The 57,671-nt window shown below is 33.9% G+C and carries 61 protein-coding genes (2 of these 61 cut by a window edge); 19 read left to right on the top strand and 42 right to left on the bottom strand.

The window, feature by feature from the left end:
- From BUA98_RS12515 to BUA98_RS12465, 11 genes are all read right to left on the bottom strand, one after another.
- On the bottom strand, positions 1-434 hold the 5' portion of the coding sequence (locus BUA98_RS12515; RefSeq protein ID WP_072972949.1) for an IS1096 element passenger TnpR family protein. 106 nt of this gene lie to the left of the window's left edge; 434 of the gene's 540 nt are visible here — the first part of the coding sequence; its start codon is at positions 432-434; the stop codon falls past the left edge of the window.
- Between the two features lie 128 nt (positions 435-562).
- Positions 563-1,567 (bottom strand): NAD-dependent epimerase/dehydratase family protein, encoded by a 1,005-nt coding sequence (locus BUA98_RS12510; RefSeq protein ID WP_072972947.1) that lies wholly within the window; start codon positions 1,565-1,567, stop codon positions 563-565.
- Between the two features lie 64 nt (positions 1,568-1,631).
- Entirely contained in the window at positions 1,632-2,207 is a 576-nt protein-coding gene (locus tag BUA98_RS12505; protein ID WP_072972945.1) for a Crp/Fnr family transcriptional regulator, read from the bottom strand.
- A 48-nt stretch (positions 2,208-2,255) separates the two neighbouring features.
- Complete coding sequence (locus tag BUA98_RS12500; RefSeq protein ID WP_072972943.1) at positions 2,256-2,855, bottom strand: HPP family protein; 600 nt, start codon at positions 2,853-2,855, stop codon at positions 2,256-2,258.
- Positions 2,856-2,860: 5 nt separating this feature from the next.
- Positions 2,861-4,138 (bottom strand): chloride channel protein, encoded by a 1,278-nt coding sequence (locus tag BUA98_RS12495; protein ID WP_072972942.1) that lies wholly within the window; start codon positions 4,136-4,138, stop codon positions 2,861-2,863.
- A gap of 319 nt (positions 4,139-4,457) precedes the next feature.
- A complete protein-coding gene (gene gloA2 / locus BUA98_RS12490; protein ID WP_072972940.1) occupies positions 4,458-4,847 on the bottom strand; it encodes an SMU1112c/YaeR family gloxylase I-like metalloprotein in 390 nt (129 codons plus the stop codon).
- Positions 4,848-4,850: 3 nt separating this feature from the next.
- Positions 4,851-5,423, bottom strand: coding sequence for a sugar O-acetyltransferase (locus tag BUA98_RS12485; RefSeq protein ID WP_072972938.1), 573 nt, complete (start codon positions 5,421-5,423; stop codon positions 4,851-4,853).
- Between the two features lie 9 nt (positions 5,424-5,432).
- Complete coding sequence (locus BUA98_RS12480; RefSeq protein ID WP_072972936.1) at positions 5,433-5,888, bottom strand: YciI family protein; 456 nt, start codon at positions 5,886-5,888, stop codon at positions 5,433-5,435.
- 10 nt (positions 5,889-5,898) lie between these two features.
- Positions 5,899-6,522: a hypothetical protein gene (locus BUA98_RS12475; RefSeq protein WP_072972934.1), complete on the bottom strand. Its 624-nt coding sequence runs from the start codon at positions 6,520-6,522 to the stop codon at positions 5,899-5,901.
- Between the two features lie 10 nt (positions 6,523-6,532).
- Complete coding sequence (locus BUA98_RS12470; RefSeq protein ID WP_072972932.1) at positions 6,533-6,991, bottom strand: DinB family protein; 459 nt, start codon at positions 6,989-6,991, stop codon at positions 6,533-6,535.
- A gap of 74 nt (positions 6,992-7,065) precedes the next feature.
- Positions 7,066-7,794, bottom strand: a complete 729-nt coding sequence (locus BUA98_RS12465; protein WP_072972930.1) for a carbon-nitrogen hydrolase family protein — start codon at positions 7,792-7,794, stop codon at positions 7,066-7,068.
- Positions 7,795-7,941: 147 nt separating this feature from the next.
- On the opposite strand from BUA98_RS12465, the gene BUA98_RS12460 reads away from it, so the two are divergent.
- The 9 genes from BUA98_RS12460 (at position 7,942) to BUA98_RS12420 (ending at position 14,909) form a co-directional block, all read left to right on the top strand.
- Complete coding sequence (locus tag BUA98_RS12460; RefSeq protein WP_072972929.1) at positions 7,942-10,107, top strand: TonB-dependent receptor; 2,166 nt, start codon at positions 7,942-7,944, stop codon at positions 10,105-10,107.
- Positions 10,108-10,458: 351 nt separating this feature from the next.
- Positions 10,459-11,082 carry a hypothetical protein gene (locus tag BUA98_RS12455; RefSeq protein WP_072972927.1) on the top strand — a complete coding sequence of 208 codons (624 nt, stop codon included), beginning with the start codon at positions 10,459-10,461 and terminating at the stop codon, positions 11,080-11,082.
- 20 nt (positions 11,083-11,102) lie between these two features.
- A complete protein-coding gene (locus BUA98_RS12450) occupies positions 11,103-12,461 on the top strand; it encodes a 2TM domain-containing protein (RefSeq protein WP_072972926.1) in 1,359 nt (452 codons plus the stop codon).
- Positions 12,462-12,463: 2 nt separating this feature from the next.
- Positions 12,464-12,766, top strand: a complete 303-nt coding sequence (locus BUA98_RS12445) for a 2TM domain-containing protein (protein WP_072972924.1) — start codon at positions 12,464-12,466, stop codon at positions 12,764-12,766.
- A gap of 2 nt (positions 12,767-12,768) precedes the next feature.
- The gene (locus tag BUA98_RS12440; RefSeq protein ID WP_072972922.1) at positions 12,769-13,077 is read left to right on the top strand and encodes a 2TM domain-containing protein; all 309 of its coding nucleotides are present in this window, start codon (positions 12,769-12,771) and stop codon (positions 13,075-13,077) included.
- A 2-nt stretch (positions 13,078-13,079) separates the two neighbouring features.
- Positions 13,080-13,409 (top strand): 2TM domain-containing protein, encoded by a 330-nt coding sequence (locus BUA98_RS12435; protein WP_072972921.1) that lies wholly within the window; start codon positions 13,080-13,082, stop codon positions 13,407-13,409.
- A 2-nt stretch (positions 13,410-13,411) separates the two neighbouring features.
- Positions 13,412-13,717, top strand: coding sequence for a 2TM domain-containing protein (locus BUA98_RS12430; protein WP_244279201.1), 306 nt, complete (start codon positions 13,412-13,414; stop codon positions 13,715-13,717).
- A 17-nt stretch (positions 13,718-13,734) separates the two neighbouring features.
- Positions 13,735-14,103, top strand: coding sequence for a 2TM domain-containing protein (locus tag BUA98_RS12425; protein ID WP_072972917.1), 369 nt, complete (start codon positions 13,735-13,737; stop codon positions 14,101-14,103).
- A gap of 38 nt (positions 14,104-14,141) precedes the next feature.
- On the top strand, positions 14,142-14,909 hold the full coding sequence (locus BUA98_RS12420; protein WP_072972916.1) for a LytR/AlgR family response regulator transcription factor: 768 nt from the start codon (positions 14,142-14,144) through the stop codon (positions 14,907-14,909).
- Here the strand turns inward: BUA98_RS12420 and BUA98_RS12415 are convergent.
- The 4 genes from BUA98_RS12415 to BUA98_RS12400 all read right to left on the bottom strand — a co-directional run bounded on the left by BUA98_RS12415 (position 14,890) and on the right by BUA98_RS12400 (position 18,074).
- Positions 14,890-15,915, bottom strand: a complete 1,026-nt coding sequence (locus BUA98_RS12415; RefSeq protein WP_072972914.1) for a COX15/CtaA family protein — start codon at positions 15,913-15,915, stop codon at positions 14,890-14,892. The two genes, BUA98_RS12420 and BUA98_RS12415, sit on opposite strands and share 20 nt — an antisense overlap.
- A 43-nt stretch (positions 15,916-15,958) precedes the next feature.
- Positions 15,959-16,264 (bottom strand): type II toxin-antitoxin system RelE/ParE family toxin, encoded by a 306-nt coding sequence (locus tag BUA98_RS12410; protein WP_072972913.1) that lies wholly within the window; start codon positions 16,262-16,264, stop codon positions 15,959-15,961.
- The gene (locus BUA98_RS12405; protein WP_072972912.1) at positions 16,240-16,548 is read right to left on the bottom strand and encodes a hypothetical protein; all 309 of its coding nucleotides are present in this window, start codon (positions 16,546-16,548) and stop codon (positions 16,240-16,242) included. The genes BUA98_RS12410 and BUA98_RS12405 overlap by 25 nt, the downstream gene beginning before the upstream one ends.
- Positions 16,549-16,616: 68 nt before the next feature.
- A complete protein-coding gene (locus BUA98_RS12400; protein ID WP_072972911.1) occupies positions 16,617-18,074 on the bottom strand; it encodes a CCA tRNA nucleotidyltransferase in 1,458 nt (485 codons plus the stop codon).
- Positions 18,075-18,473: 399 nt separating this feature from the next.
- Between BUA98_RS12400 and yaaA the strand changes: the two genes are divergently transcribed.
- Positions 18,474-19,232: a peroxide stress protein YaaA gene (gene yaaA / locus BUA98_RS12395; protein WP_072972910.1), complete on the top strand. Its 759-nt coding sequence runs from the start codon at positions 18,474-18,476 to the stop codon at positions 19,230-19,232.
- Between the two features lie 206 nt (positions 19,233-19,438).
- Here the strand turns inward: yaaA and BUA98_RS12390 are convergent, their stop codons facing one another.
- The 25 genes from BUA98_RS12390 to BUA98_RS12270 all read right to left on the bottom strand — a co-directional run bounded on the left by BUA98_RS12390 (position 19,439) and on the right by BUA98_RS12270 (position 45,111).
- On the bottom strand, positions 19,439-21,028 hold the full coding sequence (locus tag BUA98_RS12390; RefSeq protein ID WP_072972909.1) for a DHA2 family efflux MFS transporter permease subunit: 1,590 nt from the start codon (positions 21,026-21,028) through the stop codon (positions 19,439-19,441).
- Positions 21,029-21,032: 4 nt separating this feature from the next.
- The gene (locus tag BUA98_RS12385; protein WP_072972908.1) at positions 21,033-22,112 is read right to left on the bottom strand and encodes an HlyD family secretion protein; all 1,080 of its coding nucleotides are present in this window, start codon (positions 22,110-22,112) and stop codon (positions 21,033-21,035) included.
- Positions 22,113-22,124: 12 nt separating this feature from the next.
- Positions 22,125-23,447, bottom strand: a complete 1,323-nt coding sequence (locus BUA98_RS12380) for a TolC family protein (RefSeq protein ID WP_072972906.1) — start codon at positions 23,445-23,447, stop codon at positions 22,125-22,127.
- Positions 23,437-24,066 (bottom strand): TetR/AcrR family transcriptional regulator, encoded by a 630-nt coding sequence (locus tag BUA98_RS12375; protein ID WP_072972904.1) that lies wholly within the window; start codon positions 24,064-24,066, stop codon positions 23,437-23,439. Before BUA98_RS12375 ends, BUA98_RS12380 begins: the two co-directional genes overlap by 11 nt.
- A gap of 125 nt (positions 24,067-24,191) precedes the next feature.
- Positions 24,192-25,814 (bottom strand): M1 family metallopeptidase, encoded by a 1,623-nt coding sequence (locus BUA98_RS12370; RefSeq protein ID WP_072972902.1) that lies wholly within the window; start codon positions 25,812-25,814, stop codon positions 24,192-24,194.
- A 104-nt stretch (positions 25,815-25,918) separates the two neighbouring features.
- The gene (gene trpA, locus BUA98_RS12365) at positions 25,919-26,680 is read right to left on the bottom strand and encodes a tryptophan synthase subunit alpha (RefSeq protein WP_072972900.1); all 762 of its coding nucleotides are present in this window, start codon (positions 26,678-26,680) and stop codon (positions 25,919-25,921) included.
- A 231-nt stretch (positions 26,681-26,911) separates the two neighbouring features.
- On the bottom strand, positions 26,912-27,649 hold the full coding sequence (locus BUA98_RS12360) for a carbon-nitrogen hydrolase family protein (RefSeq protein ID WP_072972898.1): 738 nt from the start codon (positions 27,647-27,649) through the stop codon (positions 26,912-26,914).
- A gap of 11 nt (positions 27,650-27,660) precedes the next feature.
- Positions 27,661-27,978, bottom strand: coding sequence for a gamma-glutamylcyclotransferase family protein (locus BUA98_RS12355; RefSeq protein ID WP_072972896.1), 318 nt, complete (start codon positions 27,976-27,978; stop codon positions 27,661-27,663).
- A gap of 23 nt (positions 27,979-28,001) precedes the next feature.
- Positions 28,002-29,183: a tryptophan synthase subunit beta gene (gene trpB, locus BUA98_RS12350; RefSeq protein ID WP_072972894.1), complete on the bottom strand. Its 1,182-nt coding sequence runs from the start codon at positions 29,181-29,183 to the stop codon at positions 28,002-28,004.
- 12 nt (positions 29,184-29,195) lie between these two features.
- On the bottom strand, positions 29,196-29,828 hold the full coding sequence (locus tag BUA98_RS12345) for a phosphoribosylanthranilate isomerase (RefSeq protein WP_072973304.1): 633 nt from the start codon (positions 29,826-29,828) through the stop codon (positions 29,196-29,198).
- 114 nt (positions 29,829-29,942) lie between these two features.
- Positions 29,943-30,728: an indole-3-glycerol phosphate synthase TrpC gene (gene trpC / locus BUA98_RS12340; RefSeq protein ID WP_072972892.1), complete on the bottom strand. Its 786-nt coding sequence runs from the start codon at positions 30,726-30,728 to the stop codon at positions 29,943-29,945.
- 73 nt (positions 30,729-30,801) lie between these two features.
- Positions 30,802-31,794 (bottom strand): anthranilate phosphoribosyltransferase, encoded by a 993-nt coding sequence (gene trpD, locus BUA98_RS12335; protein WP_072972890.1) that lies wholly within the window; start codon positions 31,792-31,794, stop codon positions 30,802-30,804.
- Positions 31,795-31,931: 137 nt separating this feature from the next.
- Positions 31,932-32,339 carry a GNAT family N-acetyltransferase gene (locus tag BUA98_RS12330; RefSeq protein ID WP_072972888.1) on the bottom strand — a complete coding sequence of 136 codons (408 nt, stop codon included), beginning with the start codon at positions 32,337-32,339 and terminating at the stop codon, positions 31,932-31,934.
- A 147-nt stretch (positions 32,340-32,486) separates the two neighbouring features.
- Positions 32,487-33,053: an anthranilate synthase component II gene (locus tag BUA98_RS12325; protein ID WP_056195974.1), complete on the bottom strand. Its 567-nt coding sequence runs from the start codon at positions 33,051-33,053 to the stop codon at positions 32,487-32,489.
- A 91-nt stretch (positions 33,054-33,144) separates the two neighbouring features.
- A complete protein-coding gene (locus tag BUA98_RS12320) occupies positions 33,145-33,588 on the bottom strand; it encodes a hypothetical protein (protein ID WP_072972886.1) in 444 nt (147 codons plus the stop codon).
- A gap of 217 nt (positions 33,589-33,805) precedes the next feature.
- Complete coding sequence (locus BUA98_RS12315) at positions 33,806-35,206, bottom strand: anthranilate synthase component I family protein (protein WP_072972885.1); 1,401 nt, start codon at positions 35,204-35,206, stop codon at positions 33,806-33,808.
- Positions 35,207-35,504: 298 nt separating this feature from the next.
- Positions 35,505-36,785, bottom strand: a complete 1,281-nt coding sequence (locus BUA98_RS12310; protein ID WP_072972882.1) for a hypothetical protein — start codon at positions 36,783-36,785, stop codon at positions 35,505-35,507.
- A gap of 216 nt (positions 36,786-37,001) precedes the next feature.
- Positions 37,002-39,491, bottom strand: a complete 2,490-nt coding sequence (locus tag BUA98_RS12305; protein WP_086065269.1) for a mechanosensitive ion channel family protein — start codon at positions 39,489-39,491, stop codon at positions 37,002-37,004.
- Positions 39,492-39,682: 191 nt separating this feature from the next.
- Positions 39,683-40,249: a YceI family protein gene (locus BUA98_RS12300; RefSeq protein WP_072972879.1), complete on the bottom strand. Its 567-nt coding sequence runs from the start codon at positions 40,247-40,249 to the stop codon at positions 39,683-39,685.
- 31 nt (positions 40,250-40,280) lie between these two features.
- Positions 40,281-40,913, bottom strand: coding sequence for an NAD(P)H-dependent oxidoreductase (locus BUA98_RS12295; RefSeq protein ID WP_072972877.1), 633 nt, complete (start codon positions 40,911-40,913; stop codon positions 40,281-40,283).
- A gap of 4 nt (positions 40,914-40,917) precedes the next feature.
- Positions 40,918-41,379, bottom strand: a complete 462-nt coding sequence (locus BUA98_RS12290; RefSeq protein WP_072972875.1) for a MarR family winged helix-turn-helix transcriptional regulator — start codon at positions 41,377-41,379, stop codon at positions 40,918-40,920.
- Between the two features lie 493 nt (positions 41,380-41,872).
- Entirely contained in the window at positions 41,873-42,388 is a 516-nt protein-coding gene (locus BUA98_RS12285; RefSeq protein ID WP_072972873.1) for a GNAT family N-acetyltransferase, read from the bottom strand.
- Positions 42,389-42,413: 25 nt separating this feature from the next.
- Positions 42,414-42,893, bottom strand: coding sequence for a DUF6691 family protein (locus BUA98_RS12280; RefSeq protein ID WP_072972872.1), 480 nt, complete (start codon positions 42,891-42,893; stop codon positions 42,414-42,416).
- 28 nt (positions 42,894-42,921) lie between these two features.
- The gene (locus tag BUA98_RS12275) at positions 42,922-43,491 is read right to left on the bottom strand and encodes a YeeE/YedE family protein (protein ID WP_072972870.1); all 570 of its coding nucleotides are present in this window, start codon (positions 43,489-43,491) and stop codon (positions 42,922-42,924) included.
- A 201-nt stretch (positions 43,492-43,692) separates the two neighbouring features.
- Positions 43,693-45,111, bottom strand: a complete 1,419-nt coding sequence (locus BUA98_RS12270; RefSeq protein ID WP_072972868.1) for an MBL fold metallo-hydrolase — start codon at positions 45,109-45,111, stop codon at positions 43,693-43,695.
- A gap of 200 nt (positions 45,112-45,311) precedes the next feature.
- Between BUA98_RS12270 and BUA98_RS12265 the strand changes: the two genes are divergently transcribed.
- The 4 genes from BUA98_RS12265 (at position 45,312) to BUA98_RS12250 (ending at position 49,472) form a co-directional block, all read left to right on the top strand.
- Positions 45,312-45,905, top strand: a complete 594-nt coding sequence (locus BUA98_RS12265; RefSeq protein WP_072972866.1) for an HD domain-containing protein — start codon at positions 45,312-45,314, stop codon at positions 45,903-45,905.
- Positions 45,906-46,177: 272 nt separating this feature from the next.
- Positions 46,178-47,524 (top strand): cytochrome ubiquinol oxidase subunit I, encoded by a 1,347-nt coding sequence (locus BUA98_RS12260; protein ID WP_072972864.1) that lies wholly within the window; start codon positions 46,178-46,180, stop codon positions 47,522-47,524.
- A gap of 2 nt (positions 47,525-47,526) precedes the next feature.
- Positions 47,527-48,603 (top strand): cytochrome d ubiquinol oxidase subunit II, encoded by a 1,077-nt coding sequence (gene cydB, locus BUA98_RS12255; RefSeq protein ID WP_072972862.1) that lies wholly within the window; start codon positions 47,527-47,529, stop codon positions 48,601-48,603.
- Between the two features lie 161 nt (positions 48,604-48,764).
- On the top strand, positions 48,765-49,472 hold the full coding sequence (locus BUA98_RS12250; protein ID WP_072972861.1) for a hypothetical protein: 708 nt from the start codon (positions 48,765-48,767) through the stop codon (positions 49,470-49,472).
- A gap of 127 nt (positions 49,473-49,599) precedes the next feature.
- Here BUA98_RS12250 and BUA98_RS12245 read toward each other — a convergent pair whose 3' ends face one another.
- Positions 49,600-50,385: a sulfite exporter TauE/SafE family protein gene (locus BUA98_RS12245; RefSeq protein WP_072972859.1), complete on the bottom strand. Its 786-nt coding sequence runs from the start codon at positions 50,383-50,385 to the stop codon at positions 49,600-49,602.
- Positions 50,386-50,643: 258 nt separating this feature from the next.
- A complete protein-coding gene (locus BUA98_RS12240) occupies positions 50,644-51,276 on the bottom strand; it encodes a Crp/Fnr family transcriptional regulator (protein ID WP_072972858.1) in 633 nt (210 codons plus the stop codon).
- Positions 51,277-51,775: 499 nt separating this feature from the next.
- On the opposite strand from BUA98_RS12240, the gene BUA98_RS12235 reads away from it, so the two are divergent.
- The 5 genes from BUA98_RS12235 to BUA98_RS12215 all read left to right on the top strand — a co-directional run.
- Positions 51,776-52,087: a rhodanese-like domain-containing protein gene (locus tag BUA98_RS12235; protein ID WP_072972856.1), complete on the top strand. Its 312-nt coding sequence runs from the start codon at positions 51,776-51,778 to the stop codon at positions 52,085-52,087.
- 77 nt (positions 52,088-52,164) lie between these two features.
- On the top strand, positions 52,165-53,745 hold the full coding sequence (locus tag BUA98_RS12230; RefSeq protein ID WP_072972854.1) for an NADP-dependent glyceraldehyde-3-phosphate dehydrogenase: 1,581 nt from the start codon (positions 52,165-52,167) through the stop codon (positions 53,743-53,745).
- Between the two features lie 346 nt (positions 53,746-54,091).
- Positions 54,092-55,963 (top strand): M1 family metallopeptidase, encoded by a 1,872-nt coding sequence (locus tag BUA98_RS12225; RefSeq protein WP_072972853.1) that lies wholly within the window; start codon positions 54,092-54,094, stop codon positions 55,961-55,963.
- Between the two features lie 84 nt (positions 55,964-56,047).
- Positions 56,048-57,304, top strand: a complete 1,257-nt coding sequence (locus tag BUA98_RS12220; RefSeq protein WP_072972851.1) for an alpha/beta hydrolase-fold protein — start codon at positions 56,048-56,050, stop codon at positions 57,302-57,304.
- Between the two features lie 16 nt (positions 57,305-57,320).
- A protein-coding gene (locus BUA98_RS12215; RefSeq protein ID WP_072972850.1) for an ACT domain-containing protein crosses the window boundary here: on the top strand, positions 57,321-57,671 show its 5' portion. It continues 36 nt past the right edge of the window; the window shows 351 of its 387 coding nt (coding positions 1-351); its start codon is at positions 57,321-57,323; the stop codon falls past the right edge of the window.

The following is a 57,671-nucleotide window of genomic DNA, read 5'->3' as shown; positions in this document are numbered from 1 at the left end:
TCGTGCATATCGGCTTCGAACGTTTTTTCTGTGGCTTCATCCGGCATTTCTCCGTGAGAGAATAATGTTTCAGGATAGATCGCTCCAACAGATTCTTCATCAATAGCAGCCAATTCAACTAAGAATGTCCACATACTGATAAAATCATATACGTAGATGATTTTGGTATTTTCTTTATCTAAAATAGACGATAAAGGATAATCGTTCATGGTTCTTTGTTCGCCAGGAACATCGCCAGTATCAAAAAGTGGAATTTCATCTTCCTGGTTCCAAGTTTCATCGCAAGTATAAAATGAAGCAACTTCCGTTCCGTCAAAACCAAAAGCGTTGAAGATCGCATTGTGCAAATCCTCAAGTGTATCGTCTTCAAGAATTGCAATGTCTCTAAAAATATCTTCTTCGGCGTCTAGAATTACTCTAAATTTATAAACCATAATCTTTGTTTTTATTGAAAGGTCAAAGGTAAAATATAATTAATGATTTACGAATTAGGAATTGTGATTTGTTGAAAAGATTTTAATTTATAGGAAAATCTTAATCTGATATATCATTTTTACATAAACTAGATTTTGTTTTCTTTCAAATATACCATTGCCTCTTTAACAGCTAATATCGATTCTTTTGGATTAAAACCCAATTCTGTTCTTGCTTTTGTGATGTCAAAATCTTGTTGAAGTCCTGAAAACATTGCGATGTCTTTGGTACTTAATAAGGGTGCTTTACCATTTAATAAACTGCCAATTTCCATAAACCAGGCAATGGTGAATAATATAGGCTTTGGAACTGCCAGAGGAAGTTTTATTTTCAAGTCTGGAAATAAATCTTGTGCAATTTTTGTTGTTTCTTTTATCGAAATACATTTTTCATTTGCTAAAATATAACGTTCTCCATTTTTTGCTTTTGTCGCTGCTAAATAACAACCTTCAGCAACGTCTTTAACGTCAATCCAATTTAAAGTGATGTTTGTTTCAACGGGTATTTGCTTGTCAAGAATTAAGGAGATAATATTATAAGAAACACTTAAAGGTTTGAAAGCGGTACTTCCAATCATTGCAGAGGGTAAAACAGCAACTAGTTCTATTTTATGTTTTTTGGCCAATTCAAAGGCTAACTTTTCGCCATCATTTTTTGAATTGTAATACATATCACGACGATCGGGATTTTGTCCATAACTTTCTTTGGTAGGTAGTTTAGAATAATTTAGGGCAGCAATAGAGCTTACGTAAACAATTCGTTTTACGCCTGCTTCCGCTGCAGCCTCCACAATATTTTTTGTACCTTCAAGATTAACATCATAAATTTCTTTTTTGGGGTCTTTGGCCCAAAGCTTAAAAACTGCTCCAACTGCATAAAATGTTTCCACACCCAGTAAAGCATTTATTAAGGATTGTTTATCTGAAATATCAGACTGAACTACTTCGCAATTTAAACCCATAAAAGGTTCTTTGTTTTTTATATTGCGAACTGAAGCTCTGACAGGAACACCTTTACTGATCAGTAATCTTACTAAGTTGTTGCCGAGATGCCCATTTGCACCAGTAACCAATGCTAAATTTTTCTGTGCCATTTTTTTTAATTTTTTATTACGGCACAAAATTGGTTTATGCTTTTTTAAATATACTTCACAAATGTTACTTAATCATTTGTTTTCTAATTCTACTCAGACTTTTTGGGTTCATACCCAAAAAAGAAGCAATGTGTTGAAGAGGTACATTGAAGAGAATTTCCGGATAATTTTCAATTAACTTTTTGTAACGCTGCTCTGCTGTTAAGTTTGCTAAATCTTTTGCACGGTTTTCGTTGTATGCAAGTGATTGCTGAAATACCCAGGTACTAAAATCCCTAAAGGCAGCACTATTTTGAATAAGAAAATCTAAGTCAGTTTTAGTGATTCTTAATAGCAAACAATCCGTAATGCATTCTACATTTTCATTAGATTTTGTACGGTCTATAAAATGGCTATAAGAAGTAATAAATCCCGGGGGGCAGTTGATATGCGTTGTAATTTCATCTCCTAAATTATTATAGTGAAACAATCGCATAACACCCGACACAACAAAATAAAGATATTTTGGAATTATGCCTTCGTGTTCAATAATTGTGTTTTTTGAAAATGATACGGTTTCAAAATACTTTTCGCATAATTCTTTGTCATAGTTAGCAAGGACAATCTTTTTAGTTATCAGATTTAATAATTGGTCATGCATTGCTTAAAAATTATAATGGCGAAATGATTAGATGTTGTTTTTTGATTGTTATTTTCGTGCCAAACGTTTTCTAATCTTATGATAATGTTTATGATAAGTACTATGACTCGGGTAACTTCTGCTCGAAGTCATATTATTAAAAACTAAAGCAGTCAGAAATAAAATCAAAACACCAACCAAAACGGGAGAAAGTACATACATATAACCCAGATCTTTTATTTTATCAGAACCTATCACTGCGATAAGTGCCGTTGCGCCGCCCGGTGGATGCAGGGTTTTAGTAATCTGCATGAAAATGATAGCGAATGAAACAGCCAAAGGTGCTGCAATCCAAATAATATCCGGAGCCAATTTATGAACCGTAACACCAATGAAGGCGGAAATAACATGTCCTCCAATTAAATTTCTTGGCTGTGAAAACGGACTTTGTATAATTCCGTAAACCAAAACACTCGAAGCTCCAAAAGAGCCAATTAAGTAAACCGCGTCATTTCCTGAAAAATGTATCGACTGAATATAAGCCAGAATTCCGATGCCGACAAAAGAACCTAAGAAAGACCAAAAGTGTTCTTTATAATCTACTAGAGTTTCTTTGTAAAGAATGTAACGTGTTTTGCGATATCCTCTTTTTATTTTTTGAACTGGCATTTTTTTTATTTTAATAAACTCGGTGAGTATGTGTAAACAGTATGTGGGTAAATCATTTTTGCGGTGTATTTAGAAATAAGGCAAACTACCAAGATTGGTAAAAACAAAGTGTAATCATTTGTTAATCCACAAACTAGAAATATTGCTGTAAAAGGAGCGTGAATACTCGCGCTTAAAACCGCTGCCATTCCGATAATCATAAAGTTAACCGGAATCACATTTACATGGAAAAAAGTATTTAAAACTGAAGCTAATAATAACCCTAAAAAGGCTCCAATAAATAAGCTTGGAGCAAATACACCACCATCGCCCCCTGAAGCTAATGTTATCGAAGTTACAATTGGTTTTAAAAGTAAAATTCCAATAAAAGTTAAAGCTAAAGTAAGTGTCATTATTTGATTTGGAGCAATGAAACTAGTTTTAATTGCATGATATCCTTCTCCATATAGTTGAGGAAAAATAAATAATGAAATACTTAAAACGGCCGATCCTAAAATGATTTTATAATAATGAGTGTTGATTTTTCCGAATTGTGATTTAAAAAACAAAACGCATTTTGTTAAGTAAACAGAGTTCATTCCGGCCAAAATTCCCAAAAGAATAAAATACGGAATCGCTTTTAAATGCCAGGTTGTAATGGTAACGGCAAACAAAGGTTCTTCTTTCAAAATAGTAAGCAATCCAAAAGCAATTGAAACGGCAATAACATTTGAAATGATAAAAGCACGTGTCACTTTTCTGGAAATAACTTCTAAAGCGAATAAGATTCCCGCAATTGGGCTGCTGAATAAAGCGGTAACTCCGGCTGCAACACCCGCGCAAATTAGTTCGGTTTTATATTGACGAAAAACATTTTCTTTTTGTTGTGCAACTGAACCAATAGTAGCCGTTGCAACCACGGTAGAAACTTCGATTCCGGTTGAACCTCCAAAAATAACCGTCAGTAATCCGTTTATAAAATGTGATGGAATCTTATAAGAAGGCAGGTTTTTTGAAGTTGACTTTGTACTTTCAAAAACCTCTTTGATGCCTTTGTTTTCTTTTTTCTTGAAAAGATATTGTCTTAGAAAATAAATTACGGATAAACCGAAAACAGGAAAAATGATATAAAAAATCGGGTTTACTGAAACTTCATGAAAGAAGATTTCTTCGTAATATTCGGTAATTTTTTTAAGTGAAATTCCGAGAAAGGCTGAAAGAAAGCCAATTAAAACAGAAACAATAACTAATTTTCGGAATTTAATAAATTGATGATTTTTCTTGATTTGCGCCGTTTTGTTCATCAGATGTGGATTTGTAGATCGCGAGATTTATTTGCGATTTCACAAAATTAGACAATCAAATCTGTTTTTTAATAATAAACGGTCTTTATAATTTGTTAAAATTATTAAGGCAACAAATTCTTTTAGCTAAAAAAAAACACTAAGTCGCTAAGTTTTTTTATTGAACTTACTGTTTGTCATTTCGAGGAACGAGAAATCACACTAGATATTCCGCAATCAAAATCGCCAATCTTTGTCGAGTTTCGCATGTGATTTCTCGTTCCTCGAAATGACATAAAATGAGAGAAAAATTTGCGCCTTCGTGTCTTGGCGGCAAAACTTATCTTTCATAAAACTCAATTGGTAATAAATCAGGGTCTGCGATAAAAGTAAAACGTTTATCAGTAGTTTCATCAATTCTGATAGGCTCAGATTCAATGTTCTTTGTATTTAAAAAAGCAATCGTTTCTTCTAAATTAATTACTTCAAAAGCCAAATGTCGCAAACCAACAGCTTCGGGTCTTGAAGGGCGTTTCGGCGGATTTGGAAACGAGAATAGTTCAACTACATAAGCACCATTCAAAGCCAAATCTAGTTTGTAAGACTGGCGCTCTTCTCTGTAGATTTCACGTATAATAGTTAATCCCAAAACTTCGGTATAAAAAGTTTTAGATTTTTGATAATCGGAGCATAAAATGGCAATGTGATGAACTTTATTTAAGGTAAGCATTATTTATTTTGATTCAGTTTCTTGATTTAATTTTCTAATAATTTTCGCCGGATTTCCAACGGCTAATGAGTTGTCCGGAATGTCTTTTGTAACAACAGATCCTGCTCCAATAACACAGCCTTTTCCAATTGTTGCGCCTGGACAAATTACGGAGTTTCCACCAATCCAGCAATCATCTCCAATAGAAATCGGCAGAGCATTTTCTAACGTTTTTCTTAATTCGGCGTCAAGCGGATGGGTTGCGGTATAAATTTGAACATTCGGTGCAAAAAACACATTGGATCCAATAGTAACAGGCGCACAGTCTAAAACAACACAATTAACATTGAAATAAACGTTATCGCCACAAACAATATTGTATCCGTAATCACAATGAAAAGGTGGTTCTATGTAAAAACTCTTTCCTGTATTCGGAATTAATTCGGCCAAAATTTCTTTGGCTTTTTTGGTCAAACGATATTCGGTTACGTTTAAGCGGTGCAATAAATTCTTGGCTTTTCGACGTTCTTTTACCAAAACAGGATCGCCTGCAATGTAATATTCTCCCGAAATCATTTTTTCTTTTTCTGTTTTCATATTGTAATCCTACATTTTTTTCTTCGAAATCTTCTCGTGAATTTTTACAGTTTCCTGCAAAGCCGCTGTCGCATACCAAGGCGTTAATTCGGCCTCAAGTAATTTTGCCTGTATCGCCGGGTCCGTTGCAACAAGTGCTTCTGCTTCCTGAACTGTTTCAACATTAAAAATGTAAATGCCTCTGTAATTTCGGTCGTTTTTCATAAAAGGTCCGGCAACAACCAATTTTCCTTCTTTGGCTAATTTGTTGATATTCTTCATATGACCTTCAAATAATTTTTGGGTTTCTTCTTTTGAAGCCGTTTTATTTGTCCCGGATTTCAAAAGACAGAAAACGTATTTCTTCATTCCGTATTCATCGGCGTTTAAAGATTTTGCCAAACTTTCGTCGAATTTCACTTCTGTTTCCTGTGAAAATCCCTCACAGCAAAACAAAAGAAATAGAATTAGTATAGATTTTTTCATCGTCAGCGTATTATTTATTTAGCATTCTGTTTTTTGTCAATTCCAAGTTCCTGATCGAGGCTACAGGTGCAATCTTGACTGTCGGATTTCCTTCTGATAAATAAAAGTAGTATGCAGTATTAGAACCAATTACATAAATATTTTCAGATTTATCATTCGTATAATTTAGCTTATAATTATAGTCAATTTTATTGTTTTTTATTTTTTGAGAAATATATCTGCCATCAGCAAATCCATATCCCAGGAAAATGGATATTAGAAAAGCAGCAAGAAATTCTATTGCAACGTTGTTATAATAATCTATTCTTTCCTTTTCCGGAACTTCATTTTTAGTTTTCTCAGTTTTAGTAATCTTCGATCCAAAAACCTTATGCAGCCCTTTCTTATCTTCATTTTTAAGCAAGATCTGCGGAAGTTTAAAAGAAAAAATGAATAAAATTAATACCGTTATAAAGAATATGGGATTTGATGTAATTGCGGCTACCGGACTTATCAAAATATCCATTATAGACGAATACCTCACGATGTTTATTCCAAGTTGATAATAAAATATGCTTTCTTTTGCTATTCCTAAAAGTATAAGAAAAAGATATCCTAAAGGAAGTAAATTTTGTACTTTATCAATGTTTTTCATATGGAATAGTTTAGACCAATTTCTTCAAAATAACGATCTGTCCCAGATGATAAACATCATGCTGAATAATGCCATGAATATCTTCATAAAAATTATGATTGTTATTTGGATCTATTTTATCAAAATCAGCATCATTAAAATCATTAAAAAAGGCGGTCCATAATTCCTGTGATTTTGCAAGACTTTGCAAGGATTGCTCCCATGCTGCTTCGGATGGATCTAAAACAGGAACAAAATAATTGTGACTAGGGGTTGTAATTATTTCTCCCTGAACACGTCTTAAAATATTTCTTCTCCACTGTATAAGATGATTGACAATTTCCCAAATTGTATTGAGGTTTGGATTTGCTTTTTTATAAGCTTGTTCAGCAGTTACATTTTTTAAAGTATCAGCCAGAGTTACTTCCAGCCAGGGATTTCCATTGTAAATGGATTGATATAAATTCGAAACTCTTTTACTTTCTGACATAGCTAATAGGGATTAATTGTGTTTTTTAATATGTTTTTTTAAGCTGTTTTTCAGTTGTGTAAATCAAATTTTTGCTAGATAATCTGCTTTATTACTTCTTCAGTTGTTGTATTAAAAACAAGTATGCCTTCGTTTTTGTTGTCGAGTTGCTCTGCTAGTTTTCCTTCTTTTGTCCAAACAGAACTAAAACCAATACTTACAAAATTATCACATTCTCCAATACAATTTGACATTAAAATGGGCATAGAATATTTTTTTGCCACTTCCGGGTAGTGTATAAAGGCTTTTTCTACTCCATTTTTTGATTTGGCTACGCTGGCAACATAAATTTCACCTCCAAGATTACTTCCTTTTTCGGCATGTTCTATTTGTAGGCTTTCGTAGCAAATTGCTGGGATAATTTTTTGGTTTTCAATTTTGATTATGACTTGTTCAGTACCATTTTCAAAATAAGAAAACTCATCTTCATGAAGTTGTTGCTTTGAATAGGAGATTCTCTGTTGATCCGGTTGAAACACAATCATACTAATTTGTAGTCCGCTTTTTGTTTTTGTTGGAATTCCAACTCCAATTGTTATCTTTTTTAGATTGCTAATTTTCTGAAAAGTGTCAAAACGATTATCATCTTTGTCAGTTGCCAGATCTTTGGCTAAATCAGGTTCATACCCTGTTAAGGAAAGTTCAGGAAAAAAAATAGAATTTGCATTTAATGATGATGCTATTTCTACAAATTTGAGGTGCTTTTCTATGTTAGCTGAAATATCTCCCTTTGCAGGCTTTATTTGTGCGACTGCTATGTTCATTTATTGTTTTTTATTTAATACTACGAACTAAGAGCTAAGATACAAATAAGTATTTTACAACTCATCCCCGAAATTCTACAATTGGGTTATTTAATATTTTTTAACAAGTACTGTTAAAATACATTTGCGTCATCAAAAACCAAGATCATGCAAACCAAAACACTTTTTACAATTGTCTTTTTATTTTTAACAGCTTTCCTTTTTGCTCAAAACACCATTTCCGGAAAAGTGGTTGACCAAAAAGGAAAACCGGTTCCAGGCGCTAATATTTATATCGACGGAACTTACGACGGAGCAACAAGTTCTGAAACCGGAGAATTTTCTTTCGAAACTACTGCAACAGGAAATCAGTCTCTAATTGTTAGTTTTTTACTTTACGAAACATTCAAAACAGAAATTGATGTTACCAATTTTAAAAATCAAACCATAAAATTAAGAGAAAATGTAAATGCACTTGATGCCGTTGTCATTACCGCCGGAACTTTAGAATCTGGAGATAAGGCAAGGGTTTCTGTTTTAAAACCGTTAGACATTGTAACCACAGCAGGTTCTGCAGGAAACATTATTGCAGCTTTGCAAACTTTGCCAGGAACGCAAACTGTGGGTGAAGATGGGCGTTTGTTTGTACGTGGAGGAGAAGCCAGCGAAACACAAACTTTTGTTGACGGAATTCGTGTAGCTCAACCGTATGGCGCTACAACCAATAATTTACCAACAAGAGGAAGATTTTCTCCTTTTTTATTCAGCGGAATTGCTTTCTCGACCGGAGGTTATTCGGCTGAATATGGCGAGGCTTTATCGAGTGTTTTATTATTGAATACACAAGACGAGCCAGATATGAATAAAACCGATATCGCTTTGATGACAGTTGGTTTGGGTTTGGGAAATACTCAAAAATGGAAAAAAAGTTCGTTGAGCGTAAATACTGCTTATATCAATTTAGCACCTTATCAGGCAGTAGTTCCGCAAAATGTTGATTGGAATAATCCGTACCAATCTTTGTCTGGAGAAACAGTTTATCGTTATCATTTCACAAATGGAATTTTCAAATTGTACGCCGCTTTCGATTCGGAGAAATTTGACTTAAATCAGAAAAATGTAAACTTCGAAGATAAAATCAGAACTGATTTAAACAACAATAATTTCTACCTGAATGCATCTTACAAAGGAACTTTTGGAACGGGCTGGCAATTAACATCAGGAATCAGTTATGGCTACAATAACAACAAAATAAAATACGATATTAACGATGTTGATAGTAACGAAAATGCAGCACAATTGAAATTGAAACTAAGAAAAAATGTATCGGATCATTTTAAATTGTCTTTTGGAGCTGATTATTTCATTACCAAATTCAATGAAAATTTCGATGACAATGCTTCTATTCAGGTTGCAAATGGTTACAATTCTAATATTGCCGCTTTTTATACCGAAGGAGATATTTTATTCTCTAAAAATTTAGCAGCAAAAGTAGGTTTCAGGCTTTCAAATAATAGCTTGTTGAATGAAACCAATATTGCGCCAAGAGCTTCAATTGCTTATAAAGTGTCAAAAAGTAGTCAGTTTTCATTTGCTTATGGAGATTTTTCTCAAACGCCTGTGGTTGATTATATTAAATATTCGAAATACCATCAATTTGAAAGTGAAAAAGCAAGACATTATATTTTAAATTATCAATTTACAAAACCAGGACAAACTTTTAGAGCCGAAGCGTATTATAAAGATTACCGCAATTTGGTTCAGTACGATACGAGAGATATTGCATACAATTCGGTTTTCAATAATAACGGTTCTGGATATGCGAAAGGATTGGATTTATTTTGGAGAGACAGTAACTTGTATAAAAACTTAGAATATTGGATTTCTTATTCTTATATCGATTCAGAAAGACAATATAAGAATTTCCCAACGATGGCAACACCAAGTTTTATAGCCAATCATAGTTTATCAATTGTAACCAAGTATTTCATTACCGATTGGAAATCGCAAATAGGTTTTACTAATAATTATAGTTCTGGAAGACCATATAATGATCCAAACCAAACACAGTTTATGAACGGAAAAACAAAATCATACAACAGTTTGAGTTTTAACTGGGCGTATTTATTGACAACACAAAAAATCTTGTATTTCTCTGTTTCAAATGTATTAGGAAGCCAAAATGTTTTTGGATACGATTACGCAAAACTTCCAGATGCCAGCGGAGTGTACCAAAGACAAGCCGTTTTACCAACCGCAGACCGATTTTTCTTCGTAGGCTTCTTTTGGACCATTAGCAAGAACAAAAATGAGAATCAGTTGAAGAATTTGTAAAGGTGCAAAGTGGCAAAGGTTCAAAGGAACAGAGGTTTCTTTTCTTAATTTTTAAGACTCCAAAATTCGCAGAATTTAGAAAAAAACCTTTGAACCTTTGCAACTCTGAACCTCTGCCCCTCAAAAAGAAACAATTCAGTCATCAAATTCGACAACTCAGTATCATTTAATTTTAAAACAGTAAAATCAGATCTACTTTTGAAGTATAATTAGAAATAACAATAACAATAACAATAACAATAACAATAACAATAACAATAACAATAACAATAACAGAGAGTTTTAATCATCAATAAAAAAAACTTAGACCCTTAGTAACTTAGAATCTTAGAACCTTAAAAAAAAGAAATCATGACCAAAATTATTACAATTACCACTTTATTTATTTGCAGTTTATTATCTGCACAAACACAATTTGAACAAGGAATGGGAAAAGCTTTTGGGCTTTGGAAAGAAGGAAAAAATGCTGATGCCTCGGCAATGTTTGAAAGAATCGCGGCGGCTGAGAAAACAAGTTATTTGCCAAATTATTATGTAGCTTTAATCAACACTACAACGGCTTTTAATGAGAAAGATAAAACAAAAATCGATTTGTTATTGACAAAAGCACAAGACGCTTTAGATGTAGAATTTATTAAGGATCAGAATAATGCAGAATTATATGCGATGCAGGCTTTGATTTATACAGCTTGGGTAGTTGCAGATCCAATGACTAACGGAATGAAATATTCGGCTAAAGTAATGGAAGCTTACGCGAAAGGAAAAGCGATAGACCCAAACAACCCAAGAATTGTTTTTGGCGAAGCAGATTATCAAATAGGTGGAGCAAAATGGTCAGGTGTTGATACAAAACCGCTTTGCGCACAAGTTGATAAAGCTATCGAACTTTTTGCTACTTTTAAACCAGAAACGCCTTTTTCGCCAAAATGGGGATTAGAAAGAGCTTTGGAAACACAGAAAAATTGCAAAAAATAAAATAATTTAAGAAGATTATAATGAGAGACAATAGAAATACATTTTCGAATTTAAAGAGTGGAACGATAGCTTGTTTCAGGATTTCTATGGTCTTTACAATAATTTTCTCCGCTTTTCTAGGTGCCGATTTAACTTTTAAAAATGTTCTGATTACATTCCTTTTAAGTTGTTTGTATTCTTTTGGCTTAGGTTTCGGAAACGGATATATAAATGTTCTTTTAGATAGAAAATGGGATTGGCTTGAGCAGACTAACTTAAGAGTGTATTACGGAATTTTAGTTACTGTTTTATATACTGTTCCAGCTGTTTTGGGAATCAATTATATCATTTTTGTAGTAATACAAAATATGCCTCTTGGTAGTTTTTTTAGCGAAAGAATGATCTGGGTGCATCTTTTCTATATCATTTTATCTCTTGGGGTTTCGACTTTCATGCAGGCCAGAAGCTTTATGGTAAAATGGAAACAGGCATCAAAATTTGAAATCACACAACAAAAGATTATCGCGGGAACGGCAAATGCGAAATTCGAAAGTTTAAAAAATCAGATCGATCCGCATTTTCTTTTTAACAGCCTAAATGTGTTAAGTTCTCTGATTGAAGAAAACCCGGATAATGCACAGCGATTCACTACTTCTTTATCTAAAATCTATCGTTACGTTTTGGAGCAAAAAGACAAAGAATTAGTTTCGGTTGATGATGAATTGTCATTTGCCAAAACGTATATGAATCTGCTTAAAATGCGTTTTGAAAATAGTTTGTTTTACGAATTGCCAACAACACCGATTAATCCGGATGCTAAAGTGGTTCCGTTATCATTGCAACTTTTATTAGAGAATACGGTAAAACACAATGTGGTAAGCGAACAGAAACCATTACATATTAGAATTTTTATTGATGGTGATTATTTAGCAATTCAAAATGATTTTCAGAAAAAAGAAGTTTTACAAGACAGACAAGGAGTTGGGTTGACTAACATCGTAAATCGATACGCAATTATAACCAACAGAAAAGTATTGGTCGAACAAAATGAAGAAACATTCACCGTTAAGATCCCAATTTTAACGAAACAAATAACAGTTATGGAAACAAGTGCAGACTATAGTGATGAAAATAAGGCTTATTTCAGAGCTAAGAAAAGAGTAGAAGAACTAAAAGGATTTTACGGAAATGTAATTTCGTATTGTTGTGTGATTCCCTTTTTAATTTTTATAAATTTGAGGTATTCTCCTGGATTTCAGTGGTTTTGGTTTTCGGCTTTAGGCTGGGGATTTGGAGTTGTAATGCACGCTTTTAAAGTTTTCGGTTACAGCTCAGATTGGGAAGAACGAAAAATAAGAGAGATTCTGGAAAAGGAAAACAACAAGCAAACCTGGAAATAATCATGGAAACAAAGTATGAAGAAGCTGAACGTTATTATCAGGCTCAAAAAAGAGTCAAAGAAATAAGAGAATTTTACGAACATTTGACTGTATTCCTGATTTGTAATCCGATTGTTATGGTTGTAAATCTTATGACTTCGCCTGGTTATTTGTGGTTTTTATGGTGTGTGTTTGGCTGGGGATTTGCAATTGTGATGCACGGATGGAAAGTTTTTAGAATTTCACCAGTTTTTAATAAAGATTGGGAAGAACGAAAAATTCGGGAGATTTTGGAGAAAGAAAGTAAAACACAAACTTGGGAATAGTCATGGAACCAGATTATAATGAAGAAAGACGCTATCATCAGGCTCAGAAAAAGGTGAAAGAGATAAAAGATTTCTATCAGCATTTAACAATTTTCATTCTTATAACGATAATGTTACTTGTTGTAAATCTAATGACTTCGCCAGAATATTTGTGGTTTATTTGGTGCGTACTGGGATGGGGAGTAGGAGTCCTTTTCCATGGATTAAAAGCTTTTGGAGTTTCACCATTTTTTAATAAAGAATGGGAAGAACGAAAAATTAGAGAATTTCTGGAAAAAGAAAAAGAAAGTAAAAAACAAACCTGGAAATAGTCATGGAAACGAATTGTAATTATAATCAGGGGAAATTTAAATTTGAAGCGATCTTTAGTAAAAAGATAGTTAAACTGAGATCCTTTTATATACATGCATTTATTTATGCTATTGCATTAATTCTCTATGTTTTAAAAGAGTTTTATGGAGTACCTCTAAATTTCTTTCCGGTGATATATTTGAATAGTGTTGTAATGCTAATATGGACAAGTGTATTTTTAGTGTCCGCAATTGATTTATTTGCGTACTATAAAATCTTTGGAGAAGAATGGGAAGAACGCAAAGTGAAAAATCTTTTAGATAAAAGAACAAAAACACAAAAATGGGAGTAATTATGGAAGTACATTTTAATGACGAGGATAAATATTATTTGGCTAAAAAGAAAGTCGAGAATATAAAAGGATTTTATGGCAATTTAACGTCTTTTATTGTTGTTAACATAGTTTTGATTTTTATCAATTTATATACAACACCAGATCATTTATGGTTTTACTGGCCATTAATGTGGTGGGGAGTGGGAGTCGTTTTTCATGGTTTGAAAGTTTTTGAAGTATTTCCGGTATTAGGAAAAGGCTGGGAAGAAAGAAAGATCAAAGAGATCATGGATAAAGAAAAAGAGAATCAAAATAAATGGCAATAATTTTTAAAATTTAAAAAATGGGACGTTTTAGAACACGTATGTACGAAGAATACGCACAGGAATTTAAGAATGACGAAAGCTTTGAAAGGGCATACAAAAAAGTAAAGAAAATAAAAGGTTTTTACTCGCACCTGAAGGTTTACATTATTATTAATGTTTTAATCATTATTTCGAATTTGGATGGAGATTTTTTTGGATGGAACCTTCAGGAAAATAGCTTATTAGATTGGCATACTTATTCGACAGCATTTTACTGGGGCATTGCTTTATTGATTCATGCATTTACAGTGTTTGGACCAGATATTTTTTTCAATGGAGATTGGGAGCAAAAGAAAATTCAGGAATATATGGATAAGGAAGCTTCAAATACCAATAAATGGGAGTAATTTTAAATTATTTTTTTTCAATTTTTTCAGTTTAGTAAATGACCACATTAATTATAGAAGACGAAAAACCGGCAGCAAGATTATTGCAGCGAAAGCTTGAAAAGCTAGAAATTTCCGTAGAAACCATGTTACACTCTGTAGAAGAATCTGTAGATTGGTTTACCAACAATGAACATCCGGATTTGATTTTTTTGGATATTCAATTGTCTGATGGTTTGTCGTTTGAAATTTTTGAAAAAATAGACATTAAAAGTGCTATCATTTTTACAACGGCTTATGATGAATATGCGTTAAAAGCGTTCAAGCTGAATAGTATAGACTACCTTTTAAAGCCAATTGACGAAGATGATTTAGAAGTTGCTGTTACTAAATTTAAGGCTCGAATGCCAAAGTCAACTTCAGAAAATCAGAATCTTCAGCTTGATTTTGAGCAAATACGTCGAATGCTTTCAAATCCCTTTGAGAAAAATTATAAAAAACGATTTACCGTTAAAATCGGTCAGCATTTAAAAGTAATAACTACAGAGGAAATAGAATGTTTCTTTAGCGAAAACAAAGGAACGTATATTCATACTTTCGATAACAGAAATTATTTGATCGATTCGACTTTAGAAATTTTGGAACAGGAATTAGACATGAAGGATTTCTTCCGCGTAAGCAGAAAATTTATTGTGCCACTTCAGGCTATAAAAGAAATTCAGGTATATACCAATTCTCGCCTAAAAGTTATTTTACCTTCATACAAAGAAGATGAGGTAGTTGTAAGCCGCGAAAAAGTACAGGATTTTAAGAGTTGGCTGGGCTAGGTTTCTTAGCCTCCAGAATCATGTAAAACTGTATTCCGAATAAGATTGATGCCAATACTAAATGAATCGCCTGACTTCCTATTGGGAAATCAAGATAAGCCATCGCCATTCCGGTTAGGATTTCAACCCCAATTAGAGCAATTACCCAGTTTATTTTTGAATATCCCAAACCAAATTTGGTGTTTTTAATGTATAAATAAACATTTACCAAGAACACCAAAATAGAAAAGGAACGGTGAACATAGAAAGTAATCGATGGGTTTTGTAACCAAAGAATACTTGCAGTCAAGCCATTTTTAACTTGTTCATCTACAAACTGACGCACTTGTGTTCCAATCGCTACCTGAATTAAAGTAAGTAAAAGCGAAAACAAAAGCACATTTCTAAAAGTAGAATTGTATTTTACAGTAGCTAATTTTGGTCTCGCCAATTGAATGATGTATAAAATTACAGCAACAATAACCAAGGCCATAACCATATGAACTGTTATTTTTATTGGGTTTAATACGGAGTAAACCACTTTTGCACCCAACCATGCCTGAAAGCCCATCATAAAGACTACCAACCAGGAAAGTAAAGTGATTTTCTTGTTTTGTTTCCAAAATCTAAAAGAGGCGATTGCCATGAAAAAGCATGCCAGTCCCGCTAAAGCACCACAAAGTCTGTTGATGTATTCAATCCAGGTATGTAATGGATTAAAAATTGCATAATCATGTTTAGTGTATTTTTCCCAATGTGCAGGATCAAAAGAAGTTTCAGTCGTAAAATTATCTTTTGCAACCAGTAAGCTTTCATCCTTAATGATTACCTGTCCTTTTTCAAATGCACGGTTCGGCTCCCAAGTCAATTCTTTTAAATCTGTTGGCGGAATATAATACCCAAAACATTTCGGCCAATCCGGACAACCCATTCCAGATCCTGTCATACGAACCAAAGCTCCTGCGACAATTACTAAATAAACTAAAACTAATGCTGTTTTTGCGATTGTAGGGAAATGTTTTTTCATTCTTTTTTAAGTGACTAAATTCTGAATTACTGAGTTTTTAATTTTATCTGAAAGGGAAATTTTCTGGATTTTGTCTGGTATCCCAAATATCCAAAATTGTAATTTGAGTACTTGAAATGTGATAGATTAATTCAAAATGACTTGCAATTTTAAGTCGGACATTTATATCATTTGATTCAATCGAACTTTCTGGAAAATTTACTATTTGATTTAATGATTCTTGAAACAAAGCATTTAATTTTCTACTGTAAGTTGTTGATTTATTTCTTTGATTCCAATATAAGAAAATTGCATATTTTGATTCTTTTGCAAAGTCGGTCCAAACTATTTTTCTTGTTCTTTGAACCATTTTTCTAATTCTATTTGCGCTTCTTCATTCGAGATCCACTGTCCGTTTTCATATTGCTCCAGTGCAATGTTTATTTTTTTTTGTTCAGCTTCGGAAAAAATTCTAATATTTCTGGTTTTTGAACTTTTATATTCGATTGCCGGTTCATTAACTATAGATGAATTTTCTTCTGATACTTCATAATTGTTTTCTTCCAATAAAGATTTTATTTTTAACAATAAATCAATGTCAGTTGTTTCGCTTATTTTTTTAAATAGATAGAGTTTTAATTCGGATGTTGTCATAACTTATTTTTTTACAAAATTAAGTAAATTTTCCTACAATTTTAAAGTAAGGTTTTAAACCTTTGTTACTATGCACCTTTTTTTAAACCCATTTTTTCTGCTCTTTTGATTACAAAATCATAAGCAGCCTGATATTCATTCGGAATATCACCTTCTAAAATTGCTTCTTTTACAGCTTCTTTTAAAACTCCGATTTCACGTGAAGGTTGCAAGTTGAAGATTTCCATGATTTCTTCACCAGAAATAGGCGGCTGAAAATTACGCACATGATCGCGTTCTTCCACTTCGACAATTTTCTTGCGGACAATATCGAAGTTTTTATGATACTTCTTGAACTTTGCTGGATTTTTGGTTGTAATATCTGCTTCGCATAAAGTCATTAAATCCTCAACATCTTCGCCGGCATCAAAAACCAAACGGCGAACAGCACTATCTGTCACAATATCCTGCGCCAAAACAATAGGGCGCGAACTCATAATGACCATTTTTTGCACAAATTTCATTTTGTGATTGAGTGGCATATGTAGGCGTTCAAATATTTTCTTAGCCATTTTTCCGCCAAGAAATTCATGACCGTGAAAAGTCCAGCCTTGTTTTTTAGTGAAACGTTTTGTCGGTGCTTTTCCAATATCGTGTAACAAAGCCGACCAACGCAACCAAACATCATCTGTATTTGGACAAATATTATCGACTACTTCTAGTGTGTGGTAAAAGTTATTTTTATGGGTATGACCTTCAATTTCTTCCACCTGATTTAAAGCTGTCAATTCAGGAAGTATAATATCTAAAAGTCCGGTTTGGTATAAAAGTAAAAATCCGATTGACGGTTTATCTGTCGAAAGAATTTTATTCAATTCATCGACAATTCTTTCTCCCGAAATAATTTTAATTCGCTCTGCGTTTTTAGTAATTGCATCAAGTGAATTTTTCTCTATTTCAAAACCTAACTGATTCGCAAAACGAATGGCACGAAGCATTCGCAAAGGATCATCAGAATAGGTTATATCAGGATCTAAAGGTGTTTTGATTGTCTTATTTTCCAAATCAGCCAACCCATCAAAAGGGTCAGAAAGATCTCCAAATGTTTTTTCGTTTAATGATAATGCCAAAGCATTTATAGTGAAATCACGACGATTTTGATCGTCTTCAAGTGTTCCATTTTCAACGATTGGATTTCGGCTATCGAAATTATAAGATTCTTTTCGGGCGCCAACAAATTCTATATCAGTATCTTCAAAACGTAACATTGCAGTTCCATAAGTCTTAAAAACCTGTACTTTTGGTTTTTTTGGAAGTAATTCAGAAACTTTCAAAGCCAGTTCGATTCCGCTTCCAACGGCAACAACATCAATGTCTTTTTTTGAGCCTCGGTTTAAAAGCAAATCACGAACAAAACCACCGATGACATAACTGTCAACGTTTAGTTCCTGAGATGCCTGCGAAATAATTCCGAAGATTTTATGTTGTAAAGCTGTTTTATAGTTTGTTTGTATAGCCACGAATTCAAGAATTTTTAAGTATGACATTTCTTTTCCTGAAGAAATTGAAACGTGTGCAAATTTACAACATAGAAAATGCCTTTTATAATCTAACGTGTACTTTTTTGAAGAAATTAATAGTTTCGATTGTCTTTTTTTGATAAAATAGCATTTATGAGATTTTAAGCTCCAGAGGAGCAGAATGTTTATAGCTAAATTTATTACGATTTTATTAAAGCTCCATGGGAGCGATATATAAATTACAGAATATTTATTATTTCACCACGCTGGGGTTTTGAAGTGCTGTACATTTCTTTTCTATAAACATTTTGTCCCGCTGGGACTTGTTACGATATTTCGCTTTTATACAGCTATCAAACAAATCAATTCTGATATCTCATTTTTAAAATTTCAATTTGTATTTTTGAATCATAGAAAAACGTACAAATGAAAATTGTTATATCGCCAGCGAAGTCACTGAATTTCGAAAAAGAATTACCAACTACTCAATATACTGAACCTTTATTTTTAAAAGAAGCGCGTCAGGTTCATAAAATTTTAAAAACTAAAAAACCAGCAGAATTATCTGAATTAATGTCTATTTCAGATAAATTATCTGATTTAAACTGGGAACGCAATCAGAAGTGGAAAACGCCTTTTTCACCTGAAAATGCACGTCCTGCCGTTTATACTTTTGACGGTGATGTTTATACCGGTTTAGATGCTTATACAATTCCACTGGAAAAATTAGATGGATTACAAGATAAACTTAGAATTCTATCCGGACTTTACGGCGTTTTAAAACCACTAGATTTAATGCAGGCGTATCGTTTAGAAATGGGAACAAAAATGCCAGTGGGTGAATACAAAAATCTACATGAATTCTGGAAACCAACCGTTACAAAAGCATTAAATAAAGAGTTGACAAAGGGGGAGTTGTTTGTGAATTTAGCCAGTAACGAATATTTTTCTGCCGTTGATGTAAAAGCATTAAAAGTTCCTGTAATTACTCCGGATTTTAAAGATTACAAAGACGGGAAATTAAAAATGATCAGTTTTTTCGCGAAAAAGGCGAGAGGTATGATGGTTCGCTATATTATTGATACCAATGCTGAAACTATTGACGATTTGAAAGGTTTTAATTATGAAGGATATCAGTTTGATGCGAATCTTTCTAAGGGGAATCATTTGGTTTTTACGAGATAGTTTTTTTAGATGCTAAGATTCTAAGTTGCTAAGACACTAAGATTTTTTGCGAAGGAGTCGGAGACTCCATTTATATTGTAGGCAGGGATTTCAATCCCTGTAATCTATGCGACACGAATAATTTTATAAAATAAAAAAGCCGGGTTAAATTAATTACCCGGCTTTTTCGTATTATAAATTATAAATCAATTATTATATTAACGCTATTAATGCATTGCATCAGCAGGATTAATCTTGTTTTTACCTCTTTTGATAAAGAGGATAATTGGAATACAACATAAGAACATGATTCCCAGATACATGAAAATGTCTATGTACGACATTACAGTACTTTGTTTCAATACAGCATAATCTATTGCCTGATAGGCTTTTTTAAGGGCAACATCGGCACTGTATCCTTTTGCCATAAAGGCGCGCTGCATTCCTTGAATACGTTGTTGCACTTCAAATTTTGCAGGATCTAGATTGTTGATCAGATTTACTCTGTGTTCCTGACTAAAACGGGTAATAAAAGTGGTAATAATAGCAATACCAAATGAACCTCCTAATTGTCTCATCATTCCGGTAAAAGCAGCTCCTTCACCAATATGTTTTCCTTTTAAAGTTGAAAGCGAAAGTGTGGTAATAGGTACAAAAAGCAATCCTAAACCAATTCCTCTTAAAATCAATGGCCAATACATATGTTCTACACCAGTATCAGGCGTCATACGAGTTTGCATCATAAAAGTAAAGAAGAAGAAAACTAAGAATCCAACTCCTACCATATAACCTTGCGGAACCCCTTTCTGGATCATGTTACCCACAAATGGCATCATGATCGCAGTGGTAATCGAACCCGGAATCAATAGTAATCCGGCATCCGTTGCGGTCCATCCTAAAATTGACTGCGTGTAAATCGGAATAATTAAAGTTGATCCGTATAATCCAAAACCAAGAATAAAACACATTACGGTTCCAATTCTTAAGTTACCATCTTTTAAAACACTTAAGTTTACAATTGGATGTTTATAGGTTAGCTCTCTCCAAATAAAAAGTATTAAACCCAGAACGGACACAACACTTAAAATCACAATTGTAGAATCGTTAAACCAATCGTCTTGTTGACCATGTTCCAGAACGAATTGTAAGGATCCAATAAAAGCGGATAACAATATAATTCCCCACCAGTCAACCTGATTTGCTTTCAATTTTTCTCCGTATTTCGGACTTCTAACAAATGTTAATGCCAAAATAGTAGCGATAATTCCTAATGGAATATTGATATAAAAGATATAAGGCCAGGAATAATTGTCTACTAAATAACCTCCCAAAGGTGGTCCTAAAGTTGGTCCCACAATAACCCCCATTCCGTAAATAGCTTGCGCCATACCACGTTTTGCAACGGGGTAACTTTCGGTAATAATAGTTTGTGCTGTTACCAGAAGGGCACCTCCACCCATTCCCTGAACAAACCTAAAAGCTACTAATTCCCAAATATTGCTTGCATTACCACATAAAAAGGAACAGACCGTAAATATTATGATAGAAGCCACAAAATAATTACGTCTTCCAAATTGCTGCGATAGCCAGCTCGTCATCGGAATTACAATTACATTCGCAATCGCGTATGCTGTAATTACCCATGCCACATCGGTCAAGGTAGCACCAAGACTTCCGCGCATGTCTGTTAGAGCTACGTTTACAATCGTAGTATCTACAATTTCCAGTAAAGCACAAAGTACCGCTGTAATTGTAATAATAACTCGTCTGTAACCGTATTCTACTAAATCGTCGTCTGCTTGTACTGCTGTTGCCATTTATTTATTTTAAATGTACGTCTACATCAACATTCATTCCTGGTCTCAAAAGTTTTACTTTCTCAGGGTCATTCGATGGATCTAAACTAATTTTTACCGGTAATCTCTGAATTGTTTTTACAAAGTTCCCTGTAGCATTGTCAGGAGGTAATAATGAAAAACGAGATCCTGTAGCTGGAGAGAATGAAGTAACAATTCCTTTAAACTCATAATTAGGATAAGCATCTACTTTTAAGCTTACTTTTTGTCCCACGATCATTTTGTTTAATTGTGTTTCTTTAAAGTTAGCTACAACCCAGGCTTCATTGTTATTGATGATGTAAAATAAAGATTGTCCTGGCTGAACCAATTGTCCTGGCTGAATATCAACTTTAGAAACCTGACCATCAATTGCAGCAGTTACAACAGTATAAGTAAGGTTTAATTTAGCAACATCCAACATTGTTTGAGCTCTTTTGATGTTTGCTGCAGCAACTTCTGTTTGTTTGTCAGAAGCTTTAGATTTAGACTCAATTACCGATTTTTGGTAAGAACTAGCTCTTTGTTGTTGCTCTAAAACACGTACTTGATTTTCAGCTTCTTCTTTTGCAGTCTGAGCTTGCTCAAATTGTTGCTTTGTAATCGTATGTGTTTTGTATAAATTATTATAACGGTTAAAATCGTTTGTAAGTTGTCTCAATCTGATTTTTGCACTTTCGATAGAACCGCTTGCAGATCTCATATTGGCATCTGAAACATTGATACTTGCGTAAGCACTTCCAATGTCTGCTTTTGCAGCTTCATATTGGCCTTCAGCTCCTAATAAAGCAGCATTTGCTTCGTCAATTTTTAATTGGTAATCTCTCTTATCGATAGTAAATAAAGTATCTCCCTTTTTTACAAAGTCATTATCTTTTACATACACTTTGCTAATGTATCCAGATACTCTCGGAATAATCGGATTCATTTTTTTCTCAATCTGAGCATCATCCGTTTCTTCGTGAGCTTGTCCGTGTAAGTATTTTGATACTCCGTAAGTTCCCCCCAATAAAACCAAAACGGTTAGTATAATGATGAATTTAGTATTTGTTTTTTTCTTTTCCATGAGAGCTATCGATTATATTTTAGAAAGATTGAATGATTGAGATAATTGTCCTGATACTGAAAGTAATTCGTAATATTTTTGAATTATAGTGGCTTTAGATAAAGCGGTATTGATTTTGGCACTTAAATGCTCAACATCAGCTTCAACTAAATCATTTGTGTCTGATAGGCCATTGTCGAATTTATCTTTCACAAGTCTATAGTTTTCAGATGCTTGTTGAAGTGCTTCGTCATAAACTACGCTTTGATTGATCGCTAAGTCATAATCTTCAATAGATTTCTGAACTTCATTTTTAATACGATCAGTCAAAATTGCTTCTGAACTTTTTGCTTCTAAAGCTTGGCTTTCAGCAACTTTTACATGTGCACTGTTTTTATAGAGACCTGAGATATCATATGATAAACCAAGTCCAAAATTCATTGCATATTTTACAGTAATAAAATCTTTAAGATCCAACGCTGTATATCCGCCTAATAAAGCAAGTGAAGGATAATAGCCCGCTTTTGCTATTTTGATATTAGCCTCGCTCGCTTTTTGTTGCAAACGAACTGCCTCTAAATCTTTTCTGTTTTCAAGTGCCACTACATCAGATGATGGAGCATTGCTTGTTTTCAAGCTAAAGAAATCCCCTTCATTAACAGTCAATTTTACACTTGGATCTAACTTAAGTAAAGTAGTCAGATAAAAGTTAATATTGTTGATATTGTTGTTAGCTTCATCAATAGATAATTGTGTTTTTGAAACCAATAATTGTGCTTTCAATAAATCATTTCTTGGAATGATTCCGTTTTTCTCTAGTTCTGTAAAATCAGTAACACGCTGTTTTGCCTGTTTTTGATTTTCGTTTAAAAGATCCAACGTTTTTTGCGCTTTGTATAAGGCAGTGTAATAAGTGATTACACGCAAAGCAACATCTTCTTTTGTTTTGGCAGCATAAGCACTTTCAGCTTCATATAAATTATCATAAGCTTCGATGCTGTTCTGAATTTTAAATCCAGAAAATATTGGCAAACTAAGCGTTGCCATTCCTAACAATGCCTGATCCGGAGATGGCATTGGCTCGGCACTAGCCTGATCATTATGCATATCGATTGAAGCTTTTGTCAATCGTTGATATTGTCCTGAAACTTTAATATCTGGATATTGATTGTTTTTGACCTCTTGTAACTCGTATTTTTTTGAGTTTACCTTAGTGTTGGCAAGTGTAACTTCGTTACTTTTTTCCCAAGCCATTTTTACAGCTTCGTCTAAGGTTAAACTTGTTTTTTCTTGTGCCTCTATTGATGAGATTCCGATGAAGAAAATACCAAAGAGCAATAATGGATTAATTTTCATAAACAAGTAGCGCTTTTATAGTTTGTTGAATGTGCTTTGTAAGACTGGTTTTAATGTAATTATTATACATTTCTTCGGTTTTTAAATTTAGTAACTCCACAAAAAAAGATTTATTCATGTGAAAGTGAAAAAAGGTTCCGATGATGGTTGGCGTAAGAAGCGGAATTATAACATCTTTCCTAAAAACGCCTTTTGCCTGCCCTTGTGCGATAATCGTTTCTACAGATTTTAAATTTCCTTTTTTTAATTCAGTAAAAGCGATCATGCTTTTTTCTCTTTTTTCTGAATTGAGTTCAAAATGTAAAACTCTGAAAATCCCTTTGTTACAACTGATTCTGTTAATGTAAATTTCGATTAATTTATTGACTTTTTCAATAGGTTCGAGATTTTCTTGCAGTAAATTTTCGAGTTGCAATTTTAAATCAGAAGTTTTGTAAAGAATTAAAGCTTCCAGTAGTCTTTCTTTTGAGCCAAAATAATACGAAACCATTGCAATATTAATTTTTGCATGTTTCGATATATCCCGTATCGATGTCCCCTCAAATCCTTTCTCAGAAAAAAGCTTTTCAGCAACCTCCAGAATCTGAATTTTTTTATCGTTTAATTCGATGTTTGACATAGTAGTGTTTCTAATCGGGTACAAAATTAAACAAGTGTTTAAATTAAACGATCGTTTAATTTTTGTTTAACATAATATTAACATAAAACGCTGTAGTGTTTTATGGGTTACTTTGGTTAAATCTACTACGTTTTCCTGGTTGTGATATAAAAATTAATATCAATTTTTAGAGTGTCGTCTGGCAATAGTTTTTTTACATCCATTGATTTCCATGTGGTTGTTGGGTAAATCCAGATATCTTTTGTAAGATTGGTTTTAATTGGCATCGCAAAATTATCATTACAGTTGCTGTAGCGATAAAGCAGTTGATTGTCTTTTATTTGATATTCTAAAACGGGAACAAGATTAGTTCTCAAATATTGATCAAACAAGTATTGAAAGTCAATAGCTGTATTTAAACTGATATAATTTTCTATTTGTTTTGTGGTAACAATTTTATGGTAGAAATCACGATTCAGGCCCTGAAGGACTTCTCTATATTTTGAATCGTTATCGACAATACTTTTAATCATATGCAAAATAGCCCATCCCTTTACATAATTGTCCTGGCTTCCATCTTCATTTATGCCGTAGCGCGCTATTATGGGCTTGTCGTTTTCTATAGTTCTAAATCTTCCAGCCATGAATTCATTACCAGCTTGTGTGCCAGATATGTCGGCGATAACAAGTTCTTCTGCAAGACCGGCAAATCCTTCCTGAATCCATCGGTCTGCAATATCAGCAGCGGTCATATTGTTGCCAAACCATTCGTGAGCCATTTCATGAACGATTATTTTATCTGTTTTTTTGCCCCAGCCGGTATTCGAGATATCACCGCCTTTTTTATTTGTACCTCTTTTATATCCACCTCCGTAGGCAATAGCACTCTGATGCTCCATTCCAATATAAGGTGCATCTGCCATTTTAAAACCATCGTCATAAAAAGGGAAGGCGCCAAACCAACGTTCTAAGGATTTCATTGTGGTATTCACTTCAGGAATCATATGCTTTTCAGCTTTGGTCTTATTGTAGTCAAGAACCCAGTAATCCATAGTTAATTTGCCTTTTTTGCCTTGATATAATTGACTAATATTTATATATTTTCCAATATAAAATGAAATCCCGTAATGACTTATCGGATTTTTAACTTCCCATTGATAGGTTTGAGTACCGTCATGATTTTTGATTTTATTTTTTAATCGCCCGTTTGAGATCGCAATTAAGGTATCTGGAGTAGTAACAGCAATCGAAGCCCCGTGATCGGGCTCATCATACATTGTATTTTTGCAGGGGTACCATAAACTTGCTCCCTTGTATTGGCAGGCTACTGAAATCCAAGGCCTGTTTAAGGAATCTTTAGCCCATACTAATCCGCCATCCCAAGGAGGTTTTATCGATTCTGTTGGTTTTCCAGAATAATAAATCGTGATTTTGTTTTTTTTAGAAGCTTGATTTTTAGGTAATTTTAAATACCAGATATTCTGATTTTGTGTAAAATCGACTTTTTTTTCTTTTTGAAATACACTATCAATTTTAAGGGGACTTACTAAGTCAATCTGCATTAAGTCTGAATGCTTTTTGTCTATAACGGTATATTCGATTACATTTTTTCCTGTTATTGTTTTATTGACATAATCAGGTTTAATGCTTAAAGCATAATGCTGAATATCCCACCAAATACGTTCCTGAGTTATTGAACCATTCAGGGTATCTTGTTTGGTTGGGATATTCAACTTTTGATTTTCCTGACCTTGTACTGAGTAAAACATCAGATTTAGAATCAGGAAAAAAAGTATTTTTTTACAAATTATCAAATGTTTGATCATAACACGGATTTTAAATTAACTTAAAAATCCCTGTAAATTACATTTAATTAGCGAATATCTCCAACAAACGCTGCAATTTTTTGTGAACCGCTTTCACTCAAATGTTTAATAAAAGCACTTCCGATAATAGCACCTTTTGCATATTTCGTAGCCTGATTAAAAGTTTCTTTATTCGAAATTCCAAAACCAACAATTTGAGGATTCTTCAAATTCATGTTCCCGATTCTCTCAAAGTAACTTTCCTGAATATTTCCAAATCCAGATTGAGATCCGGTAACGCTAGCAGAACTTACCATATAAATAAATCCGTTTGAAACGCTGTCAATAAAACGAATTCGTTCGTCTGAAGTTTGTGGTGTTATCAAAAACACGTTTATTAATCCGTATTTTTCGAAAATAGCTTTGTACTCGTCTGCATAAACATCAACAGGTAAATCCGGAATAATTAAACCGTCGATACCAATTTCTGCACATTTTTTACAGAAGGCTTCAACTCCATATTGCAGCATCGGATTAAAATAGCCCATGATAATCAACGGAATTTTTACGCTTTCGCGGATGTTCTTCAGCTGATCAAAAAGTATTTGAGTCGTCATTCCGTTATGAAGCGCCGTTGTTGAACTCGCCTGAATCGTTGGGCCATCTGCCAAAGGATCGCTAAAAGGCAAGCCAATTTCGATTAAGTCAACGCCATTTTTTTCTAAATCCTGAATAATCTGAACCGTATCATTTAAGTTAGGATATCCGGCAGAAAAATAGATAGAAAGTATTTTTTTATCTTCTTGTAATTTTTGAGTTATTCTGTTCATTTCTTTTATGTTTTTCTCCTAACAGGTTTTTAAAACCTGTTAGGTATTTTATTAAGTTACTTTTTCCAGCTACGTAGATTTTTGTTTCACGCAGATTCTGCAGATTAGAGCAGATTTAATTAAAAATTGTTAAAATAAATCTGCGCCAATCTGCCTAAATCTATTTAAATCTGCGTGAAATAAATTTCAGGCAGTAATCAATGAAAATCTTTTAATCTGTGGCATTATTTTTTAAATCTTGATAACTTTGCTTGTCCAATTGCCATTTTTATTTTCAACTAATAATAGTCCAGAATCCGAGTCATTCATTTGTCCAACCAATTCACCTTTATTATTCCAAAAAGCACTTTGACCTGCTGAAGGATAACCCCATGATTCTCCACTGAAATTAGACATCAAAACATTCATTTTATGTTTCTCAGCATAACTTTGCAAATCGCGATATGCATTCGGAATCCCGTTTGGTGTAAAAAAAATACTGGCTATGTAAATATCAGTTGCTCTTTTACAGGCATTTTCAGGATGCTGTGGATTATCAATATCCGCACAAATGGCAAATGAAATCTTTTGATCTTCAATTGTAATCATCGGATTATAATCAAAGGAAGGTTGAAAAAACTCATCTTCACCTTCATGTAAAAACTGTTTCGTATAAATGGAGACTGAATTATCAGGAGCAATAACAAATTCTCCAATGAACATTTGATCTTCGATTTGAATTGGAGCACCGGCAACAATAATAATATTGTTTTTAGAAGCCAGATGTTTCAAATGATCCAGTCGTGAATCGTCTTTTTTGAAAGCCAGTTTTTGAGCATTTTCTCTTTCGTAACCTGTAATAGACATTTCGGGAAATGCTATTAATTGTGCTCCGTATTGCACCGCCAATTCGATAAGACGATAATGATCTTCTAAATTCGCTTCAATATTTCCCCTGGTTGGTTTTGTTTGTGCTGCTGCTAGAATCATTTCTGGTGTTATTAATTTTCTATATAAATCCAGGCAACGATTCCTGAGTTCAATGTAACTTCAACTCTTTTATAAGCATTAGATTCGAATATGTCTATTTTAGCTAAATCCGAAGGTGAAATATTGTAAACAATACCATGTATAGGATCTGTAGCATCTTCTGTTGGTACTGCTACAACATAATCGGCCATTCCAAATTCTTCTTCGATCTGCAGACTTTTCAGTTTGTGATTCAAAAGTTGATCTTTAGTTCCAGTCAATACTTTATTAAAAAGCTGCATTTGAATCTGCTTTGACCTTAATGTTCCGTAAGAGAATAACTTTTCCATAATTATGATTTTCTCGTTTTATTTTACAACTTAAAATAATCAATATAATTGTCTAAATCTTTATCACCACGTCCCGAAAGGCTGATGACAACAATATCTGTTGGTTTAAATTTCTTTTGATCTAAAACTGCAAATGCATGCGCACTCTCGATCGCTGGAATAATTCCTTCTAATTTAGTCAATTGCAAACCTGCATTCATTGCATCGTCATCGGTAACAGAGAAAAATTCTCCGCGTCCGGTTTGTGCTAAATGCGCGTGCATTGGACCAACTCCAGGATAATCTAAACCAGCCGAGATCGAATACGGCTCGGTAATTTGTCCGTCAGGAGTTTGCATCAAAAGGGTTTTGCAACCGTGAATAACACCTACTTTTCCTAATTTACTTGTTGCTGCGCTGTGGCCGCTGTCAACACCTTTTCCTGCAGCTTCAACAGCTATGATTCCAACTTGTGGCTCGTGCAAAAAGTGGTAATAGGTTCCGGCTGCGTTACTTCCTCCGCCGATGCAAGCTACAACATAATCAGGGTTTTCGCGACCTTCTTTTTCTTTTAACTGCCATTTTATTTCTTCGGAAATTACACTTTGAAAACGCGTAACCATATCCGGATAAGGATGCGGGCCAATAGCTGATCCAATAATATAATGGGTGTCAACCGGATTGTTTATCCAGTCACGAATCGCTTCGTTTGTGGCATCTTTCAACGTTTTTGAACCCGAAAGTGCCGGACGAACTTCTGCACCTAACATTTTCATACGAGCCACATTTGGTGCCTGGCGCGCAATGTCAATTTCGCCCATATAAACGATACATTCCATTCCCATTAAAGCACAAACTGTAGCCGTAGCAACACCATGTTGACCAGCTCCGGTTTCAGCTATAATTCTTTTTTTGCCTAATTTTTTAGCAACCAAAATTTGTCCAATTGTATTGTTGACTTTGTGCGCGCCGGTATGATTTAAGTCTTCTCTTTTTAAATAGACTTTGGTGTTGTATTTTTCAGATAAACGCTTCGCAAAATAAAGCGGGCTAGGGCGTCCAACATAATCTTTTAATAACTGATCAAATTCAGTTTTAAAATCGGGTTCGCTTGTTATTTTTAAATAATTCTGACGTAATTCTTCTACATTCGGATATAACATTTCGGGAATGTAAGCTCCTCCAAATTCTCCGTAATATCCTTTTTCGTTAACGTTAAAGTTCATTTCGTTTCAAGTTTAAAAGTTGGCAACATCAAATTTTCGTTTGAAATTGCTAAATAGATTTTTGTTTTTCAGCCCCGGTTCGATTTCAAATTTACTATTTACATCAATAGCATAAATAGGTAAATTACTTTTTGAAATTTCTTCGATCGCTTTTAATTCATTTATTCCGATGCCGCCACTCAAAAAGAATGGTTTATCAGACTTGTATTTTTTTAATATCGTCCAGTCAAAAGTGGTTCCGTTACCGCCTGGCAGTTTTCCTTTGGTATCAAAAAGGAAAAAATCAGCAACCGCTTCAAAAGGCTTTATGGTTTCAAAATCAAAATTTTCATCAGCAGAAAATGCTTTTATGATTTCGATTTTTTTTGGTAATTGTTTTTTTAATTCTAATAAAAATTCAACAGCCTCATTTCCGTGTAATTGAACGGCTTGTAAATTGTATTTCTGAACTTTTTCCAGAATTTCTTCCTGAGACTGATTTACAAATACGCCCACTTTTTTGACCGTTTCTATCAGTTCCGGAATTTCTCCGTTAAAGTATCTCGCGGATTTCTCCCAGAAAATAAATCCCATATAATCGGGTAGGAGTGCACCTACTTCGAGTATGTTTTCAGGATATTTCATTCCGCATATTTTGAGTTTCATTTTTTTTGATGTTTTTGCCACGAAGGCGCTAAGACACAAAGTTTTTATTTTTACCATTAATTTCACGAAGTAGCACAAATTAAATTTGCGCCTTAGTGACTTTGTGGCAAATTTTTATAGACTTAGCTTATTTATAAATTGTGTTGCGGCTTCGCCGGCGTTGTCTGTTTTCATGAAGTTTTCTCCAATTAGAAATCCGCTGTAACCATAAGGCCTTAATTCTGAAATTGCTTCTATTGATGAGATGCCGCTTTCTGAGACTTTCACAAAATCATTCGGGATTTGTGCTGCCAGTTGTTTACTGAAATCCAAACTTACTTCAAACGTTTTTAGGTTTCTGTTGTTTACGCCAATCATATCTAAGCTCGGCATAATCGATTTTTCCAGTTCTTCCTGATTGTGAACTTCAAGTAAAACTTCTAAGCCTAATTTCTTTGCAAATTCAGATAGGGATTTGATTTCTTCACGCGTTAAAACGGCTGCGATCAATAAAATTAAATCGGCTCCAAAAGCTTTGGCTTCTAAAATCTGGTATTCATCAACAATAAATTCTTTTCGCAAAAGCGGAATATTTACACTTGCTCTTGCCAAAAGCAAATCGTCTAAAGAGCCTCCAAAATATTTTCCGTCAGTTAGAACTGAAATTCCGCACGCTCCTGCATTTTCATATCCTTTTACTACTTCTTCAACCGTAAAACTATGATTGATTACTGATTTTGATGGAGAACGGCGTTTGTGTTCTGCAATAATTCCAGTTGAACTTGTTCTCAGTTTTTGACTTAAAGAAATCGTTTCTCTTCCAAAAAATACTGAACTTTCCAATTGTGAAACGGGAATGATTGATTTTTTAAGAACGACTTCTCGCTGTTTATCAAATATTATTTTATCTAAAATATTCATGTTGTTATTTTTGCCACAAAGACACAAAGGCGCAAATTTATTAGTGCAAATTCGTGAAATTTGTGTTTGTTTTTTATTTACTTAATTCTTGTAACGTTGTCAGTGCTTTTAATCCTTTTCCTGAGAATAAACTTTCTTTTGCTAATTCAAATCCTTCTAACGGAGAACATTTGGTGACAGTTGCAATTGCCATTGCGGCATTGGCTAAAACCACATTGTTTTGAGCTTCCGTTCCTTTTCCTGAAATGATATTAGTGAACATTTCTGCTGATTCTTCGATTGTTTTCCCACCTTCAATTTCAGTTTGAGATAGAAGTCTAACTCCAAAATCAGAAGGGTTTAACATACCTTCCATATGTGATGTTATCGTTTTGGTTGGCCCTGTTAAGGAAATTTCGTCATATCCATCAAGCGAATGAAGTATTGTGAAATTGATATCAGTATTTTGGTATAAATAAGCATACATTCTGGCTAGTTCCAAATTGAAAACGCCTACCAATTGATTTTGTGGAAACGACGGATTTACCATTGGCCCCAACATATTAAAGAACGTTTTTACCGCCAGTTCTTTTCTGATTGGCCCAACATTTTTCATTGCCGGGTGGAATAGGGGAGCGTGTAAAACGCAAATTCCGGCTTTGTCAATACATTTTTCCAAAAAGGAAGGATCGTTACTGAATTTAATTCCCATTTTTTCCATTACGTTACTTGATCCTGAAATAGAGGATACTCCGTAATTCCCGTGTTTTGCCACTTTTATTCCTGCTCCTGCTGATATAAACGATGCTAAAGTGGAGATGTTAAAAGTATCTTTTCCATCGCCACCCGTTCCGCATAAATCGATGGTATTATAAGCTGATAAATCAACACAAATGCACAATTCTAATAAAGCTTCACGAAATCCCGAAAGCTCGTCAATAGTAATACTGCGCATCATAAATACGGTCAAAAATGCCGAAATCTGACTTGGATTATAATTTCCACTTGAGATATTAATCAATACGTCTTTGGCTTCTTCTTTTGTAAGCACTTCGTGGTTGATTAATTTATTTAATATAGTTTTCATTTATGTGAGTCTTAAAGTCAAAAGTCGAAAGTCTTAAAGTATTTTGACTTTTGATATTTTTAGTTTTTTCTATCTATAATTTTTCGCGCCGCATTTGACTTTATGACTTTCGACATTCAGACTTTACGACTAATTTATTAATGTTCATTTCCCTGATAAATCCACATGGGCTCTGTTTTTCCGGCTCTTTCGAATCCGTTCTTTTTGTAAAAATCAACTGATTTTCCGTCTGCGGTTAACATTTGCATGTGAAAGTGACTGTATTTCTCCTGCATTTTATCGACAATCATTTTTCCGATTCCCTTTCCCTGATAATCAGGAAGCACCAATAAATGAGGATAATAAACCGTTAAAAATCCATCAGAAATTGCATTCCCAAGACCAACTAACTTTTTTCCTTCCCAAGCTGTTATTAAAGTCTCTGAATTCAAAAGACCATTATATAATTCATTTGGTTTATTTGCCGAACTCCATTCATTGGCTTTGTATAAAATCAAAATGTCTTGAATGTTGATTTCTTTTGTTTCTGAAAGTTTTATTTCCATAAGTCTTAAAGTCTAAAGTCGAAGGTCTTAAAGTCTTCGAACTTGATGTTTTTTATAAAGTTGATTAAATGTTTTAGTTTTAATAAGAAAGATTAAATTCTATGTATTGACTTTATGACTTTCGACTTTAAAACTTTTGACTAACCTCTAACTCTTTATCCAATTCTCTAATATCAATTTCCCTTTTGGAGTCAACACACTTTCCGGGTGAAACTGAACGCCTCTTACGTCAAAAGTTTTGTGTCTTAGCGACATAATTTGTCCGTTTTCATCTATTGAAGTTGCTTCTAAAACATCTGGTAAATTAGCATCAACAACCCACGAATGATATCTTCCTACTTCAAATTCATTTCCTAAACCTTCGAACAAAATTTCATCTGAAACTACCGTTTTTACATTTGTCGCCACACCGTGATATACTTTATCAAGGTTTGAAAGCGTTCCGCCAAAAACTTCTCCAATAGCCTGCTGTCCCAAACAAACACCCAAAATGCTTTTTGTCGGTCCGTATTTCTGAATTACTTCTTTTAATAAACCTGCCTCGTCCGGGATTCCAGGTCCCGGAGAAAGTAATATTTTATCGAAAGTTGCGATTTCGTCAATATCAAATTCGTCATTTCTGTAAACGGTTACTTCGCAGTTTAAATCTTCTAAATAGTGTACTAAATTATAAGTGAAACTATCGTAATTGTCTATAACTAATATTTTTTTCATTTTTTTTGAGGTGCTAAGTTACTAAGGTTCTGAGTTGCCAAGTTTCAGTAACTTGAAACTTGAAACAAAGAAAACCTGAAACTATTTTTTTTTATTTTTCTCGAACGTACTTTTCTGTAATAATTCGATTGATGCCTAATTTTTCTACTTTTTCAATTCCTTTTTGAGTAAGTGTGTCATTTTTGATTTTTACTACGAACTCAAATTTTCCATTTTCCCATTGACGGTTGTTGAAGTACTCCAGATTCTCGGTGTAAACACTATCTTTCAAAGTATATTTTCCGCCTCCGCCAAAGAATACTGCTGCTGTACTGTCTTTTCCGTTATTCAAATCATGATTAAAGAAAGCAAAATGGGTATCATTTATAATTTTAATCATTTTTGTTTTTGGATTGAAAGTCGAGAAAGTCGAATCTTTTTCTGTGGTTTCAGCTGATATGAGACGCCAGGTTCCTTCAAGTGGATTCTCTTTTTTTTCCGAATTGCAAGAGGTTATAGTAATGATTAAAAATAAAATTGAAACTGCTTTTTTCATGATTATTTATGGTTTTTATGGTTTGTTTTTTTATTGTTTCATCGGGTTTTGTCAATCCTTATCTCCAACGGTTGAAACCGTTGGCTATGCTTATAAAGCATTCTTTTCATATTTGCTTTTCAAACATTATCCAAGGTTTCAACCTCGGGAGACATAACGCTGAATATTCTGTATTTCTTTCTCTGCGACTGAATACTAAAAAACTGAATACTGATTACTATATTTTCTCTGCCATTTCCAGCGCTGTATTCAAAGCTCTTAATTTATTATAAACTTCCTGCATTTCACTTTCTTCGTCAGAGCTGGCAACAATTCCGGCTCCGGCCTGGCAATGCAATTGATGATTTTTGCTTAAGAAAGTTCGAATCATAATGGCGTGATTAAAGTTTCCATCAAAATCCATGAAACCTATTGCGCCTCCGTAGAAATTACGATTTGTTTTTTCGTAATCTTCAATCAATTGCATCGCTCTGTGTTTTGGTGCTCCGCTTAAAGTTCCGGCTGGAAAGGTATCTGCAACCACTTGCATCGTTGTGGCTTTTTCGTGTAAATGTCCCGTAACTTTCGAAACTAAGTGTATAACATGTGAGAAGAACTGAACTTCTCTGTATTTCTCTACGTTCACGTCATGTCCATTTCGGCTTAAATCGTTTCTGGCCAAATCGACCAACATTACGTGTTCGCTGTTTTCTTTTTTATCTTCAGAAAGTTGTTTGGCTAGAACCGCATCATGTTCATCGTTTCCAGTTCTTTTGAACGTTCCGGCGATTGGGTGAATTTCTGCTTTTCTATTTTTTACGATAATTTGTGCTTCGGGCGAAGACCCAAATATTTTAAAATCTCCATAATCAAAAAAGAATAAATAAGGAGATGGGTTTATACTGCGTAAAGCTCTGTAAACATTGAATTCATCACCTTTGAAACCTTGTGTAAAACGACGTGATAAAACCAATTGAAATACATCGCCCCTAAAACAATGCTTCTTTGCCAAAGCCACATTGTGTTTGAATTCCTCATCAGTTAAGTTAGAAAAACCTTCGCCTTCTTTGGTGAATTTATAAGAAGCAATATTTCTTGATTGTAACAATTGCTCAATTTCAGAAATGTTGTTTTTTCCATCAACACTATGACAAAAGATGTAGGCTTCATTTTTGAAGTGATTGATCGCAATAATGTTTTGATAAACCGCATAAAAAACATCTGGAATTAAAGTCGCACTGTCTTTTTTAGCAATTGAAACTTTCTCAAAATAGCGAACAGCATCATAAGAAATGTATCCGAATAAACCGTTATTAATGAATTTAAAATCATTTTTCTCCGATTTAAACTGGCTCGAAAATTCCTGAATTACTTGCGGAATATTAGTCGAAGCATCAATAGCAATTTGTTCTGTAGTTCCATCAGGAAAAGTTTTAGAGATGATTTCGTTTTCAATCTTAATCGTCGCAATCGGGTTGCAGCAAACGTAAGAGAAACTGTTATCATTTCCGTGATAGTCACTACTTTCCAATAATAAACTGTTTGGAAATTTATCTCTGATTTTAAAATAAATACTTACCGGCGTGATGGTATCTGCCAGGATTTGTTTGTAGTGTGTGTTGAGTATAAAAGGTTTCAATGTATATAGTTTTTTAATTTTTAGAATATTTCAGTTTAGTTTTGGCCAAAAAAAAAGGCTTGTCGTGATGACAAGCCTTTTATATTTATAGTTTTACAATACCATAGGAAGCTTTGTTCACGACGTTTGACGTAAATTCTTCCACCACCAAGTATTGTTCATTAATGTTTTCATTTTCTTATTTTGATGTCACAAAGATATAAATGTAAATTGGAATAGGAGACATAAAATTTTAAAAAAATCTTTTCTTAATTTGAAAATTTGTTAAATTTCAAAAGAAACGATGATTTTTAAATCCTTAATTTCCAATAGCAATTGTGTTGTTTTGGTTCATTCTAAAGTCGGGATTGCCTTTAATATTGGGCATTGAAAACAATTCGCTATTTTTAAGTTTAGTGTAATCCAGGAAGAAAGTTGGATTTCCGTAAAATCCTTGAATTGCCGGGTTTGCACTTCCGGATTCGCTGGTAATTCCACCATTACAATTGTTAATTATTAAATTTTTGAATGTTATTTTCGATAGATTAGCTTCGCCGTCTCCAATATTTCCTTCCAGTAAAACAAAAGGAGTAAAGCCTGAAACAATACTATTAGACAGATTAAAAAAAGTATTTTCTCTAACATAAATAGATTCCCTAACCAATCCCTGATTGTTTTCTTCTAAATTAACTAAAGTGATGTTGCTCGCATTTATTTTAGTTAATTTTTTAGTCATATCTGTATTTCCTATTTTATCATAAGAGTCAACTTCAAAACATCTTGACCCGGAAACGTCTGATGAAAAGGGGTGACGAATGGCGATACTGTTATTTATGTTGATTTGTGCTCCCTGAGTAAAATCGAAATCATCATCGGTAGTGCGATAGGAAATTAGATTATTCATGTTTAACTCACCTCCGTAACATTCAAAAGAATCATCATTAGAATAACTAACCTGAATATTGCTTAAGACCGTTTTTCTTCCAACTCCTGCTAACGAAATTCCGTTAAGTTCTTTTAGCGAACTTAATTTTCTGCCTGCATATTCAACTCTTACATATTTTAAGATTCCGGAGTTGTCTTCAGCATCCTGACCTCCGTAGTGATTTAACATTGGTTCTAAATCAAAAGGAAGAATATGAATTCCGCCAATAGTATTTATCGGAGCTTTTCCAAGAATGATAATTCCGCCCCAGTCGCCTGGTTTTCTTTCTGCAATTTCTTTGTTTGAAGTAAAAACGATAGGATCAGTTTCTAAACCTTCTGCCATAATTTTCGCGCCATTTGTAATAACAAGGGTTCCACAGGTTTTATCATCGCCTCGAATAACGGTTCCGGGTTCAATGGTTAAAGTAGCGTTATTGGTAACATAAACTACGCCAACAAGCTGATAGGTGTTGCGTTTTGTTAATCGGGTATCTTTATCTATCGTTCCGGCAATGATATTGGTTGCTTCGTTGTATTCTATTTTAGCTGGATTAAAAGTGGTCCAGTTGGACATCCAGTTGGAGGTACCGGTAATTCCTTTTGGTTGTTGTTGTGCTTGTATAAAAAAACTGCTCAGCAGCGTTAGAATTGCAATTGGTAGTTTTGTTTTCATAACTGTGATTTGAATTTCTAGTTTCTTTTTTTAGTTGCCCAAAATTAGAAGCCGAATGTTAATCAAAGCATGATAAGCTATTACCAAAGTGTTATTTAAGTATTAAGAACGTTATGTTTTTGAAAAGAAAATCTCTTTTATTAAAGAGTGACAATTGTAAATTAAACTGTTTTAACGTAGAATTGAGAATGATTTGTGAGCCTAAACACAAACGCTTTAATCTTCAGGGTCTGTATTTTTATTTATAATGTGAATATCCTGTTGTGAAAACGGTATTACAATTTTGTTTTGTTTTAATGCTTTGTCAATGGCTATAATCATTTCACTTTTAACATCATAGTCAAAATCGAAATGCTTGATCCAATACATTACCACTAAATCAATCGAATTATCTCCAAATTTGGTAAACCAAATCGTTGGTGCCGGTTTTAATAGAATATTTTTATTCTTACCAATTATTTCTAAAAGTATTTTTTTTGTCAATTCTAAGTCGGTTCCATAGGCAACTCCAAATCGAATTTGTGATCGTCGCTGGTTGCTGCCCAGAGTCCAGTTGGTTAAATTTTGATTTAGTAATTCTCCATTTGGAATCACTACATCAGCTCCGTCGTATGTAGTTACAACGCTGCTTCGAATACCAATTGATTTCATTTTTCCGGATTGTGTGCCTACTTCAATAATGTCGTTTAGATTTACCGGTTTTTCAAAGGCAATAATTAATCCGCTTATTAAGTTGTTGACAAGGCTTTGCATACCAAAACCTATACCAACTCCAAGTGCACTTATGATTAGTGTTATTCTGTCTAACGGAATTCCGGTCGACGCAAATGCAACGAGAACACCGACAGTTACAATTGTAATTCTTGATAAAAACATCCAGCTTCCAATGTTTTTAGCCTTGTCTTTGTTTTTAATAACCTGATTATCGCTGGCTAAAAAGGAAACTACCTTTGAAATAAAACCAGACAATAAAATAATAAGAATGAATATGATTATATTTTCAAATGTGAAGGAGATATTTCCAATATTTCTTGTCTCGGAAATAGAGTTTCTAAAAGGATCAATGATGCTTTGAAAAATATAGGTATTTCTAATCATCAGTATAAAACACGCAACAAAAAGCAGTAGATAGAAGCTAAAGCTAAAATTATGCGGGATGCCTTTTATTGTTTTCTTCGAACTATCTTCGTCGGTTGTTTTTAAAATTTGAGAAACCAAATTAATCTCTTTTACAACTATTAAAGTATGGTAAAGAGAAAAAATTACCACTACGCAATAAACGGCTTTTGTCATTAAAAATTTCCCTAAATTATAGTGGCCGTTTACCAAATAATAGAAGGAGAATAATTGAAGAATAGCGCCTGCAAGAATATACCATAAATAGATTTTTCTTTGAAATTTGGCTCTGTTTAGGAAGGAATAAACCCCTATTCCGATACCAAGAATATTTATTGCTAAAATTAAAAATGATTCTCCGACAAAATGAATTAGTATTATAATATCAAAAAAGGCTAGTAAATTAAGGATAAAGATGGAAATCATTACTCTCCATACAAATGTCCTTATCGTGTGCAGCATCATTATGACCAATGCAATAGTTGATACTGTCCAGATAATTATAGAGAAAATTAGTGGTGGCATTGGAAGCACAAATTGATATAAATTCAACACAATCAAAATAGCGGCAGAAATAGGGCTGTTTAATATATTGATGTCAACTAACATTTCTTTTTTAAAGCCGAGATCAATAAACTTTCCTTTTTGCAATCTGAAATATATCGCAGTTCCAATTATCAAAAGCAACATTGTGAGGATTGAATTTTTATTGTTTATCAAATAAAAATACATTACTAGCGCATTTGTTCTGATAGAAGTAGCAAAGGGATCAATATTAATAAGGGGGCGCTCAAAAACAGGCACTTTTTTGGTAAACAATTGATCGAGTTCTAATCTTCTGAGCCTGTTATTTTCAATTATATCCGATTCAATTTTGTATTTCAACTGGTCGCCCATAATTTCCAATGTCTGGATGCTGTCGACTGCATTTTTTAACCTTTCAGAAATCAGTGTGATATCCTTACTCGTCCTTTCGGATTGAAGGCGGTAAATTTCTCTTGAAACAGAATCGCTCGGAATGTAATATAGATTTTTTTGCGCAACCAGAGAATCTATTTTTTCCTGAGTTCTGCTGAGCTGTTGGTTTTCAAGGCTGATTTTTTTTAAACGATCAGTGGAGCGGTTTAATAATTCGTCAAGAAGAATAGAAGTAGAACTAAGATTTCGATCCGTTAAAACTCTAAATTTTCTTCCAACAATTCCCTTAACAGCAAATTCTTCCCAATCTTTTAATTGGTAAATTTCTCCGGCAACGTCTTTGTAATTGAATCCTTTGGTTAAAAGAAATTTTGCATTCTGAATTTCGAGTTCAATTAAATTGAAAAGCCTATTTTGTTTTTGAACATTTTGATAGTTAATGTATTTTTCCTCCCTCATTTTTTTTTCTCTTTCGGCTTGGCCTTTAAGTAAAATGAGAGAAGCTTTATCTTTAATTCCCAATTCCTTAACAATCGAATCCAATTTACTTGTTGTATTTTGAGAAATACCAGATACAGAGGATAAGGAGGTGAATGCGATTAAAAAAAGTTTGACACTAATACTTTTGTATTTCTTTGCGATGTTTGGGAGTAGAAATACAAGGTTTGACATTTGGCTATATTTATTTCATTAGTTAATTAGAAATACTTTACTCGATGCATTAACCAAATTTAACAAAAAAAAAATATCTTTTTGTAATATATGTCTTTAAAAAAGAGTGAGTTATGAAAATGTAGTTTTTAAGCAAAAAAAAACCTGAACTTTCATTCAGGTTTTTTTGTAAAGAATTAGTAAGCCTCAAATTAGAATTTTAAAGCTACTGTCAATTCGAAATCGTCATTGATAGTTTTGTCTCCTAAATTTTCGAAGAAGTTACCAGAGTTGTATTTGATACCGTATTTAGTTCTGTCAACTTTGAAAGCAGTTGTAGCAGTGTTTCCAGCTACAGTGATGTCAAAAGTTACTGGTTTAGTGATTCCTTTGATAGTTAAATCAGCAGTTACAGTATAAACGTCAGTTGCTTTAGCTCCGATAGTTTTGAAAACTAATTTTGCAGTTGGGAATTTGTCAGTTCCAAAGAAATCGTCAGCTTTTAAGTGACCATTCAATTTTCCTTGGTATTCTCCAGTTAAGTCAGTTGCAGTTAATGAAGTCATATCAACTGTAAAGCTTCCTCCAGTTAATTTTTTTCCTTTGAAAACTACAGCTCCGTCTTTAAAGTTTACAGTTCCAGAGTGCTCTCCAGTTACTTTTTTACCTACCCATTTGATAGTAGATGCTTTTACGTCGATTTTTTTAGTTTGAGCATTTACTGAAATACTAGCCACCGCTACGAATAATGCTATTGCAATTGTTTTGAAATTTTTCATTTTGTTAAAATTGATTTTGGATTAATAATAATTATATAGTGATAAATAATTCCTCGTGAGATTTTCTAACCTTTTTGTAATGCTGAGCGTCGTCCTCATCATGTCTGTAACCAACAGTTGCAATAACTGAAGCATTTAAACCTAATTTGTCAAAACCTAAGATTTCATTAAATGCCGCAGCATTAAATCCTTCCATTGGAGTTGCATCAATTTTTAATTCAGAAGCAGCACTTAATAAAGTTCCTAAAGCGATATAAGTTTGTTTTGCTGTCCAGATGTTTTTGTTGTCATCTGATAAATTTGCAATAGTACCTTTCATCATGTCGCTGAATCCAGCCAAAGCATCAGCAGGAACACCTCTTGTTTCGCTAATGTTTTTGATGTAATCGTCTACAGAAACCGCGCCAAGATTTAAATCATTAGCAAATATAAACAATTGCGATGCATCTGTAATCTGAGTTTGTCCGTAAGCCGCAGCTTTTAATTTTTCTCTAATTTCCGGATTTTCAACAATAACAACTTTGTAAGGTTGTAATCCGTATGAAGAAGCACTTAGTCTAACAGCTTCTTTTAAAGTATTTAAATCTGAAGCAGAGATTTTTTTAGTTGCATCAAATTTTTTGGTTGCGTATCTCCAATTTAGATTTTCTAATAGTGTACTCATAATATTAATTTTGTTGGGTTCTGTATTTTTCTAATAACTGATTCAATAATTCTAATTCTTCCTGGCTTATATTGTTAGCAAACGCGCGCTCGTGCTCATCTACTTTCGGATCTAATTCTTTTAATATATCTAATCCTTTTTGTGTGATTAGAACTTCAATTTTTCGTCGGTTGTCCGGGCAAACATTTCGGGTAACATAATCTTTTAGTAAAAGTTTGTCTACTAAGCGTGTTGTATTACTTGTTTTTGCCAACATGCGTTCCTGTATCACACACATATTAGCCGGCTTTCCTTTTTGTCCTCTTAATATACGTAGCACATTATATTGCTCTCCAGATAAATCATACGGTTTTATCAACTCGTTAAAATGATCGTGAATCACATTCTGCGTGTACATGATATTCAGAATAACTTTTTTCGCATTATCCAGCTTTACTGTACTTTTTATAACCTCTTCAATTGTCATAGTCGTAAGTGTATAATTTGTATATACAAATGTATAACTTTTAATAGTTGTATATACAAATGTGATGTTAAATTTTCGTTAATTCGATTATAGCAAAATTTACAACTATACTTATCCTATGTAATTAATGTAAAAATAACGTAAAAATTTTAAATTATAATAATGTTTTAATGATGTTAACGATATTTTAAAGTGAAAATAATTTTGAAATTAAAATTGATTTTTGCCATTGAAATTGAAATTGATTTTTGACATTGACATTGACATTGACATTGACATTGACATTGACATTGATATTGAGTAGGGCGTGCCACCATCCCGATGAGAGGGCAAATTTACTTTGCGCGTATACGCCCTCTCATCGGGATGCTGTCGGGCTATACGCGCTACTTCGGTAGCCAGCTTCTATCCCTCACGCGGGCACAGTATAAAACAAACCCGACAGGTTTTCAAAATCTGTCGGGTTTAATATGTAATCTTAACTTTATCTTACTTATGATAATTGTTTCTCGTATGCTCTTCGTGCTCCACCTCTAAAATAGACTTCACCACAATAAGTATAGTTTAATTTGTCTAATATTTTCAACATTGGAACATTGTCAAAATTAGTGTCTACCTTAATGCTGTAAACATTATTTTCAATGCTTAAACCTTCAACGTGTTCAAAAAGTTTGGTAGCAATGCCTTTTCCTTTTGCCAATTTGGATACAGCTACACGATGCACAACAACATAATCGCCGTTAGTAAGCCATTTGCCTTCGATTTCTTCGTAAGCCGGTTCTATGTCGAAAATAATCGCAGCGTAACATAAAATAGTTTCGTTTTCTGTAAGCACATATCCAAAACCATTATTTATATCATTTGTGATGGAAAGTTCATTTGGATAACCATCCTGCCATTGTTTGCTTCCTTCTAATCGTCTTTGTTCAATAGCATCTTGTATAATTTCCCAAATTTGAGGTACTTCTGCAAGAGTTGCTTTTCTTAATTGTAATGCTGTTATACTCATTTTTTTAATCTAATTATATAAGGTATTAGTGAGGCAATTTGTCTTTAATTAAACCATAAAACCAGGTTCCTGCAATCGCACTTAATAAAGTAACCACAATTACGGTAACTCCAGTCCCAATTTGAGCGAACAAAGGTCCAGGGCAAGCTCCGGTAATCGCCCAGCCAAATCCGAACATCAGTCCTCCGTAGATTTGTCCTTTACTGAAAACCTTTGGCTGAATTTCGATTTTTTCTCCGTGAATGGTTTTGATGTTAAATCTTTTAATGATCTGAACTGAAATTACGCCAACAACAACCGCGCTTCCAATTACGCCATACATAAAGAAAGACTGCAATTGAAACATTTCCTGAATACGGAACCAGCTGATGATTTCGGCTTTTACGAATACAATTCCGAAAAAGATTCCAACCAAAAGATATTTTAAGTTTGACAAACCTGAATCTTTCAATTGACTTGCGTTGATTCCTTCTGTATCGGTATTTTTATTTTCTAAATTATTCATTTTTGAAATTTTAAAGTGAAAGAATGTTCTAAAGAGCAAGAATATAAGGTAAAATCAAATTTGCCATAATAAAGCCGCCAATCATAAAACAGATTGTCGCTACTAATGAAGGCCATTGTAAATTTGAAATTCCCATAATCGCATGTCCGCTCGTGCATCCGCCAGCGTAACGCGTTCCGAAACCAACTAGAAATCCGCCAACGACAATCATGATAAAACCACGAAGTGTGAATAAACTTTCCCATGAAAACAATTCTTTTGGCAATAATCCGGAATGATCCGTAATGCCATATGAAGCCAATTGCTCCGAAAGCTGCGGCGTAATTTCAACCGGATTTGGATTTGCTAAAAGATAAGCAGCAATAATTCCGCCAAGAAAAATTCCGAAAACGAAAAATAAATTCCAGCTTTCTTTTTTCCAGTCGTATTTAAAAAATGAAATATTCGCCGGAATACAAGCCGCACAAATATGTCTTAAAGACGAGCTAATCCCGAAAGATTTATTTCCGATAATCAACAAAATAGGAACAGTCAGTCCAATTAGCGGACCTGCAACGTACCAAGGCCAAGGTTCTTTAATAATTTCGAGTAGGTTCATGTTAAAAAAAAAAAATTAGATTTTTATTTTTTTTACCATTAAGATATTAAGGAAATTAAGATTTAGCAGCTTAATGAAACTTGATAAGAAAAATTAAGTATCACTTGCTTAATTCTCTTAATATTTTAATGGTAAAAAATTTATGTTCAATACTTTTAAGATACAGTTACTTAATAAACTTAATATCTTAATGGTAAAAAATTATGCTTTCAGGACTTTGCTTTGGCAAACAAAATCTGATTTTGGAATATCTGTTTTTGCAATGGCTCCAAAACCGCCGTCAATTTCAGTAAAGTTTCTGAAACCGCGCGCTTGTAAAATCGACGCCGCAATCATACTTCTGTAGCCTCCCGCACAATGCAAGTAAAAATGCTCCTTTGGATTAATGTCTTTGACCCAGTCATTAATATAAGCCAAAGGTTTGCTGTAAGCGTCTTCGATATGTTCTGCTTCATATTCCGTTTCTTTGCGAACATCAATAACTTTATCTTCTTCAATTTTAAATTCAGAAGCAAATTGGTCTGCTGAAATTCTATTTACAGTATCTACTTCAAAACCTGCTTTTTGCCAGGCTTCAAAACCACCTTCCAAATGTCCGATAATCGAATCAAAACCAACACGGCTTAAACGTGTTACGGTTTCTTCTTCTAAACCATTTTCGGTTACTAATATAATAGGTTGTTTTACATTGGCAATCAAAGTTCCAACCCACGGTGCAAAATCTCCGTTAATTCCAATATTAATAGATTGCGGAATAAATCCTTTATAAAAATCACCGCTTTTTCTGGTGTCTAAAATTAAAGCTCCGGTTTCTTCGGCAACAGCCTCAAAATCTTCTGCTTTTATTGCTTTCATTCCATTATGCAAAACCGATTCGAAGCTTTCGTAACCACCTTTATTCATGGCTACGTTCATACTGAAATAAGCTGGAGGAGGTAGTAATCCGTCGGTAACTTCTTTAATAAATTCGGCTTCGCTCATATCGGCACGCAAAGCATAATTGGTTGCTTTTTGATTCCCGATTGTTGAAACGGTTTCTTTACTCATGTTTTTCCCGCAAGCGCTTCCCGCACCGTGCGCCGGATAAACAATTACATCATCAGCCAAAGTCATCACTTTATCTCTCAACGAGTGAAATAAAATTCCAGCCAATTGATCTTGTGTCATTCCAGCCGCTTTTTGCGCTAAATCCGGACGGCCAACATCGCCTATAAATAAAGTATCTCCAGAAAAAATCGCGTGATCTTTTCCGTTTTCGTCAATCAATAAATACGTTGTGCTTTCCATGGTATGACCTGGAGTATGCAGTGCTTTTATCGTAATATTTCCGATTTTAAATTCTTGTCCGTCTTTTGCTGAAATGCAGTCGAATTCGCAAGCCGCATTTGGTCCGTAAACAATTGGCGCTCCAGTTTCTTTACTTAAGTCAATATGGCCTGAGACAAAATCAGCGTGGAAATGCGTTTCAAAAATGTATTTCAGCTTTACAGCATCGCGTTCTAAACGATCTAAATAAGGCTGAATTTCCCTAAGTGGATCAATAATCGCCGCTTCTCCATTTGACGTTATATAGTATGCACCTTGCGCAAGGCATCCGGTGTAAATTTGTTCAATTTTCATGATATGAAATCTTAAATATGATGTACAAAGGTAACTTTGTTTTTTCGTAAAATAAGTGACTAATGTTACAGAAATTCGAGTTTTCCAAAAAAAAGAAAGAAAAAACGAAATAGGTTAAAAGAATAAATCAACGGAAAAGCAATTTGATTAAAGATCAGGTATTTTGTAATTTTACAGGATTACTACATAATATACTTTATATGAACACAACAGCGTTATTGGATCAAATTGCTTTTATAAAAGAGATTGATAAAGTAAAATACATTCAGCGAAAAACGAAGCTCTTTAACAGCGACCGAAATGAAAATGATGCAGAGCACAGCTGGCATTTGGCATTGATGGCGATCGTTTTAGCAGAACATTCAAATGAACCGATTGATGTTTTGAAAGTAGTAAAGATGGTTTTAATTCATGATATTGTAGAAATCGACGCCGGAGATGTTTTTCTATATGATACTCAAGTAAATCATTCCAATAGCGATGAAGAACGATTAGCAGCGAATCGTATTTTTGGTTTGCTTCCGAAAAAACAAGCAGAGGATATGATTGCCATTTGGGAAGAATTTGAAGCTGGTGAAACCAATGAAGCCAAGTTTGCAAAATCGATGGACAGGTTAGAGCCTTTATTGCAAAATACATCCAACAACGGAGGAACCTGGAAGGAATTTGACGTGCCCTATAAAAAGGTTTTCGAAAAAAAGAGCGTCATAAAAGAAGGCTCTACAACTTTATGGAATTACGCGGAAGATTTAATAAATGAAAGTGTTGCAAACGGAATTTTGAAAAATGAATAAATTTTAAACACATAGAATCATAGTTTTTCATAGCTTAAAAAAAGGCGTTTCACTAATTTAAAGACACATAGCTATGTGTTTTGAAGCAAGTGAAACGCCTTTTTACGTTTCCAAAATCCTATGTCTCTATGTGTTTAATATTTTAGCTTTTAAATTTTTCAAAATTGTTGAAAAGTTTAACAAATACCAGCATATAAACTTTTTTTAAAGGCAGGGATTTCGGGTTTTAATGGGTAAATTTGTGGAACTTCATAAAACCAAATACCACTATAATGGAAGAAATGCTTTTTTATGACCGAATGCAATTCGCCTTCACGATTACCTTTCACTACCTTTTTCCGCAGCTAACAATGGGTCTTTCTTTGATCATTGTTTATTTCAAATGGAAATATCTTAAAACTCAAAATGAACAATACAATCACGCCACGCATTTCTGGATGAAAATTTTTGCCCTGAATTTTGCTATGGGCGTCGTAACCGGTATTCCAATGGAGTTTCAATTCGGAACCAATTGGGCTAAATTCTCTGAATTAACCGGTGGCATTATCGGTCAGACATTGGCGATGGAAGGGATGTTCTCCTTCTTTTTAGAATCCTCATTTCTCGGTATCTTTTTATTTGGAGAAAAAATCCTCGGACATAAATGGCATTTTGTAACCGGAGTATTAATCATGATTGGTTCCTGGGCCAGCGGTTATTTGATTATAGCCACACATTCGTGGATGCAGAATCCGGTGGGTTATGAAATTCTGGCAAACGGAAAATTTGTGCTAACTAATTTCAAGGCTTTATTTTTAAATCCTTGGCTTTGGCCTTCTTATCTGCACAATCAGGCCGCTTCTTTGGTGACGAGCTCTTTTATCGTAGCGGGAATTGGTGCTTTTTATATTTTGAGTCAGAAGAATGTTTCTTTCGGAAAATTGTTTCTTAAAACAGGCGTTATTTTCGGATTGATTTCGAGTATAATTGTCGCAGTTCCAACGGGAGATTTACTGGCTAAAAATGTAGTAAAATATCAACCCGTAACTTTTGCCGCAATGGAAGGAATTTTTCATACCGAGAAAAAAGGTTCTGAAATTGTCTTAATCGGTCAGCCTGATGTCAAAGACAAAAAACTGGACAATAAAATCGCCGTTCCTAATATTCTGAGTTTCCTTACTTACGGAAACTGGGATCAGGAAATTAAAGGTTTGGATCAATTTGAAGAAGATTTACATCCGACAAATATTTCAGGTTTGTATTATGCCTATCATATTATGGTCGGACTCGGAACGGTATTTATTGGTTTGATGGTTCTTTCTCTTTTTCAATTAATTAGAGGTAAACTGTTCGAAACCAAATGGATATTATGGTCGCTTATGTTTATGATGCCGTTTCCGTATATTGCCAATACTACAGGTTGGTACACCGCGGAATTAGGAAGACAGCCATGGCTCGTTTACAATTTAATGCGAACCGCAGCCGGTGCATCGCCAACCGTTTCATCTGGGAATACCTTATTTACTTTATTAGGTTTTATAGGATTGTATCTTTTACTCGGAATGCTGTTTTTGCTTTTAATTGGGAAAATTATCAATAAAGGACCTCATCATGTGGAACTTTCAACAGAAAAAATATAAGTATGGAATTTTTTTGGTACGTCGTTTTAATGGGAATTCTGGCCGTTTATATTGTATTAGACGGTTACGATTTTGGAGCAGGAATAATTCACTTGTTTTTTGCCAATACAGAAAAAGATAAAAAAGCAATTACAAGTGCAATCGGTCCGTTTTGGGATGCCAACGAAGTTTGGATTATTGCAGCCGGAGGTGTTTTGTTTTTCGCTTTTCCAACTTTATATGCTTCTTCTTTCAGCGGTTTTTATTTGCCGTTGATTATGATTTTATGGTTGTTAATTTTCCGCGCCATCGGTTTAGAAATGCGAGGTCAGGTACATCATCCAATGTGGGAAGCGATTTGGGATAAAGCTTTTGGAATTGCGAGTTTGCTTTTGGCTTTGTTCTTCGGAATTGCTTTAGGAAATATTGTTCGCGGTGTCAACCTCGGAATGGTGCAAAATGGCGTTTCAACGCAGGAAGCTCATTTTTTCTTTTTGCCTTTATGGAATCCGACCTTTAGTCCGCAGGCAAATGAATTGGGAATTATAGATTGGTTTACGCTTTTCCTCGGAATTGTGAGTGTTGTGGCATTAACGATTCATGGTGCCAACTGGATTATCTTTAAAACCAATTCGTCTTTAAATACGCAGCTTAAAAATGTGGTTTTTAAATTGAATATTGTTTTACTGGTTTTAGTTTTCATCTCCTTACAAATCTGGCATTTTATCGAACCTCAGCCTTTTCATAATTTTATTGAAAATCCAATTTTGTGGTTTTTTCCAATCATGACTTTTGTTGGTATTTTGGGATTGTTTAAAGTGCGTTCCTTCAAAAAAGACGGTCAGGCCTTTATATTCTCGACCTTATTTTTAGTGGGAGGATTCGCTTCAACAGCCGTTTCTATTTTTCCGAATGTTTTGCCTTCGACGAATAATGTAAATCCGTCCTTAACGATTTACAACACTGCTGCTGGAGAATACGGATTGAACGCTGGCCTAAGCTGGTTTTTTATCGCTTTGTTTTTAGTGATTGTTTATTTTATTATTCAGTATCGTGTTTTTAGTGGGAAGATGGATGATGTTGGGTATGGGGAGCATTGAAAAAAATATTTACATTAAATGAAAAAGAGCCACTAAAAAAGTGGCTCTTTGCATTTCTTAAACTTAATTACGTTACCATAGGCAAGAGGCTTTATTAAGTATCATGGTACAAATGTAAGAACTTTTTTTTATGTTTGCAAATAACAATATTAATCTTACAAATGAGATTTCAAAAAGTTCAACTATATTTTTCCCCTTCCCGAATTGAAAGATATCAAATAGCTACTGGATATATATCAACAAAATCTGTTAAGTTATATAAAGCAAATTTAAAAATATCTCAATCCTTTCATCCAATTCTAGGGATATTAGAAGTTATATTGAGAAACAAAATAAATATAATTTTGGCTGGGTATTTTGTAGATCCTGATTGGATAATTAATCAAAAAAACGGATTTATGATTGATCCTTCATTAACATATCTAGATCATCGTACCAGAAGAATTGTCACAAATGATTACCTAAAAACATCTGTTGAAAAATCCGAAAATAGATTTAGAAGAATTAGAATTCCTGTAACCAGTGGCAAAATAATTGCTGATCAAACTTTAGGATTTTGGACAAATTTATTTGAACTATCACATTATAGAATTTTACGTGGCAGGCCAATACAAATTTTCAATCATTTACCTTCCGGTATTGGAAGAATTCAGGTATGCGACAGATTGAATAAAATTAGAGAATTTAGAAATCGGATTAATCATAATGAACCAATTTGTTTCAATGGAAACAATATTGATTTTAGTTATGTAGAAGATGTTTATAATTCAATTACTCAAATAATAAATTGGATAGATCCTGAATTAATAAATTGGATTAAGGATATGGATTCAGTAATGATTAAAATTAATAATGCAAAACGAATATAATTAGTTTTTGAAGCTCATATTTTGTGTATATTTTCGCCACAGCCAAAATGCTAAAAACTAAAATACAATTATATGATAAAATAAAAATCTGCCGAATCTGCAAAATCTGCGAGAAACCAAAAAATCCTTAAAACAAAACCTCTTTAGTAATAATATAAAACCCCATTACCAAAACAAACCAGCCAAAAATAGGTTTCAATTTAGTTCCGTCAATTTTTTTAGAAAGCTGGCTTCCTAATACCATTCCGAGAAGTGCCATGCCGGAAACGCCTAATAAAAAAGGATAATTGATAGGAGTTCCGATGTATAAATCGCCTGCAAATCCTATTGAAGAGTTAATTGAAATAATTAATAAGGAAGTCCCAACGGCTTGTTTCATGGGTAATTTGGCAAAAAAGAGAAGCGCAGGAATAATTAAGAATCCGCCACCGGCACCCAGAAATCCGGTTATGATTCCGACAATGAAACCTATAAAACTGAGTTGAATATAATTTGTCTCGGCACCCTTTATTTCGGGTTGATTTTTTCGAATCATCGAAATCGCCGCCGTGATCATCAATACCGAAAAGATGATCATAATCAGAAAATCTTTAGATACAGAGTAAGAAGCAATTGAAAATAAAGTAGAAGCAATCTGCGGAAAAATAACTTCGCGAATAATCAAAATCGAAATCACAGAAGGAATAGCAAAATACAACGCCGACTTAAGCTTAAGATTTCCCATCTTATAATGACTGTAACTGCCAGACATTGCAGTCAGCCCAACAATAAATAAAGAATAAGAAGTTGCCTGCTCCGGATTTACTTTAAACAAATACACTAAAATTGGAATGGTTAGGATTGATCCACCACCGCCAATTAAGCCCAGCGAAATCCCGATAATAATCGAAGCAAAATAACCCAGATATTCCATTGCCTTTGTTTTTATGCAAAGGTGGTTTGATAAAAAGAAATCTACAGTAACATTTATCACATAAGGATTGTGAAAAATTATTTTACCATTAAGATATTAAGAAAGTTAAGTTTAGCTTCTTTGTGTTTTAAAGATTAGCAAAGAAAATTAAGACTAACTGCTTAATTTTCTTTGCTAAGTATTATCCTTGCAGACTACATGCACACAAAACTTAACTTTCTTAATATCTTAATGGTGAAAAAATAAAAAATTAAATGTTTAATTTTTGATCAAAAGCTCTATTTGGTTGCGGTTGAGTTTGACCAAACCTCTTTGTTCCATTTTTTTAAGTAATCTGGATATGACTTCTCTTGAGGTGTTTAATTCGGTTGCGATTTCCTGATGTGATAATTTAACTTCAGAGCAGCCACAGGCATCAGAATGTCTTTTTAAATAGAATTCCAAACGTTCATCCATGGAACGGAAGGCGATATTGTCGACAACTTCCAATACTTCTTCAAAACGGCTTCGATACGTTTCGATTACAAATTCGTACCAGGAACGGTGCTCCATCATCCATTTGTCCATCATTTGCAGTGGAATCATCATAACCGAAACATCTTCGACAACTTTGGCCATGATTTGGCTTTTTTCGCTTTTGGCGGTGCAGATCATCGAAATGGCGCAGGCTTGTCCGGGTTGTAAATAATACATTAAAAACTCGCCGCCATCTTCGCCTTCGCGGTAGATTTTGATTTTTCCTTTGGTAATTAAAACCGTGTTTTTGATGTATTGTCCGGTTCGCATTAAAATGGTTCCGGCTTTAAAATCCTGAGCGCTTCCGTTTTCTTCGATAGTCGAAAGGAGCTCGTTGGAGAAATTCGGAAATATATTTTTTAAGGTATTTTGCATTGGTGGGTTTTTAAACATGAAAAATATTTTTTTACCATTAAGATATTAAGGAAATTAAGCTTTAGGTGCGCATGTAATCTGTCAGCAGATTGCCTATTAAGAAAATTAAGCAGGAGAGCCTTAATTTTCTTAATATCTTAATGGTGAAATTTAAAATTCTATATGTTGAATTTTTTGCTGCTGATTTTCAATAATTAATTCGTGAATTCGTGGCTACCTTTTTATCAAAATGAAATTAAAACATCTCATTTAATACAAAGATAGCAGATTGAAATGGTATAAATTATCAGAAAATCATATTTGACAGTATTTTATGAAAATGAAAAAATCCTATTTTCTATCGATTTTCTAGGGTGTATTTTTAAAAATAGTGAGTAAATTTGTGTTTCACTGATTATAATACTTTCTCTAAAACGTTTTCTGAGAATAATAATCGAAATCGCATTTGGCACGTTTTTAATTAATAGAAACGTCGTAATTTTACAAAAACACATTTATTATGAATTTATCACAAGAAGATTGGGTTAATCAGCTTGCTGCTGACGAGAATGCAGTTATACTGGACGTAAGAACTGAAGACGAATTTAATGACGGTTATATCGAGAATGCCGTAAACATTGACATCAATAAAGGTCAGGGTTTTATTTATGAAATCGAAGAGTTAGATAAAAACAAAAACTATTATGTGTATTGCCGTTCTGGAGCCAGAAGTGCCAAAGCATGTCAGATTATGAATGAATTAGGTATAAATAATGCCTATAATCTGCTTGGTGGAATTTTGGACTGGGAAGGGGATACTGTGAATCCATAAAATAGAAGAAGAGGCAAGAAAAAGCCTCTTTTTTCGTTTAAAATGCTATTAATAACCAAACTATAAATTACCAGATTATGAGTTTAATACCTGAAGAATATCAGATTACAAACCTGATTAATCAAGATACTTATCTTGTAAATGGAGAATTGAAACAATGGACAGGGCAAACCACACCTGTGTTTTCGACTATTTCTTCTACAGAAAAATATACGCCAACATTATTAGGGTCAATTCCGTTTATGGCAGATAAAGAAGCTGCTGAAGTGGTTGAAGCTGCCAATGCTGCTTATAATAAAGGACAAGGTTTATGGCCGACTATGAAAGTGGTGGACCGTATTAAATGCATGGAAAATTTCGTAAGACAGATGAAGCAAACCCGCGAAGAAGTGGTGAAACTTTTGATGTGGGAAATTGGAAAAAACCTTGGCGACTCTCAAAAAGAATTTGACAGAACGGTTGAATATATTGAGGATACTATTGCCAGTTATAAGGAACTAAACGGACGTAGTTCACACTTTGAAAAAGTACAGGGTGTAAACGCTATGATTCGTCGTGGACCTCTTGGCGTTGTTTTGTGTCTTGGACCTTACAATTATCCGCTTAACGAAACTTTCTCCTTATTGATTCCGGCTTTGATTATGGGTAATACTGTAATTTTTAAACCGGCTAAACACGGTGTTTTATGTATATCACCTTTATTGGAAGCTTTCAGAAGCAGTTTTCCAAAAGGGGTTATTAATATCGTATACGGACGTGGCCGTGAAGTAGCTTCTCCGATCATGAAATCGGGTAAAATTGATGTTTTGGCCTTAATTGGAAACAGTAAATCGGCGATTGCTTTGCAGGATCAGCATCCAAATAAAAACAGACTGCGTTTGATTTTAGGTTTGGAAGCAAAGAACCCTGCGATTATTTTACCGGATGCCGACTTAGATTTGGCTATTCAGGAATGTATTGCAGGAAGTTTATCTTTCAACGGTCAGCGTTGTACTGCTTTGAAAGTATTGTATGTTCACGAATCTATAGCAGAAGAATTTAACAGACGTTTTTCTGAAAAAGTAGATGCATTAGGATTTGGAAATCCATGGGATAAAAATGCTTCTCTGACACCGCTTCCGGAAACAGATAAACCAGCTTATATTCAGGGATTGATTGATGATGCCGTTCATAAAGGCGCAAAAATCCTAAATGAAAAAGGGGGAAAACATACGGACAATTTTATTTTTCCGGCAGTTTTATATCCTGTAAATAAAGAGATGAGAGTATATCATGAAGAGCAATTTGGACCAGTAGTACCAGTTATTTCTTTTAAAGATATCAGTGAACCTCTTGAAGATATGGCCGAATCAAACTACGGTCAGCAAGTAAGTTTGTTCGGAAAAGATATTAAAACTTTGGCACCGCTTATTGATGCTTTGGTAAATTTAGTTTGCAGGGTAAACCTCAACAGTTCTTGTCAAAGAGGACCGGATGCGTTCCCATTCACAGGTCGTAAAGATTCGGCTGTAGGAACTTTAAGTATTCCGGATGCTTTGCGTTCGTTCTCAATCCGTACGTTCGTGGCTTCAAAAGATATCGCTTATAACAATGAAATTCTGCAGGAATTGCTAAACAGCAAAGAATCGAACTTCATTAACACCGATTATATTTTGTAGTTATTAAGGTTATATATTAATTGTAGATACCGTCTTTTTTCGCCAGAGAAAGACGGTTTTTCTTTTTTTCTAAGTTACTAAGATTCTGAGATACTAAGTTGTTAAGTTTTTTGCCACAAAGGCACAAAGCCGCTAAGTTATTTAACTTTGCGGCTTTGCGTGAAATTCTAGCCAATGAGTAAAAAAAATTAGCTTTGCGACCTTTGCGTAATTCCTTGCGAACATTGCGGTTAAGTGACACTCAACATAACAAAAAGTATAATTTTAGAGCGAGTTGTAACATTACGTTAAAAAAAACCACTAATATTATAATCAATATTAAATCATCAAAATCTTAAAACAAGTTATGAGAAAAGAATTACTTCAATTAGTGGTAGTTGCATTTGTTTTTCTTGCACAAAACAGCATTGCACAGGAACTGTATATGCCACGAAATATAAAAGATGCCTATGCTAAAGGGACCCGTTCAATGGACGGAAAGCCAGGGAAAAACTATTGGCAGAATCATGGAAAATATACCATGGAAATTACTGTTGATGCCAAAACAAAAATCGTAAGCGGAACAGAAACCATTATTTACGAAAACAACAGTAATGATACTTTAAGAAATCTTCCAATTCGTTTTGTAAATAATCTTCACAAACCATCTTCGCCAAGAAGCGGGAATGTAAGCCAGGATTTTTTAAGTGACGGATTAACTATTACATCTTTAAAAATTGCAGATGAAACCTATAAGGAAGATGGAAGAAAATGGGGAACAGTTGGAAATGTAAAATTGAAAAAACCTGTACCTCCACATTCTAAAGTTACCCTTAATATTGATTGGAATTATCCATTGTCTAAAGAGAGCGGGAGAGAAGGACAAATTGACGAGACCACGTTTTTTGTAGCATACAGTTATCCTCGTGTTTCTGTTTTCGATGATTATAATAAATGGGACAGATTACCCCACACTGATCGTCAGGAATTTTATAACGACTTTAACGATTATACCTATTCGGTTAAGGCTCCAAAAAACTATGTTGTTTATGCAACCGGAGATTTATTGAATCCTGATGAGGTTTTACAGCCGGAATTTGCTGCTCGACTGAAAAAGTCGTATACCGCTAATGAAGTGATGCATATTGCTAACGAACAAGAAATGAAAAGCGGTGCTGTAACCAAACAAAATGAGTGGAACGTTTGGAAATTTGAAGCTAAAAATATTGTAGACGTTTGTTTCGGATTGAGTGATCATTATTTATGGGATGCAAGCAGCGTTTTAGTAGACAAAAAGACAAATCGTCGTGCCAGCGTTCAGGCAGCGTATGATGTAAAAGGAACTGATTTTGTAGCTTCTGTAAAAAACAACCAATATGCTTTGGATTATTTTTCAAACAAATGGCCTGGAATTCCGTATCCGTTTTCAAAAATGACCGCTTTTCAGGGATTTGCTGATATGGAATACCCAATGATGTGTAACGATTCTCAAATGGGAGATGCTAAATTTGCTCAACTAGTGCAAGATCACGAAGTAGCACATACTTATTTTCCTTTTTATATGGGAATTAACGAAACGCGTTACGCTTTTATGGATGAAGGTTGGGCAACTACTTTTGAATATTTAATTGGAATTGAAGAACATGGTAAGGAAGCAGCGGATAAATTCTACAAACAATTTAGAGTAGAATATTATATAAAAGATCCTTCTACTGAAGAAGATCAGCCTATCATTTCAATGTCTTCTCAGGTTTCGGATGCTGGTTATGGGAATAACTCTTATGGAAAAGCTTCTCTTTCTTATCTGGCTTTAAAAGATATGCTGGGCGATGATTTGTTCAAAAAATCACTACATGCTTATATGGAGAATTGGAACGGAAAACACCCAATTCCATGGGATTATTTCAACTCTATGAATACAGCTTCAGGAAAAAATCTGAATTGGTTCTTTAATAATTGGTTTTTCACTAATAACTATATTGATATATCAGTTAAAAATGTTGCTAAGGATACAGTTTCTGTAGAAAATGTTGGTGGTTTTGCGATTCCGTTTGACCTTACTATTGTTTATGCAGATGGTTCGAAAGAAACCGTTCATCAAACTCCGGCAGTATGGGAAAACAATCAAAAGCTGGCAACGATTACTTTGAAGAACAAGAAACAAATTAAACAGATTGCAGTAGATGGAGGTATTTTTATGGATGCCACACCAAAAGATAATAATTTAGAATTGAAGTAAAATTAACTAATTTCTAAGCCGCCTTTTTCATTGAGAAAGGCGGTTTTATTTTTAGTATTAAAAAGCATTAAACTAAACCAATTTATGAAAAACAATAATTTTAAGTGTGTATTGGGGTTTAAGATTGTACTATTTTTTTTAATGATTGTTAGTTTTGGGTTTGCTCAGAACAGAAACAACATTCAAATTGGTACTATCGACAGTATTTCCTCGAAGGTCTTAAATGAGGAAAGAAAAATTTGGGTTCATCTTCCAAGAAGTGCTCAGAATGTTGGTTTTGCAAAACAAAAATATCCTGTAGTTTATTTGTTGGACGGAGATGCTCATTTTAGCTCAGTTGTAGGCATGATCGAGGAATTGAGTGAAATAAACGGAAATACCATTTGTCCGGAAATGATTGTGATAGGCATTACCAACACAAATCGTAGTCGCGATTTGACTCCGACACATTCAGATGTTGATCTTCCGTTTGTTCCTCAAAATATAAGTGAGCAATCGGGTGGTGGTGAAAAGTTTGCTGAATTTCTTGAAAAAGAGCTGATTCCGTATATTGATGGAAAATACCCAACCGCATCTTATAAAACCTTAATTGGTCATTCTTTCGGGGGATTAACTGCAATAAATATTTTGACAAATCATTCCAATTTATTCAACTCTTATATTGCGATCGATCCGAGTATGTGGTGGGACCACCAGAAGTTCTTAGCAGAGACTCAAAAAAAGCTGACCACTAAAAGCTTAGATAATATTTCCTTGTTTTTAGCCGCAGCCAACACGATGGATGATACAATGGATATTGTAAAAGTTAGAAAAGATACTACTGTGTTTACCAGACATATTAGATCAATTTTGGATTTTAATGATTTCCTGAAACAGGGCAAAAAAAGTAAGCTGAATTATCATTATAAATACTACAATGATGATAATCACGGATCAGTTCCTTTAATTGCGACTTACGACGGGCTTCGTTCTATTTTCAAATTCAATCAGCTAAAACTTTCGATCCCGGAACAAATTAATTTCAATAAAGATGTTTTAACTAAAATTGAAAAGCATTTCGAAGAGGTTTCAAAACATTTAGGATATAAAGTAAGTATTCCCGAAAATACAGCGAACGCTTATGCATATCAGTCTCTTGGTAAAAAAGATATGGATTTAGCAGGTTACTTATTTAAATTGAATGTCTCCAATTATCCTAACAGTCCAAATGTTTATGACTCACTTGGAGATTTTTATGAAGCCAGTGGAGATAAGAAAAATGCAATCTTAAGCTATGAAAAGGTATTGATTCTCGATAAAAATTTTCCTGAAACAAAAGGGAAATTAGAGAAATTGAAATAATTTAACCCAACTCAAAATGTCTGGAGAAAAAGATCTACAACTATTGCTAAAGAGTATGAAGCCGGAACATAATGAAGGAGATTATGTTTTTTGTAAAGTTGATCAATTAGGAAATTTTAATTTAGATGAAGTTGAAATGTTTTTTAAGGAAAAAGAAGCGATAACCTTAATTCTTAAAAAAGAAATTGCAGTAAAATTGAATTTAGAATATTCGATAACAATGTCCTGGATAACGCTCTCTGTACATTCTTCTTTAGAAGCGGTGGGATTGACCTCAGCTTTTTCAAAAGCGCTTTCAGACGCCGGAATTAGCTGTAATGTGGTTGCGGCATTTTATCATGACCATATTTTTGTTGGTAAAAATGAT

This window comes from Flavobacterium saccharophilum, from assembly GCF_900142735.1.
Classification (GTDB): domain Bacteria; phylum Bacteroidota; class Bacteroidia; order Flavobacteriales; family Flavobacteriaceae; genus Flavobacterium; species Flavobacterium saccharophilum.
The sequence above is the reverse complement of the archived record's forward strand: the minus strand, read 5'-3'. Positions and strand labels throughout refer to the sequence as shown.

Coding starts and splice junctions, on each gene's coding strand:
- BUA98_RS12510 (WP_072972947.1), bottom strand. CDS start 1,567: ATGGCACAGAAAAATTTAGCATTGGTTACTGGTGCAAATGGGCATCTC.
- BUA98_RS12505 (WP_072972945.1), bottom strand. CDS start 2,207: ATGCATGACCAATTATTAAATCTGATAACTAAAAAGATTGTCCTTGCT.
- BUA98_RS12500 (WP_072972943.1), bottom strand. CDS start 2,855: ATGCCAGTTCAAAAAATAAAAAGAGGATATCGCAAAACACGTTACATT.
- BUA98_RS12495 (WP_072972942.1), bottom strand. CDS start 4,138: ATGAACAAAACGGCGCAAATCAAGAAAAATCATCAATTTATTAAATTC.
- gloA2 (WP_072972940.1), bottom strand. CDS start 4,847: ATGCTTACCTTAAATAAAGTTCATCACATTGCCATTTTATGCTCCGAT.
- BUA98_RS12485 (WP_072972938.1), bottom strand. CDS start 5,423: ATGAAAACAGAAAAAGAAAAAATGATTTCGGGAGAATATTACATTGCA.
- BUA98_RS12480 (WP_072972936.1), bottom strand. CDS start 5,888: ATGAAAAAATCTATACTAATTCTATTTCTTTTGTTTTGCTGTGAGGGA.
- BUA98_RS12475 (WP_072972934.1), bottom strand. CDS start 6,522: ATGAAAAACATTGATAAAGTACAAAATTTACTTCCTTTAGGATATCTT.
- BUA98_RS12470 (WP_072972932.1), bottom strand. CDS start 6,991: ATGTCAGAAAGTAAAAGAGTTTCGAATTTATATCAATCCATTTACAAT.
- BUA98_RS12465 (WP_072972930.1), bottom strand. CDS start 7,794: ATGAACATAGCAGTCGCACAAATAAAGCCTGCAAAGGGAGATATTTCA.
- BUA98_RS12460 (WP_072972929.1), top strand. CDS start 7,942: ATGCAAACCAAAACACTTTTTACAATTGTCTTTTTATTTTTAACAGCT.
- BUA98_RS12455 (WP_072972927.1), top strand. CDS start 10,459: ATGACCAAAATTATTACAATTACCACTTTATTTATTTGCAGTTTATTA.
- BUA98_RS12450 (WP_072972926.1), top strand. CDS start 11,103: ATGAGAGACAATAGAAATACATTTTCGAATTTAAAGAGTGGAACGATA.
- BUA98_RS12445 (WP_072972924.1), top strand. CDS start 12,464: ATGGAAACAAAGTATGAAGAAGCTGAACGTTATTATCAGGCTCAAAAA.
- BUA98_RS12440 (WP_072972922.1), top strand. CDS start 12,769: ATGGAACCAGATTATAATGAAGAAAGACGCTATCATCAGGCTCAGAAA.
- BUA98_RS12435 (WP_072972921.1), top strand. CDS start 13,080: ATGGAAACGAATTGTAATTATAATCAGGGGAAATTTAAATTTGAAGCG.
- BUA98_RS12430 (WP_244279201.1), top strand. CDS start 13,412: ATGGAAGTACATTTTAATGACGAGGATAAATATTATTTGGCTAAAAAG.
- BUA98_RS12425 (WP_072972917.1), top strand. CDS start 13,735: ATGGGACGTTTTAGAACACGTATGTACGAAGAATACGCACAGGAATTT.
- BUA98_RS12420 (WP_072972916.1), top strand. CDS start 14,142: ATGACCACATTAATTATAGAAGACGAAAAACCGGCAGCAAGATTATTG.
- BUA98_RS12415 (WP_072972914.1), bottom strand. CDS start 15,915: ATGAAAAAACATTTCCCTACAATCGCAAAAACAGCATTAGTTTTAGTT.
- BUA98_RS12410 (WP_072972913.1), bottom strand. CDS start 16,264: ATGGTTCAAAGAACAAGAAAAATAGTTTGGACCGACTTTGCAAAAGAA.
- BUA98_RS12405 (WP_072972912.1), bottom strand. CDS start 16,548: ATGACAACATCCGAATTAAAACTCTATCTATTTAAAAAAATAAGCGAA.
- BUA98_RS12400 (WP_072972911.1), bottom strand. CDS start 18,074: ATGTCATACTTAAAAATTCTTGAATTCGTGGCTATACAAACAAACTAT.
- yaaA (WP_072972910.1), top strand. CDS start 18,474: ATGAAAATTGTTATATCGCCAGCGAAGTCACTGAATTTCGAAAAAGAA.
- BUA98_RS12390 (WP_072972909.1), bottom strand. CDS start 21,028: ATGGCAACAGCAGTACAAGCAGACGACGATTTAGTAGAATACGGTTAC.
- BUA98_RS12385 (WP_072972908.1), bottom strand. CDS start 22,112: ATGGAAAAGAAAAAAACAAATACTAAATTCATCATTATACTAACCGTT.
- BUA98_RS12380 (WP_072972906.1), bottom strand. CDS start 23,447: ATGAAAATTAATCCATTATTGCTCTTTGGTATTTTCTTCATCGGAATC.
- BUA98_RS12375 (WP_072972904.1), bottom strand. CDS start 24,066: ATGTCAAACATCGAATTAAACGATAAAAAAATTCAGATTCTGGAGGTT.
- BUA98_RS12370 (WP_072972902.1), bottom strand. CDS start 25,814: ATGTTTTACTCAGTACAAGGTCAGGAAAATCAAAAGTTGAATATCCCA.
- trpA (WP_072972900.1), bottom strand. CDS start 26,680: ATGAACAGAATAACTCAAAAATTACAAGAAGATAAAAAAATACTTTCT.
- BUA98_RS12360 (WP_072972898.1), bottom strand. CDS start 27,649: ATGATTCTAGCAGCAGCACAAACAAAACCAACCAGGGGAAATATTGAA.
- BUA98_RS12355 (WP_072972896.1), bottom strand. CDS start 27,978: ATGGAAAAGTTATTCTCTTACGGAACATTAAGGTCAAAGCAGATTCAA.
- trpB (WP_072972894.1), bottom strand. CDS start 29,183: ATGAACTTTAACGTTAACGAAAAAGGATATTACGGAGAATTTGGAGGA.
- BUA98_RS12345 (WP_072973304.1), bottom strand. CDS start 29,828: ATGAAACTCAAAATATGCGGAATGAAATATCCTGAAAACATACTCGAA.
- trpC (WP_072972892.1), bottom strand. CDS start 30,728: ATGAATATTTTAGATAAAATAATATTTGATAAACAGCGAGAAGTCGTT.
- trpD (WP_072972890.1), bottom strand. CDS start 31,794: ATGAAAACTATATTAAATAAATTAATCAACCACGAAGTGCTTACAAAA.
- BUA98_RS12330 (WP_072972888.1), bottom strand. CDS start 32,339: ATGGAAATAAAACTTTCAGAAACAAAAGAAATCAACATTCAAGACATT.
- BUA98_RS12325 (WP_056195974.1), bottom strand. CDS start 33,053: ATGAAAAAAATATTAGTTATAGACAATTACGATAGTTTCACTTATAAT.
- BUA98_RS12320 (WP_072972886.1), bottom strand. CDS start 33,588: ATGAAAAAAGCAGTTTCAATTTTATTTTTAATCATTACTATAACCTCT.
- BUA98_RS12310 (WP_072972882.1), bottom strand. CDS start 36,785: ATGAAAACAAAACTACCAATTGCAATTCTAACGCTGCTGAGCAGTTTT.
- BUA98_RS12305 (WP_086065269.1), bottom strand. CDS start 39,491: ATGTCAAACCTTGTATTTCTACTCCCAAACATCGCAAAGAAATACAAA.
- BUA98_RS12300 (WP_072972879.1), bottom strand. CDS start 40,249: ATGAAAAATTTCAAAACAATTGCAATAGCATTATTCGTAGCGGTGGCT.
- BUA98_RS12295 (WP_072972877.1), bottom strand. CDS start 40,913: ATGAGTACACTATTAGAAAATCTAAATTGGAGATACGCAACCAAAAAA.
- BUA98_RS12290 (WP_072972875.1), bottom strand. CDS start 41,379: ATGACAATTGAAGAGGTTATAAAAAGTACAGTAAAGCTGGATAATGCG.
- BUA98_RS12285 (WP_072972873.1), bottom strand. CDS start 42,388: ATGAGTATAACAGCATTACAATTAAGAAAAGCAACTCTTGCAGAAGTA.
- BUA98_RS12280 (WP_072972872.1), bottom strand. CDS start 42,893: ATGAATAATTTAGAAAATAAAAATACCGATACAGAAGGAATCAACGCA.
- BUA98_RS12275 (WP_072972870.1), bottom strand. CDS start 43,491: ATGAACCTACTCGAAATTATTAAAGAACCTTGGCCTTGGTACGTTGCA.
- BUA98_RS12270 (WP_072972868.1), bottom strand. CDS start 45,111: ATGAAAATTGAACAAATTTACACCGGATGCCTTGCGCAAGGTGCATAC.
- BUA98_RS12265 (WP_072972866.1), top strand. CDS start 45,312: ATGAACACAACAGCGTTATTGGATCAAATTGCTTTTATAAAAGAGATT.
- BUA98_RS12260 (WP_072972864.1), top strand. CDS start 46,178: ATGGAAGAAATGCTTTTTTATGACCGAATGCAATTCGCCTTCACGATT.
- cydB (WP_072972862.1), top strand. CDS start 47,527: ATGGAATTTTTTTGGTACGTCGTTTTAATGGGAATTCTGGCCGTTTAT.
- BUA98_RS12250 (WP_072972861.1), top strand. CDS start 48,765: ATGAGATTTCAAAAAGTTCAACTATATTTTTCCCCTTCCCGAATTGAA.
- BUA98_RS12245 (WP_072972859.1), bottom strand. CDS start 50,385: ATGGAATATCTGGGTTATTTTGCTTCGATTATTATCGGGATTTCGCTG.
- BUA98_RS12240 (WP_072972858.1), bottom strand. CDS start 51,276: ATGCAAAATACCTTAAAAAATATATTTCCGAATTTCTCCAACGAGCTC.
- BUA98_RS12235 (WP_072972856.1), top strand. CDS start 51,776: ATGAATTTATCACAAGAAGATTGGGTTAATCAGCTTGCTGCTGACGAG.
- BUA98_RS12230 (WP_072972854.1), top strand. CDS start 52,165: ATGAGTTTAATACCTGAAGAATATCAGATTACAAACCTGATTAATCAA.
- BUA98_RS12225 (WP_072972853.1), top strand. CDS start 54,092: ATGAGAAAAGAATTACTTCAATTAGTGGTAGTTGCATTTGTTTTTCTT.
- BUA98_RS12220 (WP_072972851.1), top strand. CDS start 56,048: ATGAAAAACAATAATTTTAAGTGTGTATTGGGGTTTAAGATTGTACTA.